The sequence below is a fragment of the Psychrobacter sp. Ps2 genome, assembly GCF_022129405.1.
Taxonomy (GTDB): Bacteria; Pseudomonadota; Gammaproteobacteria; order Pseudomonadales; family Moraxellaceae; genus Psychrobacter.
This window is the reverse complement of sequence record NZ_JADQAM010000051.1, coordinates 1-57671: the sequence shown is the minus strand read 5'-3', so window position 1 is coordinate 57671 and position 57671 is coordinate 1. Positions and strand designations below refer to the sequence as shown.

At 42.2% G+C, this 57671-nt stretch carries 42 protein-coding genes and 1 tRNA gene (1 of these 43 running past the window's edge); 21 read left to right on the top strand and 22 right to left on the bottom strand.

The window, feature by feature from the left end; all coding sequences use genetic code 11:
* The 6 genes from I3254_RS06895 to I3254_RS06870 all read right to left on the bottom strand — a co-directional run.
* Window positions 1-379: the 5' portion of an enoyl-CoA hydratase gene (locus I3254_RS06895; protein WP_238052225.1), read on the bottom strand. 404 nt of this gene lie to the left of the window's left edge; 379 of the gene's 783 nt are visible here — the first part of the coding sequence; it begins with the start codon at window positions 377-379; its stop codon lies beyond the left edge, outside the window.
* 32 nt (window positions 380-411) lie between these two features.
* Window positions 412-1572 (bottom strand): acyl-CoA dehydrogenase family protein, encoded by a 1161-nt coding sequence (locus I3254_RS06890; protein WP_238052224.1) that lies wholly within the window; start codon window positions 1570-1572, stop codon window positions 412-414.
* Between the two features lie 219 nt (window positions 1573-1791).
* Complete coding sequence (locus I3254_RS06885; RefSeq protein WP_238052223.1) at window positions 1792-3276, bottom strand: CoA-acylating methylmalonate-semialdehyde dehydrogenase; 1485 nt, start codon at window positions 3274-3276, stop codon at window positions 1792-1794.
* A gap of 344 nt (window positions 3277-3620) precedes the next feature.
* The gene (locus I3254_RS06880) at window positions 3621-5642 is read right to left on the bottom strand and encodes a propionate--CoA ligase (RefSeq protein ID WP_238052222.1); all 2022 of its coding nucleotides are present in this window, start codon (window positions 5640-5642) and stop codon (window positions 3621-3623) included.
* 312 nt (window positions 5643-5954) lie between these two features.
* On the bottom strand, window positions 5955-7625 hold the full coding sequence (locus tag I3254_RS06875) for a fatty acid--CoA ligase (protein WP_238052221.1): 1671 nt from the start codon (window positions 7623-7625) through the stop codon (window positions 5955-5957).
* Between the two features lie 209 nt (window positions 7626-7834).
* On the bottom strand, window positions 7835-8989 hold the full coding sequence (locus I3254_RS06870) for an MFS transporter (RefSeq protein ID WP_346015379.1): 1155 nt from the start codon (window positions 8987-8989) through the stop codon (window positions 7835-7837).
* A gap of 572 nt (window positions 8990-9561) precedes the next feature.
* Here I3254_RS06870 and I3254_RS06865 point away from each other — a divergent pair.
* From I3254_RS06865 to I3254_RS06855, 3 genes are all read left to right on the top strand, one after another.
* Window positions 9562-10494 carry a prolyl oligopeptidase family serine peptidase gene (locus tag I3254_RS06865; RefSeq protein ID WP_238052220.1) on the top strand — a complete coding sequence of 311 codons (933 nt, stop codon included), beginning with the start codon at window positions 9562-9564 and terminating at the stop codon, window positions 10492-10494.
* Window positions 10495-10788: 294 nt separating this feature from the next.
* Window positions 10789-11535, top strand: a complete 747-nt coding sequence (locus tag I3254_RS06860; protein ID WP_238052219.1) for a hypothetical protein — start codon at window positions 10789-10791, stop codon at window positions 11533-11535.
* Window positions 11536-11667: 132 nt separating this feature from the next.
* Window positions 11668-12414, top strand: coding sequence for a hypothetical protein (locus I3254_RS06855; protein WP_238052217.1), 747 nt, complete (start codon window positions 11668-11670; stop codon window positions 12412-12414).
* A 126-nt stretch (window positions 12415-12540) separates the two neighbouring features.
* On the opposite strand, the gene I3254_RS06850 is transcribed toward I3254_RS06855, so the two are convergent.
* The 4 genes from I3254_RS06850 to I3254_RS06835 all read right to left on the bottom strand — a co-directional run bounded on the left by I3254_RS06850 (window position 12541) and on the right by I3254_RS06835 (window position 16799).
* Window positions 12541-13056 (bottom strand): Rrf2 family transcriptional regulator, encoded by a 516-nt coding sequence (locus tag I3254_RS06850; RefSeq protein WP_238052215.1) that lies wholly within the window; start codon window positions 13054-13056, stop codon window positions 12541-12543.
* Between the two features lie 273 nt (window positions 13057-13329).
* On the bottom strand, window positions 13330-14583 hold the full coding sequence (locus I3254_RS06845) for an NnrS family protein (protein WP_238052213.1): 1254 nt from the start codon (window positions 14581-14583) through the stop codon (window positions 13330-13332).
* A gap of 315 nt (window positions 14584-14898) precedes the next feature.
* On the bottom strand, window positions 14899-15336 hold the full coding sequence (locus tag I3254_RS06840; protein ID WP_238052211.1) for a DUF3429 domain-containing protein: 438 nt from the start codon (window positions 15334-15336) through the stop codon (window positions 14899-14901).
* 59 nt (window positions 15337-15395) lie between these two features.
* Window positions 15396-16799 carry a DASH family cryptochrome gene (locus I3254_RS06835; protein ID WP_238052209.1) on the bottom strand — a complete coding sequence of 468 codons (1404 nt, stop codon included), beginning with the start codon at window positions 16797-16799 and terminating at the stop codon, window positions 15396-15398.
* Between the two features lie 220 nt (window positions 16800-17019).
* Here I3254_RS06835 and I3254_RS06830 point away from each other — a divergent pair, with 220 nt between their 5' ends.
* On the top strand, window positions 17020-17268 hold the full coding sequence (locus I3254_RS06830) for a hypothetical protein (protein ID WP_057760515.1): 249 nt from the start codon (window positions 17020-17022) through the stop codon (window positions 17266-17268).
* A gap of 288 nt (window positions 17269-17556) precedes the next feature.
* Here the strand turns inward: I3254_RS06830 and I3254_RS06825 are convergent, their stop codons facing one another.
* A complete protein-coding gene (locus I3254_RS06825) occupies window positions 17557-19035 on the bottom strand; it encodes an aldehyde dehydrogenase family protein (protein ID WP_160021172.1) in 1479 nt (492 codons plus the stop codon).
* Between the two features lie 403 nt (window positions 19036-19438).
* On the opposite strand from I3254_RS06825, the gene I3254_RS06820 reads away from it, so the two are divergent.
* The 7 genes from I3254_RS06820 to I3254_RS06790 all read left to right on the top strand — a co-directional run bounded on the left by I3254_RS06820 (window position 19439) and on the right by I3254_RS06790 (window position 27746).
* Entirely contained in the window at window positions 19439-20044 is a 606-nt protein-coding gene (locus tag I3254_RS06820; protein ID WP_238052207.1) for a TetR/AcrR family transcriptional regulator, read from the top strand.
* Window positions 20045-20330: 286 nt separating this feature from the next.
* Entirely contained in the window at window positions 20331-21542 is a 1212-nt protein-coding gene (locus I3254_RS06815) for an iron-containing alcohol dehydrogenase (RefSeq protein ID WP_238052206.1), read from the top strand.
* Between the two features lie 166 nt (window positions 21543-21708).
* Window positions 21709-22758, top strand: a complete 1050-nt coding sequence (locus tag I3254_RS06810) for an NADP-dependent oxidoreductase (RefSeq protein ID WP_238052205.1) — start codon at window positions 21709-21711, stop codon at window positions 22756-22758.
* A gap of 257 nt (window positions 22759-23015) precedes the next feature.
* A complete protein-coding gene (locus tag I3254_RS06805) occupies window positions 23016-23693 on the top strand; it encodes a type 1 glutamine amidotransferase domain-containing protein (RefSeq protein WP_238052204.1) in 678 nt (225 codons plus the stop codon).
* Between the two features lie 4 nt (window positions 23694-23697).
* Window positions 23698-24327, top strand: coding sequence for a glutathione S-transferase (locus tag I3254_RS06800; protein WP_238052202.1), 630 nt, complete (start codon window positions 23698-23700; stop codon window positions 24325-24327).
* Window positions 24328-24709: 382 nt separating this feature from the next.
* Entirely contained in the window at window positions 24710-26398 is a 1689-nt protein-coding gene (locus tag I3254_RS06795) for an MFS transporter (RefSeq protein ID WP_238052201.1), read from the top strand.
* An 85-nt stretch (window positions 26399-26483) separates the two neighbouring features.
* Entirely contained in the window at window positions 26484-27746 is a 1263-nt protein-coding gene (locus tag I3254_RS06790) for an HlyD family secretion protein (RefSeq protein WP_238052200.1), read from the top strand.
* 142 nt (window positions 27747-27888) lie between these two features.
* Here the strand turns inward: I3254_RS06790 and pdxH are convergent, their stop codons facing one another.
* The 5 genes from pdxH to cysS all read right to left on the bottom strand — a co-directional run bounded on the left by pdxH (window position 27889) and on the right by cysS (window position 35592).
* Window positions 27889-28557, bottom strand: coding sequence for a pyridoxamine 5'-phosphate oxidase (gene pdxH / locus I3254_RS06785; RefSeq protein ID WP_238052241.1), 669 nt, complete (start codon window positions 28555-28557; stop codon window positions 27889-27891).
* 105 nt (window positions 28558-28662) lie between these two features.
* On the bottom strand, window positions 28663-30030 hold the full coding sequence (gene glmM / locus I3254_RS06780) for a phosphoglucosamine mutase (RefSeq protein WP_238052199.1): 1368 nt from the start codon (window positions 30028-30030) through the stop codon (window positions 28663-28665).
* Between the two features lie 212 nt (window positions 30031-30242).
* The gene (gene guaB, locus I3254_RS06775) at window positions 30243-31715 is read right to left on the bottom strand and encodes an IMP dehydrogenase (protein WP_057760534.1); all 1473 of its coding nucleotides are present in this window, start codon (window positions 31713-31715) and stop codon (window positions 30243-30245) included.
* A gap of 277 nt (window positions 31716-31992) precedes the next feature.
* Window positions 31993-33978, bottom strand: a complete 1986-nt coding sequence (locus I3254_RS06770) for a mechanosensitive ion channel family protein (RefSeq protein WP_238052198.1) — start codon at window positions 33976-33978, stop codon at window positions 31993-31995.
* Window positions 33979-34131: 153 nt separating this feature from the next.
* Window positions 34132-35592, bottom strand: a complete 1461-nt coding sequence (gene cysS, locus I3254_RS06765; RefSeq protein ID WP_238052197.1) for a cysteine--tRNA ligase — start codon at window positions 35590-35592, stop codon at window positions 34132-34134.
* Between the two features lie 232 nt (window positions 35593-35824).
* Here cysS and I3254_RS06760 point away from each other — a divergent pair, with 232 nt between their 5' ends.
* Window positions 35825-36421 (top strand): cob(I)yrinic acid a,c-diamide adenosyltransferase, encoded by a 597-nt coding sequence (locus I3254_RS06760; protein WP_238052196.1) that lies wholly within the window; start codon window positions 35825-35827, stop codon window positions 36419-36421.
* A gap of 132 nt (window positions 36422-36553) precedes the next feature.
* Here the strand turns inward: I3254_RS06760 and I3254_RS06755 are convergent, their stop codons facing one another.
* The gene (locus tag I3254_RS06755) at window positions 36554-37495 is read right to left on the bottom strand and encodes a hypothetical protein (protein ID WP_238052195.1); all 942 of its coding nucleotides are present in this window, start codon (window positions 37493-37495) and stop codon (window positions 36554-36556) included.
* 330 nt (window positions 37496-37825) lie between these two features.
* On the opposite strand from I3254_RS06755, the gene I3254_RS06750 reads away from it, so the two are divergent.
* From I3254_RS06750 to I3254_RS06715, 8 genes are all read left to right on the top strand, one after another.
* On the top strand, window positions 37826-38554 hold the full coding sequence (locus I3254_RS06750; protein ID WP_238052194.1) for a glycerophosphodiester phosphodiesterase: 729 nt from the start codon (window positions 37826-37828) through the stop codon (window positions 38552-38554).
* A gap of 470 nt (window positions 38555-39024) precedes the next feature.
* Window positions 39025-40203, top strand: coding sequence for a fatty acid desaturase (locus I3254_RS06745; protein ID WP_179799003.1), 1179 nt, complete (start codon window positions 39025-39027; stop codon window positions 40201-40203).
* 335 nt (window positions 40204-40538) lie between these two features.
* On the top strand, window positions 40539-42005 hold the full coding sequence (locus I3254_RS06740) for a protein adenylyltransferase SelO family protein (RefSeq protein ID WP_238052193.1): 1467 nt from the start codon (window positions 40539-40541) through the stop codon (window positions 42003-42005).
* Between the two features lie 382 nt (window positions 42006-42387).
* Complete coding sequence (locus I3254_RS06735; protein ID WP_160021186.1) at window positions 42388-44706, top strand: NADP-dependent malic enzyme; 2319 nt, start codon at window positions 42388-42390, stop codon at window positions 44704-44706.
* 278 nt (window positions 44707-44984) lie between these two features.
* Window positions 44985-46166, top strand: coding sequence for a tRNA nucleotidyltransferase (locus I3254_RS06730; protein ID WP_238052192.1), 1182 nt, complete (start codon window positions 44985-44987; stop codon window positions 46164-46166).
* A 37-nt stretch (window positions 46167-46203) separates the two neighbouring features.
* Window positions 46204-47016 carry a pteridine reductase gene (locus I3254_RS06725; RefSeq protein ID WP_238052191.1) on the top strand — a complete coding sequence of 271 codons (813 nt, stop codon included), beginning with the start codon at window positions 46204-46206 and terminating at the stop codon, window positions 47014-47016.
* A 95-nt stretch (window positions 47017-47111) separates the two neighbouring features.
* A tRNA-Ile gene (locus tag I3254_RS06720) sits at window positions 47112-47188 on the top strand.
* 171 nt (window positions 47189-47359) lie between these two features.
* Window positions 47360-48631, top strand: a complete 1272-nt coding sequence (locus I3254_RS06715) for a tyrosine-type recombinase/integrase (RefSeq protein WP_238052190.1) — start codon at window positions 47360-47362, stop codon at window positions 48629-48631.
* 57 nt (window positions 48632-48688) lie between these two features.
* Here I3254_RS06715 and I3254_RS06710 read toward each other — a convergent pair whose 3' ends face one another.
* From I3254_RS06710 to I3254_RS06690, 5 genes are all read right to left on the bottom strand, one after another.
* A complete protein-coding gene (locus I3254_RS06710) occupies window positions 48689-51943 on the bottom strand; it encodes a site-specific integrase (RefSeq protein ID WP_218690662.1) in 3255 nt (1084 codons plus the stop codon).
* Window positions 51936-54260: a hypothetical protein gene (locus I3254_RS06705; protein ID WP_238052189.1), complete on the bottom strand. Its 2325-nt coding sequence runs from the start codon at window positions 54258-54260 to the stop codon at window positions 51936-51938. The genes I3254_RS06710 and I3254_RS06705 overlap by 8 nt, the downstream gene beginning before the upstream one ends.
* Window positions 54260-54820: a hypothetical protein gene (locus I3254_RS06700; protein ID WP_238052188.1), complete on the bottom strand. Its 561-nt coding sequence runs from the start codon at window positions 54818-54820 to the stop codon at window positions 54260-54262. The genes I3254_RS06705 and I3254_RS06700 overlap by 1 nt, the downstream gene beginning before the upstream one ends.
* A 557-nt stretch (window positions 54821-55377) precedes the next feature.
* Window positions 55378-55950: an IS630 family transposase gene (locus tag I3254_RS06695; protein ID WP_197488887.1), complete on the bottom strand. Its 573-nt coding sequence runs from the start codon at window positions 55948-55950 to the stop codon at window positions 55378-55380.
* Entirely contained in the window at window positions 55877-56227 is a 351-nt protein-coding gene (locus tag I3254_RS06690; protein WP_068406626.1) for an IS630 transposase-related protein, read from the bottom strand. Before I3254_RS06690 ends, I3254_RS06695 begins: the two co-directional genes overlap by 74 nt.
* A 109-nt stretch (window positions 56228-56336) precedes the next feature.
* Here I3254_RS06690 and I3254_RS06685 point away from each other — a divergent pair, with 109 nt between their 5' ends.
* A complete protein-coding gene (locus I3254_RS06685) occupies window positions 56337-57380 on the top strand; it encodes a hypothetical protein (RefSeq protein WP_238052187.1) in 1044 nt (347 codons plus the stop codon).
* Window positions 57381-57671: the final 291 nt, after the last annotated feature.

The window sequence follows — 57671 nt, the reverse complement described above, 5'->3', positions numbered from 1 at the left end:
GCGCTTCTGCAATACGGATATCACATGCGAGCGCACACTCAAGTCCGCCGCCCATCGCATAGCCGTTAATCACTGCGATACTGACACCTCGATAGGCAGACAATGCTTCAAACGCCTCGCCAAATGCAATCGCCATGCTGATGGCACGGCCTTTATCACCGTCTGAAAAATTGTTTAAATCTGCACCAGCTGAAAAAAATTTTTCACCATCTCCATGCACGATCAATGCGTAGACATCGTCATTGGCATTGAGATCTGTGATGAGCTGCTTAAGTGCTTGCAGACTGTCCATCGTCCACGTGTGTGCCGGTGGGTTATTCAACGTCAATGTTGCGGTATGACCATCAATTGATAGCTTTAGGTTTGTATAATCTGTCATAAAACATCCTTGTTTCAGTAGATCGAGATAAATTAGCGAAGTTGGCTTAGCCCTTCATCTTGCAAGACTTGACGCGAAATAATCACTCGCATGATCTCATTGGTGCCTTCTAGAATTTGATGCACACGCAAATCGCGTACGTGGCGCTCAAGTGGATACTCGTTTAGATAACCATAGCCGCCGTGCAATTGCAGAGCTTCATTGGCAACATCGAAACAAAGGTCGGTGGAGAGACGCTTGGCCATTGCGCAGTAGGTAGACGCTTGCCCATCATTGTTGTCGACTTTGTCAGCTGCAAGATACAGCATTTGGCGCGCGGCGATGGTCTGAGTCAACATATCAGCAAGTTTAAACTGTACTGATTGTAAGCTTGCGATTGGACTGCCAAATTGGCTACGCTCTTGTACGTAGCTGGTTGCCGTCTCTAATGCAGTCTGCGCCGTTCCTACCGCGCAAATACCGATATTGATACGACCACCATCGAGTCCTTTCATAGCGATACGAAAGCCTTGGCCTTCCTCACCTATCAGGTTTTCTGTTGGGACTTTGACATCTTTAAAACTAATCGTGCGTGTTGGCTGTGCTTTCCAGCCCATCTTATGCTCATTTTTACCATATTCAATACCAGCACTATTGGCATCTACAACAAACGCTGATACACCTTTTGGCCCAGCACCACCAGTACGCGCCATCACCACCAATACATCGGTTGAACCTGCGCCAGAGATAAAGGTTTTTTCGCCGTTCAGTACGTAATGCTCGCCTTGCTTCTCCGCTTTGGTACGTAATGAAGCTGCATCAGACCCTGCATTTGGTTCTGTTAAACAATAGCTACCAAGCCACTCACCGCTGACCATGTTGGGTAGATATTTTTTGCATAGCGTATCGCTACCATACTCACCAATCATCCATGCAGCCATATTATGAATACTCATATAAGCGGCTACAGCCGTATCGCCCCATGCAAGCTCTTCGAATACCATCGCTGAGTCCAGTCTTGGTAGGCCTAAGCCGTCATATTCTGGATTGGTATACAGTCCCAAAAAGCCAAGCTCACCAGATTTTTTGATCACATCTATTGGGAAATGCGAGTTGCGATCCCATTCAGCAGCATTTGGCTTTAGCTCTTTTTGCGCAAACTGACGAGCCGTTTGGCGAAAGGCGACTTGGTCATCGGTCAATGAAAAATCCATAGGGTCATCCTTGTTCTTATAGATCAAATAGAGGGCTTAAATCTCAGATAAACATTAATAAAAGCTTTAATAAAAAGGTTGGTCAGAGATTTTATAAGACATTAGCGCGACATGATAGTGGCATAACGATAATAAAATTGCGTTTAATAGTACCGCAAGTCGCATTATCGTCATACCGAAAACACAAAATGTCATAACGAAACGACAATGAGCTGACGATTAAATTGAAATCGTCGTATTAACACCGCGGCTCGCTTCATCATCAAACCAACGCGCAGTCACAGTCTTTGTCTGAGTATAGAACTGGACGGCTTGCTTGCCATAAGGACCTAGGTCACCAAGCTTGCTGCCACGTGAACCTGAGAACGAGAACATTGGTAGTGGCACAGGGATTGGCAAGTTAATACCGATTTGACCAACTTGAATATCTTGCTGGAATTTATGTGCAGCTGCCCCTGACTGAGTAAATATCGCCGTACCATTGCCATGTGGATTGGCATTCAATAGTGCAATCGCTTCGTCCAAGCTGTTAGCACGCATAATACATAGTACTGGACCAAAGATTTCTTGTTGATAAATTTGCATATCACTTGTGACATTATCAAAGATAGTTGGGCCTACAAAGTTACCTTTCTCGAACCCTTCAACGGTAATTCCGCGACCATCTAGTATCAAGCTTGCGCCCTCTTCTACCCCAGTCCCAATCAAATGCTCGACACGGGCCTTCGCAGCAGGCGAAATCAACGGCCCCAAATCCTTGTCATTTTTGCCAGCTGAGACGACCAAGCTTTCTGCTTTTGCTTTAATCTCATCAATCCACTCACCAGCTGCGCCTACTAGTACGACGACTGACAGCGCCATACAGCGCTGACCAGCTGCACCAAATGCTGCGCCTGCTAACTGATTGAGCGTTTGCTCTTTATTGGCATCTGGCAGGATAACGCCATGGTTTTTGGCACCCATCATGCACTGGGCACGCTTACCTGATTGACTGGCACGCTCATAGACGTGTTTGCCTACATGAGTAGAGCCTACAAAAGAAACGGCTTTGATATCTGGATGGTCGCAGATAGCATCGACGGTTGCTTTGCCTCCATGTACCACGTTAAGAACGCCTTCTGGTACGCCCGCTTCAATCGCTAGCTCAACCAAACGCATAGTCACCATCGGATCTTGTTCAGACGGTTTTAGGATAAATGTATTACCCGTAGCAATCGCCATTGGGAACATCCATAGTGGAATCATCGCTGGGAAGTTAAATGGTGTGATACCAGCGCAAACGCCGAGTGGCTGCCAAATACTATAAGTATCGACACCTGACGCCACGTTTTCTACGAAGTCGCCGATTTGCAGATTGGCAATACCAGCGGCATGCTCTACCACTTCTAGACCGCGGAACACATCACCGCGTGCATCTGCAATCGTTTTGCCTTGCTCTGCGGTCAAGATTTCTGCCAGCTCATCCATATGATCACGAATCAAAGATTGATACTTTAAAAAGATACGCGCACGCGTGGTAATTGGCGTTTTGCGCCATGTCTCAAACGCAGTCTGTGCGGATGCAACCGCTTGGTTAATCTCATCATTGGTAGTTTGTGGGACTTTGGCGATGACTTCTTGCGTCGCAGGATCGGTGATATCGATCCATTCATCGGTGTTTGATTGTACGAACTGACCATTGATGAGCTGTTGAACGTGGTGCATAAGATATCCTTATCTTTTTTGCGAGACTACCGTGTGACGGCACCTATATATTTATTAGAAAAATAAAAGCGATGAGTATTTGTCTGTAAAGCATTATTAAAAACTGAATTTTAAAATGATTTATTTTGTATCGTTATTAACTATAACAATAAATCATTTTTACGGTCAAGCGCTTTATCGAAATTTTATCTAAGTTTATTTTAATAGCACGTGTTTTTATAAAAATTGTTTAAATAACAAAAACAAAAAAAGCCCATGATGACTCATGAGCTTTTTGAAGTTAACCTGACTTTGATACGCGATGAACAACATCACTATTTTTGTATGAGGCTAATTTATACCAATCAATAATCTTTCATCGCCTGCTTGATCGCATCAATAGCAGTTGGGTTATCAAGCGTTGACATATCTCCTGTTGGCTGGTCTTCCGCTAAAGCACGAATTGAGCGACGTAATATTTTACCAGAGCGGGTCTTTGGCAGCGCCTGCGGGAAATAAATCGCAGCGGGTCGGGCAATGCCACCCAAAGATTTGACGACTGCGCCTATCACTTGCTGCTCAATACGAAAACGGTTTTCGGTGGTTTCAATTTGCATCTGATCTTTTAGGACGCAGAATGCAATGGGCAGCTCGCCTTTTAGCTCGTCTTGAATACCCACTACAGCGCACTCTGCCATCTCTGGATGTGTACTGATGGCCTCCTCAATCTCTTGCGTGCCTATTCGATGTCCTGCGACGTTAATCACATCATCGGTACGCCCTAAGATGTAGAAATACCCTTCTTCATCTGTCACTGCATAGTCCGAGGTTGAGTACTGCTGACCATCAAACAGACCAAAGTAGCTGCTGATAAATCGCTCGTCATTACGCCATACCGTAGTGAGACAGCCAGGCGGTAGTGGTGCTTTAATTGCGAGCAGCCCTTTTTCGCCAGCCTGACAAGGATCGCCCGTTTCCTCATTAATGACATGCGCCTCATAGCCATACATCGGGTAACCAGGTGATCCCTGCTTATGCGGTTTGTGATTGAATTTTGGCGTATGACTTAAGATTGGCCAACCAGATTCTGTCTGCCAATAATGATCTAAAATTGGTACGCCTAGATGTTGGGTTAACCAATTGGCCGTTGACTCATCAAGCGGCTCGCCTGCCAAAAAGAACGACTTCACACTAGAGACATCGTAACGCGTCATCCAGCTTTCGTCTTGCTTTTTGAGCATGCGCACGCCTGTGGGTGCAGTGAACAAAATATTGACTTTGTTGGCCTCGACGATGCGCCACCAGATGCCAGGGTTTGGCATATGCGGTAAGCCCTCATACATGATACTGGTCATACCCGCCAGTAACGGCGCATAGATCGTATAAGAGTGCCCAACGGCCCAACCAATATCAGATATTGCCCAAAACGTCTCGCCCGCCTTGCCATCATAGACATAATCCATTGACGTCGTCAGCGCAACTGCATGACCGCCTGTATCCCGCTGCACCCCTTTTGGTGTGCCAGTAGTACCAGAAGTATAAAGCAAATAGGACGAGGTATTTGACTCGAGCCAAACTGGCTCTACGACTGCATTGGCCTCACAACTATGACGACGCTCAGTTGCATAATCAACATCGATCGCTTTGGTTTCAAATGGCAATATACCGCGATTAATCACTAGCACATGTTCTGGTTTGACAGTCGCTTGTTCGACGCCTTGATTGACTAGGTTTTTATAATTAACAACCTTACCACCGCGTAGCCCTGCATCTACGGTAATGACCATTTTGGCTTCGGCATCATCCATACGGATAGCCAAATTATGGGCGGCAAACCCACCAAACACGACTGAATGGACGGCACCAATACGCGCACAAGCCAGCATGGCGTAAGCGGCTTCTAATATCATCGGCATATAGATAATGACACGGTCACCCTTGTCAATACCGTGACGCTGTAGCACATCGGCAAAATAATTAACTTCTTTATGCAAGTCATTATAAGTTAGGCGGCGCTTGGTATAGTCTGTATAAAACTCGACGTTGTTACCTAAATCTTTAAACGAATCAACGACCGCTGGAAAGGTTTCTATCAATTCTTGATTAATCTCTGATGACACCCACACAAAAGCATCTTGCTCTGCCCGGTCTGCTAGATGGCGATCGACGCAGTTATAACAAAGATTTGTCTCACCGCCGACGAACCATTTGGCAAAAGGCAGATTACTGTCATCTAGAATTTGCTCAGGCTCTTTATGCCAATAGATACGCTTCGCCTGCTCAGCCCAAAACTGCTCTCGATCCGTAATAGACTCATGATAAATATCAGCGAAGTTTGGCGTGTCTGTCGTTTGGGTGGAAACTGGGGATAGGGAATGGTCGCTCATAGTAGCTGTCCTTAGCATAAACGAGAAATGGGGCAATGTTATTTTATAATCGAGATATTTATAAGCTAGATAAGGTATTGGCCTCGCTATATACGTTATCCGTGTGCGATTACCACTACCAACTCTACACTGATTTTATGGTAGTAGACAGTGCCTTTATAAATACTGGTCATCCTTGCCAGAATTAAAAAACCGATACGATATGTATCGGTTTAAAATGTAGCAGAGCCTATCGGAAAGGTCAACTATTAAGCGTGTAATACGCGCTACATTTTGACGAATACAAATATTTGAACATTTAACTAATACTAATTATATCTCAGTTTGATTGGCATACATCTCACGCATGACTTTTTTGTCATGTTTACCAACGGAAGTTTTGGGTAGCTCATCAACGAATTTAAACTGACTTGGCACGCCATACTTAGGAATGATACCGCGCTCTACCGCTTTTTCTGCAATCGCTTTGATATCATCAGCACTAGTATCCTTAGCATCAGGCTTTAGCACCACCAAAGCCAACGGACGCTCACCCCATTGCTTATCACGCACCCCAATCACTGACACATCAGCCACTGACGGATGTAGTGATAAAATGGTCTCAATCTCTAATGATGAAATCCACTCACCACCTGATTTGATCACGTCTTTTAAGCGATCGGTGATTTTAATATAGCCATCAGGACGTATGTACGCAATATCTTGGGTATGCATATAGCCATTTTCCCACAGCTCTTTGCCAGCGTCGTCGTTTTTAAGATAGCTTTGGGTCAACCAAGGCGCACGTAATACCAGCTCACCTGTATTTTCTGGCCCAGTTCCCACTGACTTGTTGCCTTCGCCCCATACCTGAGCATCGACCATAAGTACGGGTTTACCTGTCATACAACGACGGGCAATGTCTTCTTCTTCAGTCATTTCAGGCTCATCGAGACTAAAATCCGTTAAGCTAATAAGCGGGGCGGTCTCTGACATCCCGTAGCCTGTGTAAACTTCAATGCCTTGTGCCATCGCCGTTTTGGCTAGACCTTCGGTCAATCTTGAACCACCAATAATCATTTTTAGACCATTAAAGCTAGCGTCGCGGTCTTGTGCTTCTTTGAGTACCATTTGCAAAATCGTTGGTACACAATGGGTGATACTGACCTTTTCATTGACAATTAAGTCCATCAACGTATCAGGCGCATAACGACCTGGATAGACTTGCTTTAAACCGACCATCGTTGCTGTAAACGGAAAACCCCATGCATGCACATGGAACATTGGCGTCATCGGCATATAAACATCACCATAGCTTACGCCTTGCTTATCAGGCAGCATACCCAAGGTTGCCGCTTCTGCTAGTGTATGTAGCACTAGCTGACGATGACTAAAGAAAACCCCTTTTGGATCACCTGTCGTGCCTGACGTATAAAAGGTCGTCGCAATGGTATTTTCATCAAAATCTGGGAAATAAAAATCGCTATTGGCAGCTTCTAATAGCGCTTCATATTCGCCTGTGACACGGCTTTGATTACTACCAAAGATACCTTCAGCAGTGACACCGTTGTCATCAAGCCAGATAATATGCTCAATACTTGAGTTCTCGAACTGATAGTCTTTCACCAATGGCGCAAACTCAGAGTTGAGCATGAGCACTTTGGGCTTGGCATGGTTGATGGTGTAGAGGATTTTTTCAGGTGATAAACGGATATTGACTGTCTGTAAAACATACTCTGACATTGGCACGGCAAAATAAGACTCAAGATAGCGATGACTGTCCCAATCCATCACGGCAACCACATCACCTGCATCAAGCTTTAAGTCTGCCAATACATTGGCCAAACGATTGATCCGCTCAAACAGCTCTTTGTAAGTCAGGCGCTTTTTGTCCGCATACACAATCTCTTGATCTTGCGATACCGTTTTTGCACGGCTTAATAATTGCTTGACCAGTAATGGATAATCGTAGGCAGATGGTGCACTGTGATAAATGTTTGACATAGATTTGACTTCCTTGTTTGTCGTACTTATAAGGGATAAATAACAATAATAATCAAGTTAATAGCAGCATAAAATCTACTGCGCTAACCATTTTAATTTTTATAATAACATCGTTATTGATAGTAAGAAAAAAGCGGCGCTGTGTAAAGCGGTCTTACATTAAGTATCATAAGATGGCTAACTAAACATATGCTATATTAGACAGCCAATCACTTTGCCCGTACTGTGGTTTTAATCATTCCAAAACTGGCTATTAATAACGCCATTACCTGCACAAACAATAACAACCATACGGTAAGAGACCACTGCCCTCGCGCATAAGCTATGCCACCCAGCCATGCCCCTAGCGTACCGCCTGTATAGTAGCCCATATAATATAGACCCGAAGCTAATGAGCGACCCTTTTTCACATTGACCGCGATATAGCTGATGGTCGCCGACTGCGTGATAAATACACCTGACGACATAATAGCCAGTCCTATAATCACCCCCCATAATGGCGTGACCAAAGTTAATAACAATCCAACCATAGATACGACGATAGCTACCCGTACTGTACGCGCTGAGCCGAACCGTCGTAGCAATGTCGTAGATAATGGCGTGATAATAACACCAAGCAGATACACTGCAAAAATATTGGCGAGCGCACCAGTACCAAGCTCATAAGGCTTATCTGCCAAATGTAAATTGATAAAAGTGAAGCAGCCTACAAGGGAGAACAGTACGCAAGCGCCAAGCAGACATGCTGTTACCACATAGCGATTGGTGACATGCTCACCCAACGTCTGTATTGCTGAGCGAAAATTAGGATTGGCCACAAAGTGACGAGACGATGGTAGCATCTTGCCGACCCATATCGCCCCTAGTAGCGTCATCGCCGTCATCACATAGTAGCCATGACGCCAGCCTATCAACTCATGCAAATGCCCTAACAAGAACCGACCCATAAAGCCGCCAAGCACGCATCCTGACACATAAAAGGACATCAGCTCAGTCATTGCCCGGCCCTCAAACTCCTCACCGATATAGGCAATTGTCACCACCGTAATACCCGGTACGGACAGTCCTTGCATGAAGCGCCAAATGCCGACCCATTCAATGCTCGAGCTCTGGGCAATGAGCGCTGTCGGTATCGCTAAAAACAATAAAGCACCAACGATAAATGACTTGCGCCCGACTGCATCTGAGAGCATGCCTAGAAATGGTGACATAATGGCAATGGCTAACACAGTGGCACCAACGATCATGCCAGCCTGTACTTCGGTCGCAGCAAAGTCAACCATCATGACCGGTAGCACCGCTTGGATAGAGTACACTTGCAAAAAAGCAAACATGCCTATCAGGCCAATTGTGAGCTTCAATATCCACGACGTTGAATGATTGGAGGGAGCTGGTGGCACAGCTGTTATATCTTGGATCTGATCTTTAGAATTATTCACAGGGGATCTGACTATATTGGTTATACCATGACTGTAAATGATAACCGTCACTGGCGTGGATGGTAGAGAGGAATAACGGTGATTTATGCTAAATGTATAAGCAAAAGCACCATTATTAAACGATAAATGCTTATCATAATGACAAGCAAATTATGGTAGCACATTCACTAATATACTCAGGTTTAAAAGTGTTATTGCCTCTTGATAGATTCTTTATTTGGATTCGAGATTACCGTAGAAAAACTTGACTAGGAATCACATTTCGACTTGAGACGGTGAAGACAGTTTTCGACTCACGAGGTCAAGATCAACGTTACTTTTACTGCATATACAGGATAGTATGGTTAGATGCTATTAACGCACTTGCTACGCATTTAGCTTCTTTAATGATTGATAACGTTGACAGTTCACAATCATTACCTGCGTCTATCTTTTCTAGCCTAGAGACGTGCACGACCACACAACCTTTTAGAATAAAATTTACTATGACGAAAAATATGGTGCTTTCAAAACTTATTATCGCGATGTGTACATTGGTTTTCTCTACGATGGCCATAGCAGAAATAACTGTGTCCGAAACTAGCGTTAAAAGTCTCAATCCAGTTGGATCAACACTCGACGCTACAAACTCATTAGCGGTAGTAGACTGTATAAAGGATGACGCTATCACTGCTACTGAGCTCACTAAAACACGCGATAATGGTCCGTTTTCTGTAAAGTCCAAGCATGTGAGTCGCCAATCAGCCAATGGCTTTGGTGGCGGTACCATACACTATCCAACGGATACTGCTAACTGTGGTCTACTAGGTGGTATCGCGGTAGTGCCAGGTTACGTGTCTTATGAATCTTCTATCAAATGGTGGGGACCGCGTTTGGCCTCTTGGGGATTTGTCGTTATTACTATTAATACTAGCTCCATTTACGATAACCCAGATAGCCGTGCTGAGCAATTGAGCGCGGCTCTCGATCATCTCATCGCTGATGAAACAGTAGGTCATATGATAGATCAAAATCGTTTGGGCGCGATTGGCTGGTCAATGGGCGGCGGCGGTGCGCTACGATTGGCAACTGAGCGCAGTACGGTGCAAGCCATCATTGCACAAACACCCTATCACGATACGAGCTATGGCGCGATGGATACGCCTGCTCTATTCATCGCTTGTGAAAACGACCGTATCGCCCCGAATAAAAAATATACCAATACCTTTTATCAAAAAGCTGACGGTCCAAAAATGAAGGTCGAGATTAACAACGGCAGTCATTTCTGTGCCAGTCATCGTTTTAACGAAAAGCTATTGAGCAAGCCTGCTATCGCATGGATGCAGCATTATATTAATGGTGATACCCGTTTCGATAAATTCTTATGTGGCAATGACAGCTACAAAGACGATACTCGTATCTCAGCCTATGATTACGAAGACTGTTTATAAGCTATTTTTTAATCTACTTACGAAAGGAAGAACAGCTTTCACTGTTAATGATGACATTTGAATAACAACTCTTTTTTATTTTTACACATTTACATTGCTTCTATCTTTTTTCTTACAGACTTTACTCCCATAAAAATTAATAATCATATAGTCAATCCTCTATCAATTGGATACGGTGTCAGGCTCGCTTAGTCTACAACTTGTAGTACTTTCACTCGCCTGCCTTGTATCCAAATTATATTGAACCGACTATAGCGTGCTACAAATAAATGAACGATTAAGGAGCAAGTTTTGATGACTGATGAAATGTATGATTTGGGTGCAGGATTTTGGAGTATTCGAGGCTCATTTATTAAAAATGGCATACTTGATATTGGGGTTCAATGTGCGCTCATAAAACTATCATCAGAGCGATTTATCTTTTTAGATAGCTATACATTAACTGGTGATGTGCGTCAGCAAGTCATGGCATTGACCAATGACGGTCAAAATGTCGAAGCTGTCCTCAATGTTCATCCATTTCATACAGTACACTGTGCTCAAATGGCCAAAGACTTTCCGCAAGCAATATTCTATGGGAGTAGCCGACATCCAGAGCAAGTACCTGAAGCCAACTGGGCAGACGACTTGGTCGAAAGCGATGCCGTTGCTGCGCGCTACCCTGAACTCAAATTTTCTATCCCTCAAGGCATCCATTATATCTCACCTGACGAGACGGTTCATGCCAGCTCCTTATTGGTCTATCATCCTGCCAGCCAAAGCATTTATGTCGATGATACCTTTGAGATACCCCCTTCCAAGTTGTTGAACGCCGTGCAGCCTAACCTAGGCTTACACCCTACTACCAAAAAAGCGCTCAAAGATGAGCCAAACGCAGCTAAGCACTATTGTGATTGGGCAGTAGAGCTAGCACACGAGTGGCGCGATGGTCGTCATTTTTGCGGTGCGCATTCGGGATTGGTGATATTTGAGGAAGGTCAATTTGAGTCAGCACTTATATCAGCGATTGATTTGGCTCGCCCTGAGCTTGAGAAGGCATAAAAACAAACATAAAGGCGTAAAGAGTTAGAACACATACCATTAAAACAGCTCGAAAGATGAAGCTTACAGTGAAAAAGTAGCTTTGTTTTATTTACATACTTTATTTAATTTACTAGACGAGGAAAATTATAAATGACTGATCATATTCATGATTTAGGCGCGGGGTTTTGGAACATACGCGGAACATTCCGTCTCGGTGGTGTGTTAAATATTGGCACTCAATGCTCTCTGATCAAACTACCATCAGGGAAATTTATCTTTTTGGACAGTTACGCCCTAACGGGTGATGTTCGAGATGAGGTCATGGCACTCACTAACAATAGTCAAGATGTCGAAGCGGTGCTGAACGTACATCCTTTTCATACAGTCAGCTGTGCTCAAATGGCCAAAGACTTCCCGCAAGCCACCTTTTATGGCAGTAGCCGTCATCATAAAAAAGTACCAGAAATCGATTGGGCAGATGACTTGGTTGAAAGTGACGCAGTCGCTGCACGCTATCCTGAGCTTAAGTTTTCAATGTCAGAGGGCATTTATTATATATCGCCTAATGAAATGATTCATGCAGGCTCTCTATTAGCCTATCATCCTGCCAGTCAAAGCTTGCACGTAGATGATACTTTTATGAGTCCACCAACGAAGTTATTAGAAGCTGTATTGCCTGAGCTAATACTACATCCTACGACCAAAAAAGCACTGAAAAACGAGCCAAATGCTGGCGCGCAATATTGCGACTGGGCGACCAATTTGGCTCATGAGTGGCGTGACGTACGCAATTTCTGCGCTGCGCACTCTTATCTTGTTCAGTTCAAAGAAAGTGGGTTTGAGAAAGCACTGGTGAAAGCCGTTAAGAAAGCACGTCCAAAACTAGAAAATGCTTAATTTCTCACACCTTAGACATATATGTTTGATAAATATAAAAACGGGTCGCTATTACTGTATTTACTAGTGTAGCGACCCATTTTTGTGAGCTGGTTATAATCGTATCGAAGCTATTACCGAAACTTATTATCGAAACAGCAAAGTAGCTAACTCATCTTCATTGTTAAGAATATCTGCCAATGTATAACGCTCAAGCACATTGACAAATGCGGTGAGTGCTTCAAAAAACACGCTTTTTAGCTGACAGGCTGGACTAATCACGCAGCCTAGTGATTTATTCTTTTCTTCCTCAATGAATATCACTGGCAAATCCGTCTGATGAACGCCCTGCTCACTATCCTTATGAATCACTGGTACGGCAAAGCACTCTACCAGATTAAAATCAGGCTCTATCTGTTTGATCAATATGCCCAAATTTATATCTTTAGGTGCACGTGCCAATCGTATGCCGCCATTTTTGCCGCGCACACTTTCTATATAACCCAGTTGGCCCAACTGATGAATAATCTTGGTCAAATGACTTTTAGAAATACCATAGCTGTCAGCGATATCGCTAATATTAGCCAATAATAATGGATCTGGTCTCACGGCTAAATAAATCAATGAGCGTAGCGCATAGTCACTATAATTGGTCAGTCGCATGTACTTGCGCTCCTATTTTTATAAATTTTATATATTAAGCTAGGGCGTGTCATCAATTAGATTATGAGCATTAAAATAAGATAAATTCATGCTAAATAAGGAAAAGTTCGCAGTGAATATGAACATATTGACAAGAACTTTGACACAGTTTAGCCATTTTAAGGCCATAAATTGCATCAATGTGCTAATTGATGACACTCCCTAGACAAAGTAAGTCGCATTTTTGGTAATAACATTTGGACAAGCATTTGTAAACAGTATCGTTAGCCCGCTTTAACCAAATAAACCGTCAGGCCGAGGACGTGCCAGCATTGGCAGATAACTGATGCAAAATAGCACAAAACACGCAATCCAAGCACTTTGCGCCATCATAATCCACATTAGGTAATGACTCATATCTACTAACGGTAATAGTACGCGGTTGATAAATACTAAGACCATCAAACCGTACATCACGTTTACCGTTTTTGGCGGTTGATGAATACTGCGACCCGTATGTCCCAGAGATACTCTAGTCATCATGGCTAACGTCATCATACCAACACCAGAAATCGCCAGTCCATGCATAGCGATGCTGTGCGGATAACCGAGCCAAGGTTGTAGTGCATACAATAAGAAACTCAAACACATGCCCAAAAACGCAATACACAACGACCAAAGCAATGGCTTTTGCCAAATACCTTGATGATACCATCCTATCAGACGAACGATATTAATCACTGCTACACCGAGCGCGGTAACCGTCAGCAAATATTTATTTGGATAAAACACATCACTAATAAAGAAAGCCAAGAAAAATACTAAGCTTGCGATATCTTGTCCTTTACTATTACGTAGCTTAACGGGTTCTGACTTTTCCATACCTATACCCATACTGAGACCGCGTTCAATAAAAAATGGTACCACGCGTCGGCCAATCGTCAGCACGAGTCCGATAATCAAATAAAACCCCAGATAAATACCTATCTTGGTTGTGTTCATATCAGCATTGATAATGCCCCAATAGCAAAGTCCGTTACCAAAGGTCAATAGTGCCAGTTTTGCCAAGATACCCGTTTGCTTATATTGTTTAACTTGCCATACTGCTCGACATATTACATATGCCATCGAGGCGACAAATACTACATCAAAAATGGCTGCTATATATAGCCACGAGATACTATCACCTATGAGCGTCATGCCAAGCCCAAAACCCAACCAGCTCAGACGTGCCAGCAACCAACAGATAAAGATACCTAGCAATTTATAACCATGCGGCATCATCACCCCTGTCCATGTCTGGACCGCGGTTAGCAAAAACCCGGCTGCCACTGCCAAGGCATAACCATACACCATTTCATGGCCATGCCAGTATAACGGGTTCAAAACCTGTGCATCGATATCCGTGTGACCAGTAAACATAAACGCCCATAGCAGCATCGTTACTACGGCAAATAGCGCAGCAGCACTAAAAAATATGCGAAAGCTTAAATTAAGGATAGGATGCGGAGAGCTTGGTGGTTTTCTAGGTAACTTGATAGATTGCATAGCCATCTTCTTAAAGAATATAGATGGCTTTAATTATAACATTCATTTTAAATGAACTTTATAAATCTTTAGTCTGATTATTGAAATATTCTATCCATTAAAGTGCAGCGCCTACGGAAATCTCTAGAAGCAAAATCTCAAGTATAGTTGAATTCAAATAATTTCGATACAAGGAAACCGAGCGCAAGTTATACATTAGTATGCTTAGCGAGGATGACGATGTAGCGGATTTATATGGATTTGACTATATAAAAATAGAGAAAGCAATCTGTCTGTTCTTTAGCTATTATTTAGACATGACTTAGTCAATACCACTTACAACTGTAATACCGCGATGACTAACGATATGACCACTATCGCCGTGACATACTGCCTAACTTTAAAATATGTGTGACTGATAATCTGCGCTTGATGAAGGCTATAATCAATAACCAACAGACTTATAAACCCAATCACTAATAGCCAAATAAAACTGCTGGCTGATAAGATTAAAAACCCAAGCCAAAGGCCAAGCGCAATGACATTGCTATATAATGGAAGCCTAACTGCCCACTTATTGTCTTCAGCTAAATCTAAATGATTACCCCAATGCGCACCTGCCATAAATGAGCCAATCACTAGTCCATAAGCACTCAATACATCGAGTACTGAACCAAGCATAGGCACGGTAACAACGTCTATCATCAGCAAAAATGCACAGGCGACAAACGGAATAGCACCTGCAAAAGTGAGATAAGGACTGGGCTTTTTCATTGTTTAAACCTATCTTATGATTAGTCTAATAATAGTTGTCACCTGTTGAGTGGAGGTTTTCAACATACATTAATCACTCTTTTGAGTGTTGCTTGCCACTGACGGATAAATTCACCGTTTGGATCGTATTGCTGGGTTTGCTTGTCGAGATTAAACTGTCTGCATCCTCTTGGATCAGCGCCGACGCCTGCCAAATATTGCCAATTACCCCAATTACTGCCGACATCGTAATCAACAAGATGTTGCTCAAAGTAAGCTGCCCCGTAACGCCAATCAAGCCCTAGCTCGTGAATAAAGCAACTGGCAACCAGTTGTCGCCCGCGATTCGACATATAGCCTGTCGTGCGCAATTGGTTCATGCAAGCATTGACGATAGGATACGGTGTCGTACCATTTTTCCATTGTGCTAACAGACTCTCAATCAATTGAGTTGAAGGCGCGTGCTGAGCGATTCCTTTAAACCAAAATAACTTTTTCTGGTGGGTAACAGCATACCAATAGAAATACTCACGCCACAGCAGCTCAAACCATATCCAGTAGGTAGAATCATTTGCGATCATATCGCGCTCATAACGACGTAGACGATTTAATACTGTGTTTACAGATAGCGATCCGTTTGCAAGCCAAGCGGAGAACTTCGTAGAATGTGTCCAGTAATCTAGCGCGTTTCGGGTAGTTTTATAAGTGCTGGGCGCATCGGAGTCAAAATAGCTATGTAAGTGATTCAGGCCATTTAACTCACCACCTCTAAAACTGGATAGCTGCTGTGATGGTTTATCATGCCCTGCCTCATTAGACAACTGAGATTCAAAAAAGTACTCGTTCCTACTATGCATATTGTCAGGTAATGGAGCAAGTGATTCTGGCGTTGGATAAATTACTATATCTTTTTCTGCATGTAGCAAATCATAATCAGTTTCGATTTGTTTACGAAATTGCGTAAAGCTTTTGGGCAACTGCTCTAACGGTAACTCATCAAACAAAGTTGCCGTTGTTTGAATGTGCCACTGTATCTCTGGATATTTCACCTGTAGAAGGTCATATACTTTGTTTTGATTATAATCTGCCGTTTGACTGATGCAGATATCTGTCACTTGTTGCTGCGCTATTAGATCATTCAACTGAGTAAAGACGTCCAATGCTTCATCGTCTTTCTGTAAATAAAGCAACCTATTACCCCGCTGCATCAATGACGCATTTAAATCAGCTAGGCTCTCATGCAAAAACTGCTGGCGGGCTTGGCCCATAGCCTCATAGCGATAGGCATCGTAATGGTCTTTATTATCTAATATATCTGTCAACGATGACGCGTAAACCAATAGCAGCTTTCCATTAATGGATATCTTAGATGCTTTCAATAAAGTGGCATTGTCCGCTACCCGCAAGTCATTATGGAATAGCACCAATGTGACATTTCTGTTCGCTGAGTTATTCTCTGAGTTGTTCGCTGCCTGATTTGACATATTTTATCCTTCTGGCTGTTTAGCGCTTATCTATTATTTTTAATTTTTAATATTTAGTCTTTAGTCTTGAAATATCATATACAGTGTAAAACATACTTAGCATTCAACTATGATGCGAGCCTAATACTTGTAAGGCAATGCGCTCAGCCCCAGAAACCACTTATAAGCATTGACTCTCATGTGTCTGACTGCTTAAATGGCTTACCTCTAGGAGAACATCATGACTCAAAATAATACTACGACTGAAGAAAATAAATCAGATGAAAAGCGTAAACTTATTAATCGATTTTTGATGAGATTGACAAAGGAACAGCCTCAAATGTATTACGCGACCACCTCTGAGATATCGCGGAGTATTCATACAATGATAAAAGAACATACCAATCGCTTGTCAGTAGAAGAGCAAGCACTGGTAAGACGGATGACGATGGAAGAAATTGAAGGATTACTTGGCTTTCATGCCAGATAACTTATTGACTAGCTTTCAAATATATCGCTCTCAGTAAAACACTGAATGTCTCACAAAAAAAGACCGCTATCAAAGCGGTCTTTTTTACTAGGGCGTGTCCTCATTTTAAAAATGGTGATAAAAATGAGATAAATTGCCGTCAAACGAGGAAAATAGTGCAGATAATATCGAGATATTGACCAACTATTTGACGATGTTTGGCAAAATTTAGCTGTTTTTAGCCCATTTAGAGGGCACTCGTTTGAATTGAGGACACGCCCTAGCTATTAGCATTCTATTTTAGGACAATTAGAACGGATATTCACGTGGCTCATTTTGCATTGAGATCCAATGTGTTCTGGTGAATTCTTCTAGTACCCACTCACCGTTGAAACGGCCGATACCTGAATTTTTCTCACCACCAAAAGCCACGTTACTTTCATCGTTTACTGGAATATCATTTATATGGGTCATACCTGCTCGGATACCACGAGCGAAACGTAAACCTTTTTGCATGTCTGCGGTAAACACCGCACTAGATAAGCCATACATAGAATCATTAGCTATCGACAAAGCATCCTCTTCATTTTTGGCTCGAATAATGCCTATCAATGGTCCAAATATTTCATTATAGGCAATATCCATCTCTCTAGTAACTTCGGTAAAGACATGGGGCGGGACTAATTGACCATTGATTTCACCGCTCAAGAGCATTTTTGCGCCTTCTTTCTGTGCCTCATCAATCTTATCTCTAAGTGACTGAACTTGTTTCTCATTGATGATTGGGCCAATAGCAGTACCTTGATCGTTAGGATCACCTACCTGTAACGTTTTGACATGAGACAAGAAACGCTCTACAAACTCATCGTACACTTCATTTTCAACAATAATTCGGTTAATAGCCATACAAATCTGGCCTTGATGCAAGAACTTACCGAACACGGCTGCTTTTACTGCCTGATCAATATCTGCATCCTTGAGTACAACAAATGGACTGTTTCCACCTAACTCAAGTGCCACTTGTTTGATATGCTCACCACCATTAGCTAGCTCACCGATGTGTTTACCCACTGAAGTTGATCCTGTGAATGACACAAAACTTGATGCTTTGTGTTCAACGATTGCATCGCCTATCTCGCTACCTGAACCCACAACCACGTTTAACAGGCCTTTTGGTAGACCTGCTTCTTCAAACACTTTTGCAAGTAACAGACCACCTGTCACTGGCGTATCGCTAGCAGGCTTGAGTACCACTGCGTTACCAAGTGCTAAGGCAGGCGCGATAGAGCGCTGCGTTAAGTGTAGTGGGAAGTTCCATGGGCTAATGACAGCGACAACACCGATTGGCTCACGATAAATGAAGTTTTCTTTACCAGGGGTGTTCGATGGGCGAATCTCACCATGGACGCGATTAGGGAATGTCGCTGCTTCCAGGGTAATCGCACGCGTTGCACCGAACTCGACCATGGCTTTGATACGAGTACTGCCCGACTCTTTGATTAGCCAATCAACGATTTCTTCTTGGCGCTGATCCAGTATGTTGACCACTTTATATAATACTGCGGCACGCGCTGCTGGTGTCTGCTTGGCCCACGCTTCTTGAGCTTGGGTCGCAGCATCATAAGCTTCGTTTAACTGATCTTTGGTGGCTTGTTGGATCTCTACAAGCGTATCACCGTTATATGGGTTGGTATTGGTGTTGGTGCTATCGTCTTTACCAGTCTGCCATTCACCAGCGATAAACTGCAAATGGAAGTCACTGTACGCACTCGTAGTATTGGTTGACATAATCATCCTTATTTTTAATTTGTTGTGTTGAGTATTGGTTTTCGATTATTAAAATAAAATTATTAAGTCGGCGATATCATAATGAGAAAATATCTGGCAAATAGTAAGTCTGAAATCGTTACCGAGCTATCAATCAATAGTCATCAATTAAAAAAAGCTCTAATGAAAAATGATCTTTAGCAATAAATACTAACGGTAACGGATAACAACAAAACCCACCTTGATAGACGACTGGTCTAATGCTACCATAGCTATTAATAAAACAGGACTATTTTTTCAGCCAATATTGTCGATAAAACGTAACACATATAAATATATAGCATTAGAATATGCCATCGACATGACGCTCAAATGAAACCTGACGACCCTATTACTACGATTATCAAGGGAGAAAATTCTATTTATGTCTAATATCACAGACACTAGCACCACACCCGATACCAAAGCTCATTTGCTTGCCACTGGTTACCAATTAATAGCCAAAAAAGGCTTTACCGCTGTCGGCCTCAAACAAATCTTAGACACAGCTGGCGTGCCTAAAGGCTCTTTTTATCATTATTTTGCCTCAAAAGAAACCTTTGGTGAGGCCATCATCAATCATTACTTCAGCTTATATAAAGCTCGTCTTGATATCATCGATGCACAAAATGTGAGCGCCCAGCAAAAGCTATATGATTACTTCCAAAACTGGTACGACACCCAGCAGAACGGCTGTGATCACGAGAAATGCTTGGTAGTGAAGCTAAGCGCAGAAGTGGCTGATATATCAGAAACCATGCGTAAAGCACTTGATACCGGCTATCAACAAACGACCATGTGGCTCGCCGAGCAGATCAAGGCAGGCTGGATAGATGGGTCTGTACCTCGCCACAACAATATATCAGCTGAGAGTATGGCCAAACGTTGGTATTTCGCGTGGCTTGGTGCCAGCCTAATGGCTAAGATCAGCCAAACGAATACGCCCCTAGCGGAAATTTGGCAAATGACGACGACTCAGATGGGACGTTGATAATAAGATAATAAACAGTAACGTTCTCGGTATTACAGCCTCCTCCCTAAATTGGGGGCTTATGTTTGCGCCCACACATCATATTTTTATTTAGAAACCTAATGCTTGGTAAAAACGTTGTATGAGAGTTTTGTAATCATTTATAAACAACCACTAGACGACTGGTCTAATTGGTGTACAATGCGCATCAAGCATTTAGAGCAAATGCAAAATAAGCATTGCTTACCACTCATTGTTTAACGTCAACATATTTGGCGGAACCATTTTTATCAACATTAGGAATTTTATGAATAACTTTCAATATTACAATCCAGTCCGCATCGTTTTTGGTGAAGGTCAAATCGAACAATTATCAGACCTAGTCCCTACCGATGCGCGTGTCCTCATTACTTATGGTGGTGGTTCAGCACAGCGTACTGGTACTTTAGACGAAGTAAAAACTGCATTAGCGGCAAGCGGTAACCGTACTGTATTTGAATTTGGTGGCATTGAAGCTAACCCAGAATTCACCACATTACTTAAAGCCGCTGATATGGTTAATGAGCACAACATCGACTTCTTATTAGCAGTTGGCGGTGGTTCTGTGATTGACGGCAGCAAATTTGTCGCACTCGTTTCTTCATTAACTGAAGAAGACGGCACTGTCTCACGTGACCAAGCTTGGGATGCCTTAACTGGTTATTGCAAAAACATCGATTCTGCTGTCGACTTGGGTGCTGTATTGACTATCCCAGCAACAGGTTCTGAGATGAACTCAGGCGGCGTGATCAACTATAGCGAACGTCAAGCAAAACTACCATTTGGTAACCCACTTGCCTTCCCTAAATTCTCAATTCTAGATCCAATCAAGACACTTACCTTGCCTGAGCGTCAGGTTATGAATGGTGTGGCTGATGCATTTGTTCATGTAATGGAACAATATCTGACTTACCCAGTAAACGCTAAAGTACAAGATGCCTTTGCTGAAAGCTTGCTTAAAATCCTTATCGATGAAGGTCTAGTTGTTAAGCAAGATCCAGAAAACCTAGAAACACGTAAAAACATTATGTGGACAGCAACCATGGCATTGAACGGTCTGATCGGTACTGGTGTACCACAAGACTGGACAACTCACATGGTTGGTCATGAGCTGACGTCACTACACGCTATCGATCATGCACGTACGCTAACCATCGTATTACCATCAGTCATGCGTGAGCTGAAAGAAAGCAAAAAAGAAAAACTGCTTCAATATGCGCGTAACGTATGGAACATTACCGATACTGACCTAGATGACGATGCGATCATCGAAACGGCTATTGTTTACACTGAAAACTTCTTCCGCGAGCTTGGCTTGCCAGTTAGCCTAGAAGATGTTGACTTGACGGAATCAGCGATTGATCCAATTATCAAGCAGCTTGAAGTGCATAACATGGTTAAGCTTGGTGAACATGGTATCAACGACCTAGAAGTATCACGTCGTATCTTGCAGCGTGCTGTGACTAGCAAAGCGTCTTAGTAAGCGCTATAGCAAGAACTGTCAGAACATTATAAGAAAAATCGCGACAGTAACAATAACTACATATCGTTATGCTATTTATAGTAGTGGCTATTCCATGCTGAGTAGCTACTACTTTTAACACCCCTATAATAATGACAATTAATAAATATAAAGGAGTCCTACTATGAGCTTCGATAAAGAGCAGAATCAACAAACCAACCGTCAAATCAAACTTGCCAGCCGCCCGAACGGCGAACCAACCGCTGACAACTTTGACATGACAACCAGCGACATCCCAACGCCAAACGATAACGAGATGCTACTACGCACTGTATATCTATCACTAGATCCATATATGCGTGGACGTATGAGTGATGCCAAGAGCTATGCAGACCCATTAGAAGTCGGTGACGTCATCATGGGTGGTACCGTGGCACAAGTGGTCGAGTCAAATATCGATAGCTTCGCGGTAGGCGACTTAGTCGTATCAAACTCAGGCTGGCAGGACTACAGTGTCAGTGATGGCGAAGGCGTCTTGAAACTAGACAAAAACATGTCTAACCCTTCTTATGGTTTAGGCGTGTTAGGTATGCCAGGGTTCACCGGTTACATGGGTCTGACTGATATCGGTAAACCACAAAAAGGCGAAACTTTAGTTGTGGCAGCAGCAACTGGACCCGTCGGTGCCACTGTCGGTCAAGTGGGTAATCAATATGGTCTGCGCACTGTCGGTGTGGCAGGCGGCAAAGAGAAATGCGACTTTGCAGTCAATGAGCTTGGCTTTGATATCTGTATCGATCACAAAGCTGACGACTTCGCTGAGCAATTAAAAGCAGCATGTCCAGATGGTATCGACATCTACTATGAAAACGTTGGCGGTAAAGTATTTGATGCGGTAATGCCGTTACTTAACGACCACGCACGTATTCCAGTATGTGGTCTGGTATCGCAGTACAACGCCACTGATTTACCGGATGGCAAAGATCGCCTAGGTATGTTGATGGGTCTTATCTTAAGTCAACGCCTAACTGTCAGAGGTTTCATTATCTTTGAAGAGTACGGCGACCACTTTCCAGAGTTCTTAGAAACTATGAGCAAATGGGTAGAGTCAGGCGAAGTAAAAACCAAAGAGCACATTACTGACGGTCTAGATAATGCCCCAGATGCATTTGTCAGTATGTTAAACGGTGATAACTTTGGTAAAACCGTAATCAAAGTATCTGACGTTAAATAGTTATTGGTTAAACATTGACTAGTTAAGCTGCTGCTGACAGTTAGCAATCGTTATGAATAACTACTTAACAACATAAATTGCTAATATTACTACTGAAAGTTGCTCACAAAGCAGGAATAATGCTAACAGTCATTATGTGCATTTAGGCTAATTAAGTAAAACTAGGCTAATTAAGTAAAGCAGATAGTGATGCAACGTAAAACTTATGACTGTTGGCTATATAGTTACTAACACATAAATAATAAACAAGGATAATTATGAACATTTTAATGGTACTAACTTCTCATGACCGTTTAGGCGATACTGGCAAGAAAACTGGCTTTTGGCTAGAAGAGTTTGCAGCTCCTTACTATGCGTTTCTCGATGCGGGTGCCAATGTTACTCTAGCGTCTCCTGCAGGTGGTCAGCCACCACTAGATCCTAGTAGCGATACTGAAGATACACAAACCAAAGATACCAAGCGTTTTAAAGACGACAAAGAGGCGCAAGAGCACTTGGCCAATACCAAGAAACTTGCTGACATGAAAGTAGAAGATTTTGATTCAGTCTTTTATCCAGGTGGTCACGGTCCATTGTGGGACTTGGCAGTAGATAAGAACTCTATCGAATTGATCGAGAATTTCGTCAAGCAAGACAAGCCTGTTGCCTTTGTTTGTCATGCACCTGGCGCGCTTAAAAGCGTCAAAGTTGATGGCGAGTACTTAGTAAAAGGTAAAACCGTTACTGGCTTTACCAACTCAGAAGAAGAAGCGGCTGGCTTAACAGACGTGGTGCCTTTCTTAGTAGAAGATGTCTTGAAAGCCAACGGTGGTAACTATGAAAAAGCGGCCGATTGGGAATCGTTTGTCGTGGAAGATGGTTTATTGATCACTGGTCAAAACCCAGCATCTTCAGAAGAAGCGGCTACGCGTTTGATCAACAAGCTCAAAGGTTAATATCATGATTCGCTTACATCACCTTAATCAGTCACGTTCGTTGCGTACGCTTTGGCTCTTAGAAGAGCTAGGCGTGCCTTATGAAGTGGTCAGTCATCAGCGCGATGCCAAGACTCATTTGGCACCAGATTCCCTGAAGGCAGTTCACCCACTCGGTAAATCTCCAGTTATCGAGATGGACGGCCAAATTTATGCTGAATCAGGGGCCATTACTGAGTTACTGATTGAGCGATTTGCGCCCGAGCGTCTACGTCCTGCGACAGACAGCTCGGACTATGGGTATTATCTACAGTGGATTGACTTTGCAGAAAGCTCGCTGATGTTGCCATTAATGCTTGAGCTATTTACTAATAAAGCAGGCATCAATGACAATGAGTTTTTGAATGGCTATATCGATACAGAAAAAACCAGATTGTTTGAATATCTGGATGCTTCGGTTAAAGGTAAGTCGTTCATTGTGGGTGATAAGCTAAGCGGTGCTGACTTTATGTTGTCATTTGACTTAATCATTCTCGCTAAGCGTCAAAAACTCGACGCTTACCCGAATATCAGGCAGTATGCTGAAGCGCTTGCCAGTCTCGATAGCTATCAGCGCGCTATGCAGCTAGAGGCTAAGTACGACCAATCCGTTTAGCATTGCATCATAACTGACAGACCAATTTTCCGATACACACAAACAGCTCTGTATAGAGCTGTTTTTTATGCGTGCTTTATTTTATGATTGCATGAGTAACCATCGAATTATAGTCATCAATGTCATATGAGAGCATTAAACTATAGAGCAACCAAACAAATTGCTCAGCACCATCCATGAATTACGTGTCGATGACAAAAGCACGATAAAAGTTATGATAAAATCCTTTCTGAATTTTTTGGGTTATCTTTCCAGTTTGACCAGCATTTATATCAGTAACTCCGCTGTTTTTAAGCTATGAACATTCATCGTACTGACCTGATTTTGCGTCTGGAATCTGTTCTATGCCATTCTATTTCCTTATACAGATTATGGTACGTCCATGAGTAATGAATATCAGTTTAAGCCCCACGAACAACCGATAATGGTGGGCTCTCCTGCCAATCCTGATCATCCTGCACGCCGCAAATTATTTTACTTACTGATCGGAATTTTCGTTGGTCTCACTGCCAGTTTCCAAAACGGTCTGCTCGTCGCAAATCTTACTCAAATTCAGGGTCAACTGGGCTTAACGCCAGCTGAAGGTGGCTGGATATCTGTTAGCTATAATATGACCAATGCCTGTATCACCGTTCTGCTGTACAAAATTCGCCAACAATTTGGTATGTCACTTTTTAGCAAAATCACCCTGTCATTTTTGTTAGCCGCCACCAGTCTACAGTGGCTGATCAGCAGTCACTTGTTAGACACACCTAATATAGGAATTGAGCCTTATTACCTAGAGATTGTCGCCAGGGGACTTAGTGGTATGGTGGCAAGTGGCATGACCATTTTAGGGTTATTCTACTGTTTGCAAGGCATGCCAACCGTCAAGCGGACCAGTGGCTTAATATTGGGTTTTGGCTTGGTGCAGTTTGGTATTCCATTATCACGAATCATCTCGCCCTATCTCGCCATCGACGGTCAGCTTGAAAATTTATTTTTATTTCAATTTGGTTTGGCACTGATTTGTTTTGGGCTGATTAATATATTGGAGCTACCGCCAGGTAATACCGAAAAAGTATTTGAGAAACTCGATTTTTTAAGCTTTGCCTTTTTTGCGAGCGGTTTGGCGGCACTGGCTGTTATTTTGGTACAAGGTAGGATTTTATGGTGGACGACGCCTTGGCTCGTCTATCCACTTATGATTGCTATTGTTGGGATTGGCATCGCTCTATGGATTGAAACACATCGCAAAAACCCAATGCTACAAGTCCGCTGGATGCGTAGCCGCAATATTATTGCCTTTATGATTACTGGCGCAGTCATGCGAATTTTGCTATCTGAACAAAATGTCGGTGCTGCAGGCCTACTTGCTAATTTGGGTTATGGTAACGATCAGCTGGTTACTTTTTATGCTGTCATAATGGCTGCCAGTGTGTTGGCTTTGGTGATTAGTATTTTTAGTACCAATCCAATGGACTTGCGCCGTCCCGTTATTTTTGCAGTGGCATTGATTGCCTTAGGTTCTTGGATGGACGTTGGGGTCTCTATCAACTCCGCACCCTATATGTTTTATATTAGCCAGTTTTTGATTGCATTTGCCGCGGTATATTTCATGGGACCTTTGGTTTTCGAAGGATTCTTGCGGGCTATTGCTAGTGGCCCTGCTTATATCATTAGTTTTTCGGTTATCTTTGGTATTTCCCAAACGGTTGGTGGACTGGCAGGTGCAGCGGCTATTCAGGCATTTACGACCATTCGTACACAAGTGCATTATGCAGATATGGTCAGCTCACTGAATTTGGGTGATCCTACGTTCAGCGCTCAAATTGCCAGTACTCGTAGTGTATTGTCAAACCAAACGACGGACGCAGCGCAAGCGAATGTGGCCGCGATGAGCCAAGTGTTGCAAGGGATTCAACGCCAAGCAACTGTCTCCGCTTATAGCGATTTGTTTTTTTTGATGGCCAGTTTTGCTACTTTCGTTACAGCCATTTTATTGATCAATTATTTTTATAACCGTTACCACAAGCGTAATCCACTTGCTAAAGAACTTGCGGTTATTGCAAAAATGCGTGAACCAAAATAACTTAGCTTATTCTATTAATCATGTTTCACCCTGTTCGTTTATAGCCAGTCTATTTTAATATTTATTAAAAATTTAGGAGCACGTCATGAGCCAAGAAAAACCAAATGAGCTTAATCAAATACCTCAGACGTCCACTGGCGCTCCAGCAACAGACACACCTATAGCGTCCGATATAAGTAAAGAAGAGTCTGCTGCAACCTCTTCGCCATCAGCAACTAAGACAGCAGAAGGTGATATAGAAAACAGTACAGACAGCAATGAACCACCGATGCCGCCAAAAGAGCCAATACCCGATACTACTGGTTGGTCGCCCAAGAAAAAATCCTATCTAAACTTAGGCTTATTAATTTTATTGATTGTCATTGGCGTGGCATTGATTTTGTATGCATGGAAGCTTCCACCGTTCACCCCAACGGTACAGCAAACCAATAATGCTTTTGTCAAAGGTCAGACGACTATTATTAGCCCGCAAGTTTCTGGCTATGTCACTAAGGTAGCAGTGCAAGACTTCGCCAACGTAAAAGCGGGCGACTTACTCATAAAGATTGACGATCGAACCTTTCAGCAGCAGCTCGAACAAGCACAAGCGAATACCGAAGTAGCTCTTACTAACCGCTCTACTAATGAGCAAGATACGCAAACCAGCCAAGCACAAATTGAAGCACGTAGAGCTGATTTATATAGTGCCAAAATCAATGTGGAGAGTGCACGTGAAGATGTTAACCGTTATCAAGGTTTAGATGCTATTGGTGCGGTATCTAAAGCAGAAGTTGCTCATATCAAGGCGCAATTGGCTCAAGCGCAGGCAGGTGTACAGCAAGCAGAGGCTAATTTGCAAGCCGCTCAAGAAAACCGTGAAAAGACCAGTGGCAGTCGCTCATCGCTGGACGCAAATATTAAAAACGCTGAGGCAGGCGTCAAGCAAGCGCAAATCAATCTAGACAATACTATCATCACTGCGCCTGAATCTGGCCAGCTAAGCCAAGTCAGTGTCAAAGAAGGTCAATACGTTAGCGCTGGTACGCAGCTCATGTATATCGTGCCAAAAGGTATCTGGATTATTGCAAACTTTAAGGAAACTCAAATAGCCAATATGGCAATAGGCGAGCCTGCGACCATTCATGTCGATGCGCTTGGCGGTGCCAAATTTACGGGGCACGTTAGTAATATCTCGCCAGCGACTGGTAGCGAGTTTAGTGCTGCTGCAGCCAACCCCGCGACAGGTAACTACATAAAAATTGCTCAACGTATTCCTGTACGCATCGACCTAGACCAAAACCAGCCTGAGCTTGTACGCTTACGCCCTGGCATGTCAGTCTCAGTGGATGTCGATACCAATATTAAATGAAAGGTTGAATAAAAAGCTAAATAAAAAATAATGTCAGATAAGGTAAATAGCTAACGTAAAAAAGCCACTCTAGGCACCAAAAAAATTGGATTTAGAGTGGCTTTTTAAGTTTTATGTAATCTATCGCTTGAGGCTACAGCAACTATGGTAGTAAGCGCTTGGTTGTCCAGCTTGTATGGCCTTTATCGCCTTCATTGTCGTCGCTACTCTGCGTATACACAATTCGGTCATGCATCCGATTAGCGCGACCTTGCCAAAACTCGATACTTTCAATCGTAATCTCATACCCACCCCAAAACTCTGGTGTTGGCACGGTAGTATTGTCAGGGTGCTCTGCTTGAAGCTGTTCAAACGTTTGCTCCATGACTTCACGATTGGCCACTTCACCACTTTGCGGTTGACTGACCCAAGCTCCTACTTGGCTATCGTGCGGACGCTTTTGGAAGTAGGCAGCCGATTTATCAGCAGCAATTTTAGCGATACTACCGCTAATACGGACTTGACGCTCCAGCTCATGCCAAAAGAATAACGCTTCGGCATTAGGGTTTTCTGCAATATCTTGCCCCTTTGCGCTTTCATAATTGGTATAGAAAACGATACCTGTCTCAGTAATCTCACGTAGTAACACAATACGGACGCTAGGCTTATTGTCTGCGCCACACGTTGCCAAACTCATTGCATAAGGCTCTTGAACCTTTTGCGCTAACGCTTCATTCATCCAAGCTTTAAAAAGCCCGAATGGTGACGTTGGTACTGACTGTTGGTCAAGCTCACCTTTCTCATATGAGAGACGTTGGTCGGTAAAGTCCATGCTCATGGCAACTCCTTATTTGAAAACTTTAATGTTGTTGTCTTAAATACCGGTCATTTAGATACCGGTCATTATCTTGAATACCACTTATTGCCTTAAATGCTATTAGCCTAGTACCGACTTTATAAGATCAGCTAAATCATTAGCCATTACATCACATTCTATTTCATCATCTGACTCAACCATCACGCGAATCATAGGCTCTGTACCTGACTGACGTATCAGAAGACGACCACGACCCTCTAGCGTTGCCTGTGCTTTATCAAAAGCAGCAACCAACTCCTCATGTTTGAATGGGTCTTGCATTTGAGATAAGCGTACATTGACTAGCTTTTGCGGTAACACTTCAAAACCTTCAACAAGCTCACTTAGCGCACGCTCTCTGGCTTGCATGACTGCCAGTACTTGCAAGCTAGCAATGATAGCGTCCCCTGTGCGACTTTTATCTAAGCATAAGATATGACCAGATGGCTCACCGCCCAATATCCAGCCATTAGCTTCTAAATCCTGCATCACATAGCGATCACCCACTTTTGCACGGGTAAATTGAATACCTGCATCTTTTAGCGCCAGCTCTAACCCCATGTTGCTCATGAGCGTGCCGACAACACCTTCAGCTTTGGTTTTACCTTGAGTAGCAAGCACATATAAGATACCGTCGCCGTCGACTAGCTTACCCATCTCATCAACCATTACGATACGGTCACCATCACCATCTAGTGCAATACCGACATCTGCGTCATGCTCAAGCACAGCCTTTTGTAAGCTTTCAGGATGGGTAGAACCACATTCAGCATTGATATTGATACCGTCTGGCGTGTTATTGATGGCAATCACGTTTGCCCCCAACTCGCGCATTACTCTAGGTGCTACGCTATAGCCTGCGCCATTGGCACAATCCACTACTACCGTCAGATGACTGAGATCATATTGATAAGGGAAGCTGCCTTTGCAAAATTCAATATAGCGACCTTTAGCATCATCAATACGATTGTTTTTACCTAAATTTGCAGGATCAAGAATAGGCATCATAGCAACGTCACTACTAACGTCGTTCATAATTGCTGTCAATTTATCATTGATTGCAGTTTGCATCTCATCACTTATCTTTTTGCCGTCACCTGAGAAAAACTTGATGCCATTATCATAATAAGGGTTATGCGAGGCTGAGATAACCACGCCGGCATCTGCATTAAAGCTACGGGTCAAATGCGCAATCGCTGGAGTCGGCAATGGACCAAGCATATAAACATCGACACCAGCCGCATTAAAACCTGCTTGTAATGCTCCCTCTATCACATAGCCTGACAGACGCGTATCTTTACCAATCACAACACTTGGCTTACGCGTAGGATTTTCATTTTTTTCTATGAGAACAAGCCCAGTGACGTAGCCTAGTTTTAAGATAAAGTCCGGTGTAATTGGTAATTCACCAAATTTTCCACGAATTCCATCAGTGCCAAAATAGCTCATTATGTGTTCCTCAAGTCAAAAAAATAAAAGGCCAAACGTATACGCAGGCAATACTATTGTTGTAATAATCTGTTTCTGTATTTTACAAAAAAAACAGCCAACAATAACAGAGCATTGTTGGCTGTTTGTATCTTAAGCTCGCTGCAGCCTTACGTCTCAGCTAACATTAATACGATTTAAATCTACAAAAGAGAAGTATTTCACGGAACGCTCTAGTTCACTCGATAGTTCGGTGCTTCTTTAGTGATTTGCACGTCATGCACATGCGATTCTTTCATACCCGCTGAGGTTACTTTGATAAACTGCGGATTGGTACGCATATCTTCAATCGTGGCAGAACCCGTATAACCCATTGATGAACGTAAGCCACCAACCAACTGATTAACGATACCCGCAACTGGTCCTTTATAAGGAACACGGCCTTCGATACCTTCTGGTACTAGCTTCTCTACGCCGTCTTTTGCATCTTGGAAGTAGCGGTCTGAAGAACCGTTTGATCCTGACATTGCACCCAAACTACCCATGCCGCGATACGCTTTATAGTAGCGACCTTGGAACAGCTCAACTTCACCTGGTGCTTCTTCCGTACCAGCCATTAGCGAACCAACCATGATGCATGATGCACCAGCAGCGATTGCTTTTGCCATGTCACCTGAATAACGAATACCACCGTCAGCAATCAATGGAATACTGTCTTTTAGGGCGCTAGCAACATTATCAATGGCTGATATTTGTGGCACACCGATACCTGCGATAATACGCGTGGTACAGATAGAACCAGGGCCGATACCTACTTTTACTGCATCAGCACCTGCGTCACGTAAAGCGATTGCAGCTTCACCTGTTGCGATATTGCCACCGATTACTTGCACATGCGGGTAGTTTTTCTTAATCCAAGATACTTTATCGATCACGCCTTTTGAGTGACCATGCGCAGTATCAACGACGATAACGTCAACGTCAGCAGCGATTAATGCTTCAACGCGTGCTTGCGTGTCTGCGCCTGTACCAACAGCTGCGCCAACACGTAGGCGACCTTGCTCGTCTTTACAAGCATTTGGATTGTTTTCAGCTTTGGCAAAATCATTAACAGTAATCAAACCACGCAGGCGGAAGTTATCGTCAATAACGATGACTTTTTCGATGCGATGCTCATGCAACAATCTTTTGATATTTTCGTTGCTTTCACCTTCATGCACAGTTACTAGCTGCTCTTTAGGCGTCATGATCTGGCTAACTGGCAATGACAAATTGGTCTCAAAACGCCAATCTCTATGAGTAACAATACCCACAACGTTATCTGTGCCTTTTTCGACCACAGGCACACCTGAGATATTATTATCTTGAGTCAAACGCAGCAATTCACCGATGGTCATCTCTGGATGCACAGTGATAGGGTCAACGACGGTACCCGCTTCAAATTTTTTGACACGGCGTACTTGTGTGGCCTGCTTTTCGATGTCCATGCTCTTATGCAAAATACCCATGCCACCAAGCTGTGCCATAGTGATAGCCATTTCAGACTCAGTCACAGTATCCATCGCCGCAGAGATTAGCGGAAGATTAAGTGTGATGTTTTTGGTCAAACGAGTAGACAGATCAGCAGTTTTTGGCAGAACTTCAGAATAGGCTGGTAATAATAAAACGTCATCAAAGGTTAAGGCTTCATCGACAATTCGCAACATACAGACCCCTAGTGGTGGTTATTTTGATGGGTAGGAGCTCAGGGTTAAGCGTATCAATCATTGCAGCTGCAAGCACAGTGCCGATTCATCGCCAACCACTCAGTTATCCTATAAAAATAACGCCACATTATAACAAATAAGCGCCTCGCTGACACACTATATTTGTCAGATTATTTTACACAAGTGCGTCTTTATCGATAACAATCATGCTTCAAACCATTAATAACTCGCTTTTAAAGCTAATCAGGATCGCAAAGCTCATCGCTATTCCCAATCTCTAGTCGCTTCTTGTTAACGTAAAGCGCTCTGTGGGTAGATATTTGTTTTGCTGTGCATGCAGGTAACCAAGCATTTGCTCCCGTATCTCACAGGCCAACGTCCATGCTTCTATAGGCCCTACTGATGAAACAGCGCCGCGCAGCTGAATGGTGTTTTCGGTTACATCAACCACATACATTTCAGGTTCTGTTTTATCATCCCAAAGTTTATTGTCCTTGACCATCGATATAAACGTCTCTCGGATAGCGTCAATATCTGCACCATAGTCGATATACAAAAACACAGGACAGGTCTGATGAACCTCTGTATGCGACCAGTTTTCCACTCGTTCAGTGATTAGCTCACGCATTGGCACGATCAAGCGACGCTCATCCCATGTTTTTAACACGGCATACGTGTAACGCAGGTCTTCAACCGTACTAAAATTACCGTCCATTATCACACTATCGCCGATTCGCACTGGCTGCGTCACTGCTACCTGTACACCAGCGATGATATTCCCTAATATTGGCTGTGCCGCAATACCGATAACCACACCTGCAATACCCGCTGAAGTCAATAAAGTTTTGCCAAGGCCTTCCATATTTGCAAATTCACTAAGACCTATCCAGAAGCTTCCCAAAATCATCGCGAAAATAAACACACGGCGAAATATCGATACATAAGTACGGCGGCGACGTTCTTTATCGAAATGCTCTGCAGCCAAATTTTCAATCTGCATGTCTTGATAGCGATTGGCAAAAAAGTTAATGATACGAATGCCTAACCACATGGTACTAAATACCAGTCCAATCCAAATCAATGGACGAGTAGATGAGGCGACTGCATCTAAATAAGGAAAACCACCAGAAACCAAGGTAAAAACCAGTGAAAAACTGATGGTAAAGGTTAATGGTACTGTTAGCTTGCTAACCAAATCTGCGACGCCATTGGTACTGCCAACATACACGCTGTATTTTTCTTCATCGATATAATGATTGATGATTTTTGCAGTACCTTTACTCAGTAGCCAACCCATCCCCATGGTTAATAAAAAGAACAATATCAGCGCTGAGAATTCCCATAGCGCAATTCCAAAAAACTTTAGCTTTAACCAAGTGGGCAAATAACGCTCAAACTCGGCTGGATGATACTGCTCATAGAGATTATCAATATTACCTACTGTCTGCGCCGAAAACACCCAGACAGGGGCTTCATCCCCTACTCGTACTCGCTGCAAATAAATAGGAACACGGCGCTCGCGATAATCAATATAGCCAAGCTGAATAGAACGTCTGGCAATACCCATGACACTGCTATTATTACCAAGCGGTGGTTCAATTAAGCCATCGGGGCGATCTGGCATATCGTCGAATACATAGAGCTCTTTTTCGGACAATAAGAAATCCAGTCGCTTTGTGAGATCAAGCGCACGGCTACGTTGGCTTTTCTCATCAATCAAATTCATGTTTAGCGCGTAAGCGGCCAAATCATACTGCTGCTTCATTAACGCTGATTGAAAAAACTCTAAGGCTGCAAGCGGCGTCTCCAAGTTAGGTGGCTCAGATAACGGCGGCAACCCTGCATTTAGTTTATCGAGTATATAGTAGCTCTCACTATATTCTCCGGTCAGTGCCGTATCACCTTGTAGTCTGCCTGCCTGCTCCACTGCGTTACGCTCAGTAGGGTCGAATATCTCTTCAGTAATACCAGAAATACTGACACTTTCATCTTTAAGCGCATTGACTTGCTGAGTTGCATATTCAGTAAAACTATCAGGCTTACTAGGTGTTTGTTTTTCCGGCTCGCTCGTACTCTGTTCATTTTCACTATTTGCTGCGTAAACAGGGGTATAGATGACACTTAAAGCGGCAATAAAAAAGCCCAATAATACTTGCAGCACATGACTTTGAAAACGATGTTTCTCTACCTCTACTTGATGATTATCATCTGAGCGCAAAACGGCACAATGCTTGTCCATAGGATTGTCTTTAAGAGTATTCATGTTTTCAAAGCCATCAGTCTACGAAAAGGAAGTATAAAAAATATATCGGTGCTGCTTTAACCTAATTCAGTAAGCAAAAAAAAGCCAGCCTAAAGCTGACTTAATTTATTACGAGATTTGTAGCTATTTACCCTATAAACGGCAAAAATTATTTTAAGCGCGGCGCCATGTGGTGCCAGCACGGCTATCTTCGAGCTCAATACCCGCCTCTTTTAATTGCTCACGTATCTCATCAGCACGGGCAAAGTTTTTGTTGGCTTTAGACTCTGCACGTTCGATAATTAAATTATCAATAACCGCATCCGTTAGACCATCTTCTGCCTGATCACCAATCACTGCTTGCAAAAACTGCTGCACTGGCTGCTGTAAAATATTTAATACCTGAGCCAATGCTTTTAGTTGCTGGGCTAATTGCCATGCGGTATCGACGTCTTCCGCTTTAATGGCTTTGTTGATATCGCGAGCCAATCCGAATAAGACGCTGATGGCGGTCGAGCTATTGAAGTCGTCATTCATCGCCTTGATGAAGTCTTGTCCAACCGCGCTATTATAAGCTTCGGCCACTAAATCTTCATTTATTGTGATTGACTGTCCTTTTTGCTGCTCAGCCAATTTTAGTGCATTGTATAATCTGCTTAGGCTATTATGTGCTTCATCCAATGCGCTATCAGAAAAGTTAACTTGGCTGCGATAATGGCTCGATAATAAGAAAAAACGCACCGTTTCAGGTAAATACTTTGCCATCACATCACGAATGGTAAAAAAGTTGCCCAATGATTTAGACATCTTTTCGCCATCGACATTGATAAAACCAACATGCATCCAGTTACGAGCATACTCACAACCAGTTGCCGCCTCAGACTGTGCTATTTCGTTCTCGTGATGCGGGAACTGTAAGTCATGACCACCGCCATGAATATCAAAGGTACTACCTAAGCACTTAGTCGACATCGCTGAACATTCGATATGCCAGCCTGGACGTCCTTGACCCCATGGTGATGCCCACTGCGGCTCGTCAGGTTTTGCCGCTTTCCATAGTACAAAGTCAAATGGATTGCGCTTATCATTTTCAACTTCGACTCGCGAACCTGCCTGCATATCGTCCAGATTACGCTTAGATAATTTGCCATAACCGTCAAAGCTATCAACAGCATAGTAGACATCACCGTTGTCGCCTGCATACGCGTAGTTACCAGTGACTAACGTCTCAATCATATCCTGCATATCATCGATATGATCGGTCGCACGTGGCTCAGCATTTGGCATCTCACAACCAAGAGCAGTCGCGTCTTCATGCATTGCCTCAATAAAGCGCTGCGTCAATGTACCAATCTCTTCACCGTTTTCAGCAGCACGGGCAATGATTTTATCATCGATATCAGTGATATTACGTACGTAGTTCACGTCGTAACCCAAACGTGCCAACCAACGAGTAGCCATATCAAAACCGACCATCACTCGCGCATGACCAATATGACAATAGTCATAAACGGTCATGCCGCACACATACATACCAACCTGCCCTGCTTTGAGTGGTACAAACTGACGCTTGCTGCCAGTCAATGAATCGTAAATGGCAAGTTGGGACATCGCATCTGCAAGTGGTGTGGTCATAGTAAAAAAGCCTTGTAACGTAAATAAAATAGAGAAATGTGAAATCTCAGTCGCCGTGTATGAATAAGCCATACCAACAACTGTGACTATAAATTAAGCAAATAAAAAATTCAGACCAAAAAACGTTGTGATATAAAACGTAACCCATTATCTTAGCGAAAACAGGCGTAAAATACTACAATGAGCGTGCAACTAACGCTATTCAATCATAAAAACCGTTAAGGATGTAAAGATGGGCAATCGCTTAAGCAAAATATACACACGTACTGGAGATGATGGCAGCACTGGTATGGCTGATGGCAGCCGCCTTAGTAAAGCGGACGATCTATTTAGCGTCATGGGTGACATCGACGAGCTCAACTCGCATATCGGCTTAGTACGTGCGCAACTAAAGCACAATAAAGGGCAATCTATAGAGAAAGAGTTCTCTGAAGCCTTGGTCATCATTCAGCACTTGTTATTCAATATAGGCGGCGAGCTTGCCATGCCAGAATATGAAGGAGTTAATACCACTCATATTGAATGGTTAGAGCAGCAAATAGATATGATAAATGCCACATTGCCACCGCTAAAAGACTTTATTCTGCCCACAGGTTCTATATTGGTCAGTCAGTTACACGTGGCGCGTAGTGTGTGCCGCCGCGCTGAACGTCAAGCTGTGATATTGCAGCAGCAGCGTCCACAAGCGATTCGCAGTACTGCCGTCACCTTTATCAATCGCTTATCTGATTGGTTATTTGTCGCTGCACGCTTTTGTACAGACCCAGAAAAGGTCTCTGAGGTATTGTGGGACAGTCAAGCATTGAAGACGTTCACTGACAGTCAATAATACAAACTAAGTATTTAGCAATAAAGAGCTTAAACGCAAAAACCCCGCGACACGATTGTTGCGGGGTTTTTTATTATTCAGCAATAGCAATTGGCTCTACTGGATATCGCTACCTCTTATTACCATGACAAACTAATAAGTCGCGCTGTTGTCTTCAATGATGACCATATCGATGGTTTCATCTTTAGGCACGGCTTTTGGTGTGGCGGGCTTACTAGGCTCGGCAGCTGCTGCTTGGGTGTTTGCAGTCGAACTGTTCTGACTTTCAGCAGGTTTATTAATGGTTGGTGGCGGCGTAGGTTCAGTTGGACGAATTGGCTCAACTGGCGTTACGGTTCTTGGCTGACGGATTGGCGCTGTTTGAGTAGTAGTATCGTTGTTCTGCGTTGCACGGCGCTCAGCAGCACGTTGGGCACGTTGCTCATCCATTGCCGTTTTGAATACAGAACCTGCCATCACATCTGCAACGACAGTAATCAAAGCAGGCTGACCTGCAATACGCGTACGCACTTGACCGCCTTGAGTACCGACGATGTAAGTAAACGCGTCATCAACGAGCATATTGTTATTAATACGGATATTGTCTTGCGCTAAACGCGATTGTAGACTTGGCTGATTATTGGCCGCTTGTACCTGACTGGCTTGATACAAGTCTTCACTTGGTAGCGTCATGCTGACACTTGCTTGGCAAGTGGTCATACCGTTTTCATTGGCTTGTTGCAAGATGGCAGCGTTTTGAACATCAATGACAACACCATTGGTTTTTTCGCTAACCGCACCATTTGCTAAACTGATTTCAGCATCATTTGCATAATTGGCAGCCAATGACTGTGCTTGTTGATTGAGCGTATTTTTCAGAGCTGACTTAAGGCGATCTTGCACCATAGGATCATCACAACTGATCGCAGGCGCAACGCTATTTTCAGCATCGACCGTCTCTTGTTCTGTTAGCTCTGCCTGCTCAGTAGTGTCTTCTTTATCTGAGCGATCACAGCCTGCAAGCGCCAAACCACATACCAATCCAATCCCAGCAACTTTATGCCACTTGCTCAAACTTATATTTGCTACGCTCATACTAACTCTACTCCCAATTTACAGGTTCGTACCGCCACTGACTGACAGTGTTCAACATTCAAATCGCAACGCTAGCTGCTACAGATATGAAAACCACATCATTATACGGTGTTTAAATCAAATGGTCATTAGTGTAGCCCATGGATATACAAATAGTGCCCCTCATTGTGGAAAAAACCTGCGTTTGGTTGCAAAAACATAACAAACATTGTCAAGTTTAGTCCCTAAGAAGTCATATTTATAAAACTACGGATTGCATCACAGTTTTTGTTAGACGTCATTGATATGACGCTATATGATTGGGCATAAAATCATCGATAATTGGTGCATATGATAAATTTTAGAGATACATTATTACTAGGTCATCGAGGCGCACGCGGTGAGGCGTTAGAAAATACCTTCTCAGGCTTTCAATACTCTCAAAACCTCAAATCAAGAGGCTTAGCGGGCGTAGAGTTTGATATACAACTAAACGCTGATGGTCACTTAATCGTATTCCATGACGATGATTTAGAGCGTATGTGCGGTCGGCAATCACGTATTGACCAGTTAAAACTGACTGAGATTCAATGCCAATTGCAGTTTGGTCAACCCATTATGACATTGGCGAGCATGGCACCTGCGCTTAGCGGGTTTAACGTTATTGAGCTTGAAATTAAAACGCATAGCCGTACCAACTATGCAGTATTGATTGCAGCGCTTCGGCAGGCATTTATTGATACACCTCTTGCCAGCTTACCAGTTGTATTGACGAGCTTCGATGTCGAGTTACACAACCGTTTGCAACGTCACAAACTATTATCTCATATGCCTCGCGGCTTGCTTATTCGTACGCCAGAAGCGTTGGCAAGCGCGACCAATACCGCATTGCAACTCGGCTGTACTCAACTGGGCATTCATTATCCGCTTTTGACCCAAGCCGTCATCAAGCATAGCCACCGTTATGGATTGCCCGTAAGTGCTTGGACGGTCAATGATATTCCCACCATTGAGCAGCTCATCAAATGGGAGACTGATGTCATCATTACGGATTTTCCAAGCCATTTGCTGTTGCCTTGACCGAGTTATCCGTACTTTTTTGATATTTAATCATTTTTTGATAAACGCATTCTTTCCTACATATCTACCCTTCTTGTTACACTTCTCCTTCATGTCTGATAAGTCACTCGTATTTTTGATCAATACATTCTATAATCCATACAAGTTATTGTTATTTAGCAATATTTTTATAGTGTATAAGTGTTCACTTTACACGCTTTTTAAGGTACTATGGTGGCTTAAATTAATACCGTTAGGGATATTATATGATTGCAAAAAAAGCACTTGGCTTACCGCTTAAAGGCTTACGTTTCGCTATCAAATCTGGTGATACGCTTGTAAAGACCGCCAGCACTCAAGTAACGCGTTTTAAAACTCGTTTCGATGAGAAAAAAGCGCAAATGGCGCTTGATGAGCAGCCTGTTGCAAAACGCAATTATGCGAAAGCTTCTGAGCAAGCGGATCTTTCTGCGCAAGAGCAAAGCATTGATATGCGTGAGTTTGAATTTACCAAAGCACCAATTAACTGGATTCCAGCGGCTATTTTAGTAGCGACGCCAATTGCTGCTGCTGTGATTACGCCATGGTATCTATGGACTCATGAAGTTAGCGCTCCTGTTTGGGGTGTGTTTGGTGCCTTTATGGTATGGACAGGTATCAGTATCACGGCGGGTTACCATCGTCTGCTATCGCACCGTGCTTACAAAGCGCACCCTATTGTCAAAAACTTTTTATTGTTAGGTTCAACCTTAGCCGTACAAGGCTCAGCGTTTGATTGGGTTTCTGGACATCGTACTCACCATCGTCATGTAGATGATCGTTTGGACGATCCATATTCAGCACAGCGTGGTTTTTGGTTCAGCCATATTGGTTGGATGCTACGCAACTACCCTAGCGGTAAATTTGATTATAAAAACATTCCTGATTTGACCAAAGACAGAGTCTTACAGATTCAGCATAAATATTATGGTTTGTGGGTAGTTGCCATGAATGTTGGTATGGTTGCTGCTATTGGTTGGCTCATTGGTGATGTTTGGGGTACTTTACTGATCGCTGGTTTGCTGCGCTTGGTATTAACTCATCACTTCACCTTCTTCATCAATTCGCTATGTCATATGTTTGGTACACGTCCTTATACGGATACTAATAGTGCTCGTGATAACTTTTTCTTAGCTATCTTTACGTGGGGCGAGGGTTATCATAACTATCATCATTTCTTCCAGTATGATTATCGTAATGGCGTGAAATGGTGGCAATATGATCCAACAAAATGGTTGATTGCTGGTTTATCAAAAATCGGTTTAACGACGGATTTGCGTACTGTTGATGATACGACTATTAAGCATGCCGAAGTGCAAATGCAGTTCAAAGCAGCACAACAGCAGATCGATACAGCCACAAGCACTGGGCTTGATCTTCCTCATGCGATGAAGAGCTTCCAAGACCGCATTAAGTTTGAATACGATGCATTTAAACAAACTGTCGAAGAATGGCAATCACTGAAAGCTCAAACTATTGAAATGAAAAAAATAGAATGTGCTGATCGCTTACGTGAAGTTGATGATAAGCTAAAGCATGATTATGCGAAAATTGAACAGAAAATCCTTGAGCATAACAGCAATCTAAAAACTGCTTTCCGCTCTATTGGCGCGAACGAAAAAGCGGCTTAATTAACCTCTGATTTATTTTATAATTTTGAAGCTTCTCCATCCCCCTATCCGTCCTAGATAGGGGGATTTTTTTGCTTATACTTTATCGATTATGTCATTACAGCTACTTCTAATGATTTTATTATCATAATAAATGGTCAAATACATTGGCTGAACCATTGCTTTCTCTAATCCAAAAACAATAACCATCTCATCCATCATATTCAGTTAATTAAAGACCGATAATTTTATTTTTTGTCTAGATATTACAAGAGACGGACAGAGTGCAACGATGCCATATGAGAGCTATGCTATAGTGACATTCTCACTTTTATATTTTAATGGAAACGGCCTGTATGCGTTATCAAAACACTTACGTCAACCTAGACACGCGCCTTTATCATGAGCAGCCACCGACGCCACTAGACAATCCTCGTGCCGGTCACTTCAATAATCAAGTTGCACAGCAGTTAGGCTGGACAAACGACGAAGACCTGATGACTAATTGGGTTGAGATATTGGGCGGACAATACGTGCCAGCTGATTTTAAACCACTATCAATGGCCTATGCTGGTCACCAGTTTGGGCAATGGGCTGGGCAATTGGGCGACGGACGCGGTTTACTCATGGCGCAGGTACTCGATAATGGTGGACATCCACAAGACTTGCATCTTAAGGGTGCTGGCTTGACACCCTATTCACGTATGGGTGATGGACGCGCAGTCTTACGTAGTACCATTCGCGAGTACCTGTGCGGTCATGCATTGACCCAGCTTGGCATCCCCTCGTCTAACGCTCTGGGGTTTGTGGTATCTGATACGAGAGTGCGCCGTGAACGTATCGAAGCAGGTGCAGCACTAATGCGTGTGGCAGACAGTCATATTCGTTTAGGTCATGTCGAATGGATTGCCAGCTTTGCCCCTGATGTACTGGGTGAGTTCACTGACTATATGATTGACACTTACTATCCAGAGTGCCGCGATAGCGAAACGCCTGTCTTAGCCTTCTTGACCGCAGTGGTTGAACGTACGGCTCGTATGATTGCTGATTGGCAATTGATTGGCTTTGCTCACGGTGTCATGAACACAGATAACTTATCTATCACAGGCAGTACTTTGGACTTCGGGCCGTTTGGCTTTATGGAGCGCTTCAATCCTGCATGGATTAATAATCACTCAGACCATACGGGTCGCTACGCTTATCAGAATCAGCCTGCTATTGGGCATTGGAATCTAAACGTTTGGCTGCCACACTTTATGCGCCTAGAAGGCGTTACTCGTGAGACTTTATCTGACTGCCTAGCACCTTACGAAGCAACCTTTATGCAGCATTATCAGCAAGGTCTGTGCCGCAAGCTTGGCTTACCGCATCAAAGAGAAAGCCTCGGCTTGGCCTTTGAATGGTTGACACTATTAGAAGACAACTTGCTCGACTATACCAATAGCTTCCGCGCCCTACTCGGTTTGGTCGCACCAGCAGATCATCCTTATGAGCAAAAGCTACTGGCTACTATGACCACTGAATTAAGCAGCGATGCGCAACAAGTATGGCAAGACTGGTCAACACGTTATCTGGCACAGATCGAGCAGCTGTCACTTGAGCAGGTAGTTAACGACATGACAACCAACAATCCTGTTTATGTTCTTCGTAATAGCATGGCGCAGCGTGCAATTACTGCCGCAGAGCAAGGTCAGTTTGAAGAAGTTGATCGGGTGTTTCGTTTATTAGCCAACCCTTATAGCGTGCAAGATATCGCTAATGATCTAGATAGCAGTACGCCTGCACCGGATACACCGCAGATGCCTATCAGTTGCTCGTCTTAGTAGCTGCTCATCTTAGTAGTGGCTCGTCTTAGCACCTTTCAATTCTGTAATATTGTGAAATATTATGAAATTTAGGTTGATATACAACTGCATTTTTTGGCATTATCAACAAGATAAATAACGAATATCATTTTATTATATTATTCGCATAATTCACCGTTGTTGACTAGGCAGTGAATTGGCAATAATGCTAGAATGAATATTTTAGCTAGTTTGCTTTTTTGACCTGATCTTTGATCGCCGACCATGATTCTGATGGTCGTGAGTCGTTTAACGTTTTTATACCTTTCAATTATTATCATTCAATGATCTTTGGAGGGTTAGACGTTGTTTTTTATCACCATTTAATTTATTCCAATTTATTCCAACCATGGCAATTATTATGAATGACGATACCACTTCGAATACGGATAACCTCAGTACAGAAAAAGAGCAGTTTGAACAAGCTGCCTTACATTACCATGAGTTTCCACGCCCAGGTAAAATTTCGGTAACCCCTACTAAGCAGCTAGCCAACCAACGTGATTTAGCACTCGCCTACTCTCCAGGTGTTGCTGTACCTTGTCTTGAGATCCAGAGAGATCCGAAACTTGCGTCTAAATACACGGCACGTAATAACCTAGTTGGTGTTATCACTAACGGTACTGCTGTATTGGGTCTGGGTAATATCGGTCCATTGGCATCAAAACCAGTTATGGAAGGTAAAGGCGTTCTATTTAAGAAGTTCGCAGGTATCGACGTTTTTGATATTGAAATTGCTCAAAACGATCCAGACAAATTCATTGAAGCGGTTGCCTCCCTTGAGCCTACTTTTGGTGGTATCAACCTAGAAGACATCAAAGCACCAGAATGTTTCAAAATTGAGCGCGTACTACGTGAGCGCATGAACATTCCTGTGTTCCATGACGACCAACATGGTACGTCAATCATTGTTGCCGCAGCCATGCTAAATGCTTTGTTGATTACTGGCAAAAAAATCGAAGAGATTAAAATTGTTTGTTCAGGCGCAGGCGCAGCGGCCATTTCTTGCTTAGATATCATTTGCGCGCTTGGCGTTAATAAGAACAACATTATTGTTTCAGACTCACGCGGTATCATCAGTACTAGCCGTGAAAACCTTGATGAAACCAAACAGCGTTATGCTCGTGATATCACGGCTACTTCTATCGAAGAAGTCATGGACGATGTCGATATGTTCCTAGGCTTATCAATGCCAGGTACACTATCAGAAGATATGGTTCGCCGTATGGCAAAAGACCCTATCGTCTTTGCACTTGCCAATCCAACACCTGAAATCATGCCAGAATTGGCACATGCGGTACGTCCAGACGTCATCATGGCAACTGGTCGCTCAGACTATCCAAACCAAGTAAACAACGCGCTATGCTTCCCGTATATCTTCCGCGGTGCATTAGATGTTGGTGCGACCACTGTTAACGAAGAGATGAAAGTCGCTTGCGTAAAAGCAATCGCTGCGATGGCACACGTCGAAGCCACTCCAACTACCAGCGCTAGAAACATCGAAAAGATGCAGAGCTTTGGTCGTGACTACTTAATCCCAGGCCCTCTAGAGCCAAATCTAATCATTGAAATCGCATCTGCTGTTGCCAAAGCAGCGATGGATTCAGGCGTTGCCACGCTACCGATCGATGACATGCAAGCCTATCGTCAGCGTCTGTCTGAGTTTGTTTATAACTCAGCGTTTGTAATGAAGCCAATCTTTGCTCGTGCTAAAGCCGATCCAAAACGTATCGTATACTGTGAAGGTGAAGACAACAATATCTTGCTTGCTGTGCAAGTCGTCGTTGATGAGAAGCTAGCACAACCTATCTTGGTTGGTCGCCCGTCAGTTATCGAAGCCAATATCAAAAAGCTAGGCCTACGTCTAAAAGCTGGCGAGAATATTACCATTGTCAACGTTGATGACGATCCTCGCTACAAAGACTACTGGCAGGGCTACTACGAGAAAAACAAACGCCGCGGTGTAAGCATCGAGCTTGCTCGTCGTGATGTTCGCCGTAAGACGACTTTGATTGGTTCTTTACTGGTCGAAAATGGTGCGGCAGATGGCATGGTATGTGGTACCTTTGGCCATTACCAATTGCATTTAAAATACGTTGAAAGCGTCATTGGCAAAAAACAAGGTATGAACGACTTCTATGCAATGAATGCCGTACTCATGCAAGATCGTAACATCTTTATCGCTGATACTTATGTCCATGAAGACCCAACAGCTGAGCAATTGGCTGAAATGACTGTCTTGGCAACGGATCAGCTACGTCGCTTTGGTATCACGCCACGCGTTGCGCTAGTATCTCATTCTAACTTTGGTGCTTCAGATCGTGCTAGCGCTGTCAAAATGCGTAAGGTTCATGAGCTATTGACCAATATGAACGTCGACTTTGAATTTGAAGGCGAAATGCAAGGAGATGCTGCGCTTAACGAAAATATTCGTCTAAACGATATGCCATCAAGCCCGTTAAAAGGTGCAGCGAACTTGCTTATCTTGCCAACCCTTGATGCCTCAAACATCGCTTTCAACCTGCTTAAAACAGCGACTGGCAGTGCTTCTATTGGCCCTATCTTATTGGGTACTAATAAGCCGGTACACATTTTGACGCCATCAGCGACAGCACGTGGTATCGTCAACATGACTGCATTGACCGTTACTGAAGCGCAAGACCTAGAAAACGAAAAATAGTCATATATCATACCCAGTATGAATGCACTGTAGTCGGTTCAAGTTAATTTGGATGCAAGGAAGCCGAGTGAAAGTACTACGAGTAGTAGACTGAGCGAGGCTGACACCATACTCAATTTATAGAGGATTGACTATATTAAGAAGGGCTCTGTCATCCATTGACAGAGCCCTTCTGCTATACTAAAACCAGTCAATGCAACTTATAGAGCATTGGCTGTTTTTTTGATTTATAAAAATTGGGCTAGCAATATAAAGCTCGATAATAACAAGAGGCTTCTATGCAAATTTACCTCGTAGGCGGTGCTGTACGCGATCGACTGCTTAAACGCCCTATCAAGGACAAGGACTTTGTCGTCGTTGGCGCTACTTTGGCAGAGATGATTGATGCAGGGTTTCAACAAGTGGGCGCTGACTTTCCTGTGTTTTTGCATCCGACCAGTCATGAAGAGTATGCATTAGCACGTACAGAGCGCAAGCAAGGCTCAGGCTACAAAGGCTTTAGCGTACATGCCAGCCCTGATGTTAGTCTAGAGGATGACTTGCGCCGTCGTGATTTAACCATCAACGCGATGGCAATCGAAGTTACCAGCTTAACCGATGATACCCCGATTAATGGACAAGTCATCGACTACTATGGCGGACTACAAGACTTAAAAAGTAAGACATTGCGTCATGTGTCCAGTGCTTTTAATGAAGACCCATTACGTGTACTTCGAACAGTACGCTTCTATAGCCGTTACTACGATTTGGGCTTTACCATCGCGGATGACACTTTAACGCTGATGCGTCAATTGGTTGATACAGGAGAGCTGGCTCACTTGAGCGCCGAGCGTATCTGGCAAGAGTCAAGCCGTGCGACTATGCAACTATCACCGCAAGTCTATTGGCAAAAACTGTTTGAAATTGGTGCACTCACAGAGTATTTCGCGCCTTTGCATAACGCTTGGGATGATGCTCAAATAAGGGAAACAGTTCAGACTGCATTATATTTTGCAGGACAGATGCACTTAAACCTATCACAGCGCTGGGCGCTACTAATGACTAGCCTGTCTTTATCACTATTTAATAGCGAAAACTCTGAGTCTACGTCTAACGTATCAACCGCTATAAAAAATATTAACGCTATCGGTAATAAAGCCAAAGTCCCAAAAATACATACTCAGTTTGCGACTTTATTCACTCAGCAAGCAGACAAACTAAGCACAATAAACAGCCTAAATGCGTCTGAAAAAATCGATCTAATCCAAGCCTGCGGTGCACATAAGGAGCCTGATAAGCTCTCTCAACTGCTAGTGTGCAGTCATGTGTTACAGCTAGCAACACAGCATCGCCAAATGATGTTAGCACTAAATAGCTTTCACGCCATCGGTATGACTGACATTACGCCAAACCTTAAAGGCCCCGCTATTGGTGCAGCCTTACGCCAAAGCAGGATTGAACACTTGCAAGCGCAACAATGATATAGACAAGCGCACTAGAGAAAAAAGTAGTATTGCTATGGACCAAGAAACTAATGCCTACCAAGCAGAAAATATGAATAACCAAGCGCCAGTGATGCTTGTCACAGGTAGTGCTAGGCGTATTGGGGCGGCTATTGTTAAAGCAGCTCATAGGCAAGGTTACCGCGTCATTATTCATTGTCACCGTAGTGAACAAAACGCTAATGACTTAGCTGACTATCTGAACGACATCCGTGCTAATAGTGCAAAAGTTATCGTTGCTGACTTGACAATAGTTAATGATAAAACAGCTTTAGACAGCTTTGTTAAAAATATCGTAGAGGCGTTTGGACAGCTTGATGTACTGGTGCATAATGCCTCACGGTTTTATCCTAGCCCACTCGGTAGTATCAATCATGCACAGTGGGATGAGTTGCTTTTGACCAATGCCAAGGCCCCTTTATTACTGAGCCAAGCCCTATTACCTTATCTTAGGCAACAACAAGGCTGCATTATTAGCTTATTGGACATACACGCGCATGATAGACCGTTTAATAACTACACTGTCTACAACATGGCAAAGGCTGCGCATCGAATGATGGTACAGTCGCTAGCGCTAGAGATGGCACCTGAAGTAAGGGTCAACGGGGTTGCTCCTGGAGTCAACATTTTGCCCGACCCTACTAGCGACCAAGCTATTGATAATGAGCAGCAACAAAGTATCATCGATGCTATCCCTATGCGGCGAATAGGCCAACCTGATGAGATTGCTCATAGCGTACTGTATCTTGTGCAGGCAAATTATGTCACAGGAGAGATCATCACCGTGGATGGAGGTCGTAGTCTAACCATAGCTGGTGGTCACCTGTAATACAAAAGTATGGTTCAATAAAAAATATCTTGATTACTGCCTATCTTTTGCTTGAAAAATTAAAAAAATCAGGTATCATTGTGCGTCTAACGTTAGGGCCCATAGCTCAGTTGGTTAGAGCAGAGGACTCATAATCCTTTGGTCGTAGGTTCAAGTCCTACTGGGCCCACCAAATTCAAACCCTTATAAGCATTGGCTTGTAAGGGTTTTTTATTGCTTAAATTTTATGTAAATACATTGATGTAATTAATTTTTTGATACTATCTTGATACTTTGATCCTTGTAGTAATTAAAGTATGATGACTAATAACACTATGGTTATATACTGCTACATGGGTGATATATGAAAGCTAAACTTACCAAAAAACTTGTTGATTCAGTAGACTATACCGATAAAGGCACTGAAACCTATATGGACGATGTACTAACTGGTTTTGCGCTACGTGTAGGCAAGCAGTCAAAGCGCTATACATTACATAAGCGCATCAATGGAAAGCTGTATAGAGACGAAGTAGAAGAAACGCACTTGATTACGCTAACCGAAGCGCGTGAGAAAGCCAGCATAATGATGGCAAACATAAAAAAAGGTATGCATGTTTATGACGGGCTTCATGAGATCTTGGAAGACACTAAAGATAAGACTAATAATGTACCAACACTGAGAGATGCATATACCTACTTTAAATCAGCAAAGACTAGTTTAGCTAAAGGCACTATTACCACTTATGATCGTCAAATACTACAGAAGCTGGAAGACTGGCTAGATGTATCCTTAAACGATATATCTAAGTCAATGGTAAGTGATAAGCATAAAGAGATAAGTAAACATAGTGAAGCTCAGGCTAACGCAACTATGAGAGCTCTAAGGTCAGTTTGGAATTATTGCCGTGATAGCTTTTTAGATGATAACGAAGACTTTTTAATTAAAGAGCAACCAGTACGCATACTTAACGCCAAGAAAGATTGGAATATAGTTAAGCCGCGTACTAGACATGTTGAAGAAGAATATTTAGGTATGTACCTCAAAACACTTTTAAATTATGTTGATAGAAGCTCACACATGCAAGCGCCCCATAGCAATAATGCACGAGATATCATGCTGCTTTTTATGTTCACTGGTGTGCGTTTAAATGAAGCACAGCCCTTAAAGTGGTCTGACGTCGACCTTAAAGCTGGCAGAATAGTATTCAAAGATACAAAAAACGGTTCTGATTATCATATGCCTACTAGTGATATTTTACAGGCTCTGCTTAAAGAAAGATTCAGATTAAGCGCTGGCAAGCGATGGGTATTTCCGAGTGACTTGCAAGCCAGCGATGATCATATAAAAGATTTAAGCGGCAGTTACAAAACCATAGGTAATCAAGCAAACTTGTATATTACGCCACATGATTTGCGCCGCACTTTTGGAACGGTAGCTAATCACTCTAGCATCAGCTATCCAGTCCTTAAACGCTTGCTCAATCATCGTGAAGCTAAATCAAGCGATGATGTTACCCTACAGTATATCCAAGTGTCACAGCGGCAATTAAGAGAAGCCTTAAACTCAATAGAGTCTTTCTATTGTCAGCATGCTGGCATGACACAAAGCGATTTTATAAAACAACTTATATAAAGAAACACTTCACTTGTCATATATTTGCATATATAAACCAAACAAAATCTATAGCCTTTAGAATTCCACCAACACCATCAACAGATAACCTAGGTATCTCAATACACCTGATGAAGCGTCATAATTATCCGTCTTAGCCATATTTTTATCAGACCTTTTACGCTTCTTTTCTATGACGCGTACATCGTACCCGTGAAAATTTTGACGCGACCCTATTCTTACTTGCTTATCAATTCTAAGGCTCTTTTTTAGATCAATAACGGCTTGTTTACTTGATGCTCTAATCTGCCATTGGGATGAATCAATAAGCTGACAGCCTACCGCCATGAAATCAAGCAATAGCTGTAATTGCTCTTGCTTGATGCCAAAATGTATTGATGCAGGTTTAAGATTTTGTTTTAAAATAAATATCTTAATAAATAATTTCAACTGGTCGGGATTGTTTATAGACATCTGATACGCTCTATTTAATGCTCTAATTAACGTTGCCTGATTTTCACTACCTCTAGGTCTACCTAATAACAACCTATCATCATCAAATATCTTTCTAGCGCGATGATACATAGACTGAGCTTCAGTCAGATTTATGCCATGTCTAATAGCAGTCTCAGGTAACATCTCATCTCGAGAGTTTATGCTTAACTTCTGCAATTCCTCCAGAAAACCTATGACGTCTGCATATTTAGGATGAATGAAAATTGAATTTATATTCGACTCATTAAATCCATTTAAGTTACGGTTTAACAGTTGCTGGATAGCATTGCTATTAGGTTCATCTATATTCTTAAATAATGGAGTTCTATTAACAGCTATTTTTTTAAGAAAGTATGATCTTATCTTATCTAACTGCACCGTCTTTGTCGTTGCATCATAGGCAGTTTTGTCTTGCCTATAAATGATAGAGTAATCTAGTCCTGTTATTAGCTCTAAAACTGTTATAGGTAGCTCCAAGCAAGCGTTACTCAGCCGCTCCCCTGCCAGCAGATGAGCAGTATGAATATAATGCTCGAAGGTTGTGTCGCACGTTAAATGCCCTGCCAAGCTAGCTAGCCCAAACCAAGTGCCTTGATACTTGTGATAGCCAAGGATACCTTCAATAACTCTCCCACACTGCTCATTATCATAATCAGTCATTACCTGTGCCAATGGCGAATTACTTAATACTAACGCCTGCTGACTAATAGCTGTATGCCGAAAGCTATGAAATGTGAAGTCGTGCTCTCCTAGCAATCTATCCCAAATTAACTTCATGAGATTACTAAAAACCACACTGGGTAACGGCTGATCACCTGAACCTTGAGAAAACAAGTAACGACGCTTCAATCTTTTCTGCTGACGATATAACTGAGTAAATTGTTTTAGCTCGTCTTTCTTAAGTAGGCAGTTAACCGCTATAAGGCGACTTGCGCTGCTACTTTTCAATCTCCGATAGCGATTTGGTCTTAGCCATATTTGTGGCTGCTCTATTCTTTGTCCATGCTCATCAGTATAGATATCTGCTATATCACCGACTTTAATACCGATAAGTTCTTTAATTCGCATTCCTGTTCGGTATGCAAGACTCAAGATTAGTAAACATAATCTTTTTTGCTCAAGGTCTAGCTCTGAGTTAACTATATATTCTTTCATCGCATGATATATCCGAGGCGATATCATGTTAGCATTTACCACTTGGCGTTTATTACCCCATGGAAAATACACATATGGAGCATCGTAGTGTGTTCGCTGATAATCATGAAAAGCTCGTAGTCTGCCGTAAGTAAATTTTTGAGTATCTTTGAGCTTATCCAGATATGAAACTTTATTTTTGCTTAGATGCTCATTATTCAAGACATTGAGACTACCTTGACTTAACACATCGTCTGCACAGCCAACTAAATCATCATCCGTATCTAGATTGCCTTCACCAAAGCCTGAGTCTTTGTGCAAAATAGAATGCTTTCTTCCATCCTTAATCTTACTTTGAATAATCTCCTCATATACAGCTTCAAAGTCTTCATCAGACCATTCATCAAGCTCCTCATCCATTGTTAGCATCAGCCAATCCCGACCAATACATCCCAGATATTTACTGATGGTATCTAACCTGTTATTGCTATCATTCAATAAGCTCTTTACCCATCCTAAAAGACGCATGGCGTTGGGTTGGGTTAACTCCTGCTGTAACAGCTCTACTTGTATAATAGCGGATGCTTTACTACCTTTAAGGGCATCTTGAACCTCTTTAATAAGATTCTTACTAAAGCTTGGATAATCCCTACTATTGGTGCTTTTTTTGTCTGATCCCGAATAACTTGCTACAAACAACTCTGACCAAGTAAGCGGCTGTGGGTTTGATTTAAACACCTCTTGATTATAATTAATAAGCTTATTTGTAGTTAAGCCCGTCGTTTTAATCCTGCCCTGTCTAACAATAGCCAGCGCAGTGTCTATATCGCCCCCCTTCATCTGCCGCCAATGATAGTCAGCGTATTTTATTAATTGTGATAAATGTGGTTTACTTTTATCTTTATTCTGTAGTTTTAGCTTCTTACAAATCTCATTAATAATGGTTTCAAACGATTTCACACCTTCTTTTTTTAACTTTTTATCTTTTAGCGCATATAAAAAGCAAAGTGTCATATCGTCAGGTATGTACTCGACATAGCGCTGTAAGCTTGTATCAGATATATCCCCTGAAGTATGACCTTGCGTATGAGAACAACCGTAATTGTCATCATCAATACTTAGCAAGATTAGCGCCAAACTCTCATGGTCGATACCTGAACCTGGTAACTCATCAGTTGCTGGTACCTGCAATTGGTATATCTCACGTTCGCCTAGGAGCCATTGATAAAGTGCTTTTAACACATCTATGTCATCTAATCCCCCGTACATCACGCTACAGTAGAGCGCCGACTCAATAAAATCATTGTTTGAGAACCTTTTTTTTCGTTGCCATATTTCAATCATCTGCTGGCTAGCATGACTCACTTGAGTGCCATTCACCATCCAATCATAAGATATTGTTAAATTATCGCGCTCTGCTATGACTGGCACAACTGGTTCATCTAGATTCAGTTCATGAGCTTTGTTATAACTCCGTATATATTCTAAAAACCCTTGTCTAGCTAGATAATAGGTATGCGCAGTATCAAAATGCATTTCAAGTACACTATCGATAGCTTGATAATATTCAGTTAGATCTGTCCCTGTGGGTATGTGATTGTCATCAACATACGAAGCTATCAAAACCTTAGCCTCATTTTTGATAGCTTCATGACTTTTACTTTTATTTTCTTCTCTTAACTGATGGGCAACCGCATTATCCATATATATTCACCTTAACTTGTCGTAGGTTAAGCCGAATAGCAACTTTATCTAAGTCAGCGGATAATTCTTTTAGCTCATTAATGGATAATGACGACATTGGATGCATAGCTTCCTGATCGGGATGTTCATGACCATATAAAGCGCAGATCAAATGCTCAGGAGACCTATTCGTTAGTAGTGAACGTAATTGATGTCTTAGCCAATTATCTTGGTGACTAAAAAAATGTTTTATCTGATAGCGAACCTTACTAGGCGTAATACCGGCAAACCCTTTGGGATTTTGACTAAATAGCTGAATGAGTGGCTGACTAGAGTTGAAAACGTTATTTATAGGAAATTGATCATTGGGATATATAGAATTATGCATGACCGCAAATTGCTTGATATATTCAATATAATTCTGAATAGCTGTGATTAAGAAATCACTAAGAGGAATAAGCCTTCCCTGCCCTTGTCCATGACGCTCTTCTTTATCCGACACCCATAACAGCCGCTGCCTAAAATCAAATTGATTTAAAAGCCCAGGCGCATGCTTTACAGGTCTAATCCCAGTCTGAATAAAGATGATGTGCCATAGCCAGACACTATAAGCATTAAACTGCTCAATATAACGGTCCTGCCTTATGCTTACGTTCCGCTTTAATCGACCGTTATAACTCTCAGCTGCCTCAGCAAGCTCATCAAAAAACTTTTGACAGATATCAGTATTCAAAGTCATGTCACTACCGATATATTTTTTATATCGATTGCTTTTGGTGCTAGACATACTAAGCTGTCGCAGCTCACCTTGGCTGTCTGCAGTACAGTATTCAGTCAATAGCTGTATAGCGCTGTAGTAGGTCCTCTCTAAGCTTATCGTCTCAATACTGGTGTAATACAAGGGCGAGCTGTGTTTCACGTCAACCCCAGTAATCATGTCGGCATGTAATGGCTCTTGCAGCTCATTCTTTATAACTGTATATAAACAAGCGTCAATATGCTGATTTGATAACACTGGTAGCTCTAGTTGCGTTTTTAAGCTTGCCAGCACTTCAGATACTTCATCACTATCCACCAAAAACTTATTTTCAATAACTGCTTGTAGCCTAGCTGGCAGAGGTAATTTAAATTCATTATCATGGCTTTGACGATGCGGTAATAAGTGGCTCCTACGATTCGAAGTTACGTTAATAGTATTACTCATAGCATAACTATCAGCAGCCGAACCGTTATCATGACTCAACCACTTGCGCTGACTTTTATCCAGTTCTAACTCATAAATTACGTCTTGGATCTTCCGACCACTTAATAGTGATAGTAATATGACCGCATAAACCTGACGCTGCTTATAACTGACAATAATAAAAAGCTGCCACACCCGAGCAAATAGCACTTGATAGCTTAGTAGGCTTAGTTGACGTAGGTTGGTAGGAAAATAAAACTGATTACGGCGGGCATGTCGATAATTATTTTTTAGCTTCCATTGCTGTAGTTCTGAAGATTTAGCGGTTGTACTGGAGGGTTTAAAATCATTGTCTAGGAGCGCAGGCGGGTCATCATCAGCAATATTTTCAGCGTCCGCCACGTTATCATTTTTATGGGGTCTGCCAAATATTGTGACTCGTATTGGCTCATCATCACTATCTAGGTATCGCTTATTAGCGTGTTCTTTATTAAGATCATTGTTTTGTGAATTGCTATAGGTTTTACCTACAAACGCTTTGTTCTCTGCAACCACTTCATAAGCAAGTCTGATCTGGCTAATTTTACCAGCCAGCTTTTTATTAACGATCCTGCCTAACTTTTCATCATTTCCGATTTGGGCTTCGTATTGACGTAACGCCGCTAATACATCTGTGAGTGAAGCATGTTGAGCATTAATACTAATCAATTTTTTAACAATCTCAGATTGTGGGTTATTGTCCTTTAAACCCATCCTTAGACGCACACTTAGCTGATTGACTTTGGCGGAGTGGTCATCCTTACGTACGGCGATCATAATGATGACTTGCAGATATGCACTCATAAACTGCCATGCTTCATTATCAATATGTGCTTGACCATACTTCTGGTAAAACAAGACCAGCATATAAGTGACTGCCCAATCCTCAATCTTTTTTCTCTTGATGACTGACCTTACGATAGTTTCACATTCAGACGATGTAAATACTGGCATAACTAGGCTGGCATGTTCACCAACGTAAAGGCAAAAGCTAGGTTTAATCTGAATAAGGTTAATAATTAGATTTTGCACTTTAATATAGTGCGGTGAATCAAGTGGTACTAGCTGATCTAAAACCTTCTGTAATTCGCTGTGATCAAACTGCTTTATATTCATTAGGGTACATCACTCAGCCAGTTCATATTTTTAGGAATACCTAGAACACGCTCTTCCAGTGCAAATTTACATTGTTGATATTCATAACTACTCTGACTGATACCTGCAAAATGGCAATAGCCTTTTATAGTCAGATATCTAATACCCATTAGTTGGCATATGACGCTTTGAGGTGCAGTACCTTTAAGTGCATTAAACAAATCAGGGTGATGAATATCCTTCGAGAACGTTAAATTTATAACTTCCATCCATGCCAGCTTCTGAACATCTTTAATACTTTCAGGCGTAATTAAACACGGGTAATCACTATCACTCTCTAACCTTAAAACCTGACTAATCCTCTGGAACTCATTGCAGAAATAAAAAGCATTATCTCCTCCTTCAATCAATCGAAGTGGCGGTCGATAGAACTTATTAATACATTCCATATTGACGTAGGTAGGCTCAGGTTTAAATCTCTGCCAAACAGATAAAGCCGTCTCAGCATAACGATGTACAAGTAAAGTACTTTTACATGGAACTATGAGTTTTTGCCTTGGCTTAAAGTTAATATTTTTCATGTTTATTTACTAATTAGTGAATATAATTCATGTTATATAATAATGACTTAGGTGTCAAACACTTTAATGTCATGGTGCTCAAAATTGTAGAATGGTTATAGACTTTAAATATTTCAGATTATTTTAAGCACAAAAAAACCTCTTAAAGCTACAACTAATATAGCTCTAAGAGGTTATTATTTTTTTAGGACTTTACTAGGTGGGTAGCTCAGAGTTGGGGTTTGATATGGTGCCTGGACTTCTGTTTAATGCTTCCATTATAAATTTAATACTATGTTGTGCCCCTTTAAGGGCATAAATCTGATATCGTTCCCCTAGGCTTAGATCTGTATAGCTCATGGTTGCAATCTCACTTTGGCGGTGGATAGTAGCTTTGATGCTAGCGGATCTAAGCCTCCTTTTCACCTGCTCTTTGAAATTGCACTTCATGTGTTAATCTAAGTATTTATAAAAGACTCACTATATCTAGTTATTTATAAGTCGATACTCAAAGGAAAAGATGAAATAGAGTTTTGAACCTTATATGTTATTAAAACTGCTGCTATTTATGGGTATAGTCAGTTCAAAGCAAAAGTGTTATGGCTAGAACAAATATCATAAAACAATTTAGATAAGTCATTTTCCATCCAGCCTTGGCGTAAAAACTTCACTTGAGCCCACTTCTTCTCGATAGGGTTTAAGTCTGGGCTGTACGGCGGCAGCCATAGAATACGATGACCATGCCTGTTCAGTAGTTTTTGAATGCGCTTGCTCTTATGAAATCTGGCGTTATCCATCACAATCACGCATTTGGTTTTAAGACTTGGGATTAGTGTCTGTTTGCACCACTGATAGAATATATTACTGTTAATGTTCTGCTCAAAGTAATCCAGCGCAAACAGCATCTTTTTATATAGAGCACCAATGACGTTGGTTCGCTTTTTTGCCTGCCAGTTGTAGCTGTCGATACAGGGTTTACCTATCGGTGCATAGCCATAAGGACGAATGGTTTCAGCCTCAAAGCCACTTTCGTCCATATAGACAATGGGATAGCCTTGCTGTTTAAAGTTATCAAGCTTACTCTGATACTCCGCTCTCTTTATTGGGCAAGCTTTTGGATGCTCTAAGGTCTTTTTTTTGACTGATGCCAAGACGTTTTAAAGCCTCACAAATGGCTGGGGCAGTACAGTTGAACCGTCTTGCTCTCTCATAGTGATAGTCATCAGGGTAACGCTCAACGTCTTTGCGTAGGGCATCATCCGGTATTTTTGATGGCGTAACATTGCGAGTGCTCTTACTATGCAGCCGTTTCTTCCACTTTTGAATGGTGGTTGGACTAATGTCATAAAAAGAGGCTGCCTCGGCAAAGGTCATGCCATCTGCTAAGCTTTTAAGAACTTGTTTGCGATAGTCTAGGGAGTAAGTCATGATAATTGAGGATATCTGTTGAGTTATTTTAACTTATAACATTTTTGTATTTAATACACTATATAACAAATAGTATATCCATATAGATTGACTTGAGAGAAAATATATTATGTTTGGTTTTTTTAAAAAGAAAATACAACCAACTCCTTTGATAGGACTTGTGGATATTAGTAATAACAATGATAAGTTAGAATTCTTTCAAGCTGTTAACCGAGATATAGATAACTTTGTTAAAAGCTCAAAAACGCATCAACCACAGCTTATGATGCCTATTGCTTATGCACATAGATTATCTGTAGCGGGACTGTACCATCAAGGACTACGTACTAAAAGTGATTTTGATATAGCTAACCAATCACACTTTACCATGATGGCTCATATAGGAAATGATATTTCCAAAGAAGAACAAGTAGAATTTCAAAAAAAATCTTGGGAGCATGCGATTGATTTTATCAAAAAATATGATGAATCTTTTGAAGACACAATTGGAAGTGTTATAACTGCATCAGCAAAAAGAGGTACTTCTATTTATGAAGCACTATATTATGCATTAATTGACAATATACAAAACGAAGAGGAATGTCGTATTATTTGTCGAGAAACCGTAACACCACAGTTTTGTAGATCATTTATTTACTCTTATACTTGGGATCCTATAAATGACGACTTACCAACGACTGCGATAAAAGTTGGTAGATACTATAAAGAGCTTTATGAGGCAGATACTAATTACCAATCATTAAGCAGTGGTAAAGTATCAGCAATTGAGTTTGAAAACATAATAGAAGATGCATTTTCACCATTAGTCGATATGATTTATGACATGGTTTCCTTAAAAATACTCAACGAAGATATAGCATATCAATTTATTTTAGAAGAACTTGAAGGAGCAGCGCAAGGGAATGAAGAAGCTCAAAAATTTGTAGAGGAAAGTCCGTTTACACAAGAAGAGTATAAGGGTGCTATGTCTAGGTCTACACCGTTAGTTGATGGTCCTGATGGTCCTCAGTTAATGCTGACTCATCTTTTAATGGACACATCTTTACCGAACCCCATGATAGCTAAGCTCCGTATTAGAGTAGTAAAAAAGATTATTGATCATTGGTTTAAAGACATTAATAACAACAATATTGATTTGGATTATTTTCTTTAATCTAAATAATTAATTTAAATGCTCTATTGTTATTTTAATAATATAAAATATAATATTAGAATCAAGGTAATACTTAATGTCTATAAGAGAAGTCAAGGGTAATATATTCTCTACTGAAGCACAAACGATAGTGAATACCGTAAACTGCGTAGGGGTTATGGGTGCAGGTATAGCTCTTGAATGTAGGTTACGCTATCCAAAAATGTTTCAAAAGTATAGTCACCTGACCATAAAAGTGTTATAAAATAAATCGACTAAACGATTATTAGTATAAATGACCATGACTTACTC

What these genes read in the sequence shown, in the direction of transcription:
- I3254_RS06885 (WP_238052223.1), bottom strand. Translation starts at nt 3,276, where the DNA reads ATGCACCACGTTCAACAGCTCATCAATGGTCAGTTCGTACAATCAAAC.
- I3254_RS06710 (WP_218690662.1), bottom strand. Translation starts at nt 51,943, where the DNA reads ATGGATAATGCGGTTGCCCATCAGTTAAGAGAAGAAAATAAAAGTAAA.
- I3254_RS06745 (WP_179799003.1), top strand. Translation starts at nt 39,025, where the DNA reads ATGCGTGAGTTTGAATTTACCAAAGCACCAATTAACTGGATTCCAGCG.
- I3254_RS06705 (WP_238052189.1), bottom strand. Translation starts at nt 54,260, where the DNA reads ATGAATATAAAGCAGTTTGATCACAGCGAATTACAGAAGGTTTTAGAT.
- I3254_RS06840 (WP_238052211.1), bottom strand. Translation starts at nt 15,336, where the DNA reads ATGAAAAAGCCCAGTCCTTATCTCACTTTTGCAGGTGCTATTCCGTTT.
- I3254_RS06890 (WP_238052224.1), bottom strand. Translation starts at nt 1,572, where the DNA reads ATGGATTTTTCATTGACCGATGACCAAGTCGCCTTTCGCCAAACGGCT.
- I3254_RS06795 (WP_238052201.1), top strand. Translation starts at nt 24,710, where the DNA reads ATGAGTAATGAATATCAGTTTAAGCCCCACGAACAACCGATAATGGTG.
- I3254_RS06690 (WP_068406626.1), bottom strand. Translation starts at nt 56,227, where the DNA reads ATGACTTACTCCCTAGACTATCGCAAACAAGTTCTTAAAAGCTTAGCA.
- I3254_RS06805 (WP_238052204.1), top strand. Translation starts at nt 23,016, where the DNA reads ATGAACATTTTAATGGTACTAACTTCTCATGACCGTTTAGGCGATACT.
- I3254_RS06875 (WP_238052221.1), bottom strand. Translation starts at nt 7,625, where the DNA reads ATGTCAAACATTTATCACAGTGCACCATCTGCCTACGATTATCCATTA.
- I3254_RS06790 (WP_238052200.1), top strand. Translation starts at nt 26,484, where the DNA reads ATGAGCCAAGAAAAACCAAATGAGCTTAATCAAATACCTCAGACGTCC.
- I3254_RS06800 (WP_238052202.1), top strand. Translation starts at nt 23,698, where the DNA reads ATGATTCGCTTACATCACCTTAATCAGTCACGTTCGTTGCGTACGCTT.
- cysS (WP_238052197.1), bottom strand. Translation starts at nt 35,592, where the DNA reads ATGACCACACCACTTGCAGATGCGATGTCCCAACTTGCCATTTACGAT.
- I3254_RS06685 (WP_238052187.1), top strand. Translation starts at nt 56,337, where the DNA reads ATGTTTGGTTTTTTTAAAAAGAAAATACAACCAACTCCTTTGATAGGA.
- I3254_RS06855 (WP_238052217.1), top strand. Translation starts at nt 11,668, where the DNA reads ATGACTGATCATATTCATGATTTAGGCGCGGGGTTTTGGAACATACGC.
- I3254_RS06835 (WP_238052209.1), bottom strand. Translation starts at nt 16,799, where the DNA reads ATGTCAAATCAGGCAGCGAACAACTCAGAGAATAACTCAGCGAACAGA.
- I3254_RS06715 (WP_238052190.1), top strand. Translation starts at nt 47,360, where the DNA reads ATGAAAGCTAAACTTACCAAAAAACTTGTTGATTCAGTAGACTATACC.
- I3254_RS06750 (WP_238052194.1), top strand. Translation starts at nt 37,826, where the DNA reads ATGATAAATTTTAGAGATACATTATTACTAGGTCATCGAGGCGCACGC.
- I3254_RS06730 (WP_238052192.1), top strand. Translation starts at nt 44,985, where the DNA reads ATGCAAATTTACCTCGTAGGCGGTGCTGTACGCGATCGACTGCTTAAA.
- I3254_RS06825 (WP_160021172.1), bottom strand. Translation starts at nt 19,035, where the DNA reads ATGTCAACCAATACTACGAGTGCGTACAGTGACTTCCATTTGCAGTTT.
- I3254_RS06810 (WP_238052205.1), top strand. Translation starts at nt 21,709, where the DNA reads ATGAGCTTCGATAAAGAGCAGAATCAACAAACCAACCGTCAAATCAAA.
- I3254_RS06845 (WP_238052213.1), bottom strand. Translation starts at nt 14,583, where the DNA reads ATGCAATCTATCAAGTTACCTAGAAAACCACCAAGCTCTCCGCATCCT.
- I3254_RS06880 (WP_238052222.1), bottom strand. Translation starts at nt 5,642, where the DNA reads ATGAGCGACCATTCCCTATCCCCAGTTTCCACCCAAACGACAGACACG.
- I3254_RS06820 (WP_238052207.1), top strand. Translation starts at nt 19,439, where the DNA reads ATGTCTAATATCACAGACACTAGCACCACACCCGATACCAAAGCTCAT.
- I3254_RS06735 (WP_160021186.1), top strand. Translation starts at nt 42,388, where the DNA reads ATGAATGACGATACCACTTCGAATACGGATAACCTCAGTACAGAAAAA.
- I3254_RS06860 (WP_238052219.1), top strand. Translation starts at nt 10,789, where the DNA reads ATGACTGATGAAATGTATGATTTGGGTGCAGGATTTTGGAGTATTCGA.
- I3254_RS06815 (WP_238052206.1), top strand. Translation starts at nt 20,331, where the DNA reads ATGAATAACTTTCAATATTACAATCCAGTCCGCATCGTTTTTGGTGAA.
- glmM (WP_238052199.1), bottom strand. Translation starts at nt 30,030, where the DNA reads ATGAGCTATTTTGGCACTGATGGAATTCGTGGAAAATTTGGTGAATTA.
- guaB (WP_057760534.1), bottom strand. Translation starts at nt 31,715, where the DNA reads ATGTTGCGAATTGTCGATGAAGCCTTAACCTTTGATGACGTTTTATTA.
- I3254_RS06740 (WP_238052193.1), top strand. Translation starts at nt 40,539, where the DNA reads ATGCGTTATCAAAACACTTACGTCAACCTAGACACGCGCCTTTATCAT.
- I3254_RS06760 (WP_238052196.1), top strand. Translation starts at nt 35,825, where the DNA reads ATGGGCAATCGCTTAAGCAAAATATACACACGTACTGGAGATGATGGC.
- I3254_RS06865 (WP_238052220.1), top strand. Translation starts at nt 9,562, where the DNA reads ATGGTGCTTTCAAAACTTATTATCGCGATGTGTACATTGGTTTTCTCT.
- I3254_RS06830 (WP_057760515.1), top strand. Translation starts at nt 17,020, where the DNA reads ATGACTCAAAATAATACTACGACTGAAGAAAATAAATCAGATGAAAAG.
- I3254_RS06700 (WP_238052188.1), bottom strand. Translation starts at nt 54,820, where the DNA reads ATGAAAAATATTAACTTTAAGCCAAGGCAAAAACTCATAGTTCCATGT.
- I3254_RS06725 (WP_238052191.1), top strand. Translation starts at nt 46,204, where the DNA reads ATGGACCAAGAAACTAATGCCTACCAAGCAGAAAATATGAATAACCAA.
- I3254_RS06755 (WP_238052195.1), bottom strand. Translation starts at nt 37,495, where the DNA reads ATGAGCGTAGCAAATATAAGTTTGAGCAAGTGGCATAAAGTTGCTGGG.
- I3254_RS06850 (WP_238052215.1), bottom strand. Translation starts at nt 13,056, where the DNA reads ATGCGACTGACCAATTATAGTGACTATGCGCTACGCTCATTGATTTAT.
- I3254_RS06770 (WP_238052198.1), bottom strand. Translation starts at nt 33,978, where the DNA reads ATGAATACTCTTAAAGACAATCCTATGGACAAGCATTGTGCCGTTTTG.
- pdxH (WP_238052241.1), bottom strand. Translation starts at nt 28,557, where the DNA reads ATGGACTTTACCGACCAACGTCTCTCATATGAGAAAGGTGAGCTTGAC.